This window comes from Actinotignum vesiculae, assembly GCF_051267215.1.
Classification (GTDB): domain Bacteria; phylum Actinomycetota; class Actinomycetes; order Actinomycetales; family Actinomycetaceae; genus Actinotignum; species Actinotignum schaalii.
This window is the reverse complement of the sequence record NZ_JBOZGG010000001.1, coordinates 173,014-230,296: the sequence shown is the minus strand read 5'-3', so window position 1 is coordinate 230,296 and position 57,283 is coordinate 173,014. Positions and strand designations below refer to the sequence as shown.

The window sequence follows — 57,283 nt, the reverse complement described above, 5'->3', positions numbered from 1 at the left end:
GGTCTGTTCGGTCAGACCGAAGGTGTAGTTCCCGTTGCCGTCAAACTGCTTGGGCGAAAGGCCGCGGAAGTCGCGGATACGCGGCAGCGCGGTGGAAATAAGCCGGTCGAGGAATTCCCACATGCGGTCACCGCGGATGGTGACGAAGCACCCGATGGCCTGGCCTTCACGCAGCTTAAACTGCGCGATGGACTTCTTGGCCTTGGTGATCATCGGCTTCTGGCCGGTAATCGCCGTCATATCGGCGACGGCGCCGTCGAGTACCTTGGAGTCACGCGCAGCATCACCCACGCCCATATTCACCACGACCTTGACGATCTTGGGAACCTGGTTGACATTGACGTACTTAAATTCTTCCTGGAGTTCCGGGATGATGTGTTCCCGGTACTTCACCTTGAGACGGGGGGTATCGCTCACAGTTCGATTTCCTTCCCGCCGCGGCGTCCGATGCGCTCACGGACAATCTTCTTCTTGCCGTCGCGCTCCACCTCTACCTCGCGGTAGCCCACGCGAATCGGCTTGCCATCGTGAACGAGGGCAACGTTCGAAATGTGAATCGGTGCTTCAACGGTTTCAATACCGCCGGTGGTGCCGCCCCGCGAGGTCTGCCCCACACGCACGTGCTTCTTCACGCGCTGGACGCCTTCCACGATGACGCGATCACGCTTGGTATCAACGGAAAGCACGCGCCCCTGCATACCCTTATCGCGCCCGGCGATAACTTGGACGAGATCATCCTTCTTAATCTTCGCCATTAGATCACCTCCGGAGCCAGCGAAATGATGCGCATGAACTTCGCGTCGCGAAGCTCACGCCCAACGGGCCCGAAGATACGGGTGCCGCGGGGTTCGCCGTCGTTCTTCAACAGCACGGCTGCGTTTTCGTCGAACTTGATGTAGGACCCGTCCTTGCGGCGCGTTTCCTTAACTGCACGGACGACGACCGCCTTGACGACGTCGCCCTTCTTTACGTTTCCGCCCGGAATAGCATCCTTGACGGTGGCGACGATGGTGTCACCAATTCCGGCGTAGCGCCGGCCGGAGCCGCCGAGCACGCGGATGCACAAAAGTTCCTTGGCACCGGTGTTATCGGCGACGCTAAGCCGCGTCTCCTGCTGGATCATGTGTTTCTATCTCCTATTGTCGTGCCGGTTCTCGGATTCGAGCCTTGCCGAACGAATGGGTTCGCGCGAACTGCGCCGGCCCAAACGCCTTTGGCCCACATGCGAGGGCCGCCTGCGTTCAGGCCGGTCACATTCGCTCAAGCTAGGAAAGCCCTAACTACTTCGCCTTCTCGATGATCGTAACGACCCGGAAGTGCTTGGTCGCGGAGAGCGGGCGGGTTTCCATAATGGAAACCAAATCGCCTACGCGAACTTCGTTATTTTCGTCGTGCGCCTTCACTCGCTTGGTGCGGGTAATAACTTTACCGTATAGCGGGTGCTTTACGCGATCTTCAACTTCAACAACAACGGTCTTGTCCATTTTGTCGGAGACCACGTAGCCGCGCAGCGACTTGCGATGATTACGTGTTTCGGTGCTTGCGTTCTCGCTCATCTCATCCTCACTTACTGAGCGGCCGGAGCGGTTCGAATGTTCTTCTCCCGCTCGCTCTTAATGGTGTAAATGCGAGCAATCTCGCGACGAACTTCCCGCAGGCGGCCACTGTCCTCCAGGCGGTGAGTCACCGCCGAGAAGCGGAGGTTGAACAGTTCCTTCTTCGACTCGGCAAGCTTCTCGAGAAGCTCCGCGTCGGTCATCGCGTCGAGTTCCGCGGTGGTCAGTCCCTTAGCCATTACTCAACCTCCTCACGGGTGATAAAGCGGGTCTTGATGGGCAGCTTGTGCTGGGCGCGGCTCATGGCCTCACGGGCGAGAGCCTCATCCACGCCGGCCATTTCGAACATGACCCGGCCGGGCTTGATATTGGCAACCCAGGTTTCCACCGGGCCCTTACCCGAACCCATACGCACGCCGAGCGGCTTCTTGGTGAGCGGGCGATCCGGGAAGATATTGATCCAGATCTTACCGCCACGCTTGACGTGACGCGTCATGGCAATACGGGCTGCTTCAATTTGACGATTGGTGATGTAGGCCGGCTCGAGCGCCTGGATGCCGTATTCACCGAAAGCCAGCTGAGTTCCGCCCTTGGCCATACCCTTACGGTGCGGACGGTGCTGCTTGCGCCATTTAGTACGACGAGGAATCAGCATGAGTTATGCCTCCGTTCCGGTTGATTCCGGCGCGGCCACCGGAGCTTCGGCTCCGGCCGCCGGGCTCTGAGCCTGTTCGCTGCGGGCTTCCCCACGCTGGCCACCGCGACCGCGACCGGCGCCGCGGCGACCGCGACGATCCGAACGGCCCCCGCGCCCACCGCGCGGAGCTTCCGCGAGGCTGCGGTAGTACTCAGCGTCGGTCAGATCACCGCGGTAGATCCACACCTTCACGCCGATGCGGCCGAAGGTGGTACGCGCTTCGTAGAAACCGTAGTTGATATTCGCGCGCAGGGTGTGCAGCGGCACGCGCCCTTCGCGGTAGAACTCGCTACGCGACATTTCGGCGCCACCCAGACGGCCCGAGCACTGCACGCGGATGCCCTTGGCACCGGCGCGCTCGGCGGACTGGATACCCTTGCGCATGGCGCGGCGGAAGGACACGCGCGAGGCGAGCTGTTCCGCGATACCCTGCGCCACGAGCTGGGCGTCAGCTTCCGGGTTCTTCACTTCGAGAATATTGAGCTGCACGGCCTTACCGGTCAGCTTCTCCAGATCAGCGCGGAGGCGATCAGCTTCCGCACCGCGCCGGCCAATGACGATGCCGGGGCGAGCGGTGTGGATATCCACAACCACGCGCTCGGCGCGGCGCTCGATGTGCACGCTGGAAATCCCGGCGCGCTCGAGCGTCTTTTCGATCATGTCACGGATTTTGACATCTTCGAGGACGTAGTCCGAGTAGCGCTGCCCCTTCTTGGTGGAATCAGCGAACCACTTGGAGCGGTGGTCGGTCGTGATGCCGAGACGGAACCCAATAGGGTTGACTTTCTGTCCCACTAGCGGGCCCTCCTCTGGTTCTTGGTCTTGGGCTTCTCGTCGGTAACGATAACGGTGATGTGACTCGTCCGCTTGTTGATGCGGTTCGCCCGGCCCTGGGCACGCGGCTGGATACGCTTCATCGTCGGGCCTTCATCGGCGTAAATTTCGCCAATGAACAGCTCGGACTCATCGAAGCGCTCCCCCGCCTGCTCGGCGGCGTAGCGCGCGTTGGCGATGGCCGACTCCACGATCTTACGAACCGGAGTGGCGGCCGCAAACGGTGCGAACTGCAGTACGTCAATAGCGTCCAGGGCGCGCCGGCCGCGGATGGTGTCCACGACACGACGGGCCTTCATGGGCGACACGCGCACGAAGCGCGCCTGCGCCTTTGCTTCCATAGTTCTGCCTTACTCTCTCGCTCGAGGCCCCGGCTTAGCGCCGGCGGCCCTTTCGGTCGTCCTTGTCGTGCCCGCGGAAGGTGCGGGTCGGGGCGAACTCCCCGAGCTTGTGGCCAACCATGGATTCGGTAATGAATACCGGCACATGCTTGCGTCCATCGTGCACTGCAAAGGTGTGACCCAGGAAATCGGGGGTGATAACCGACCGACGCGACCAGGTCTTGATTACGTTCTTGGTGTTCTTCTCGTTCTGCTCGTCGACCTTCTTGTAGAGGTGCTCGTCGACGAACGGACCCTTCTTCAAACTGCGGGGCATCAGCTAATCCTTCCTCAGCGCTTCTTGCCGGTCTTGCGACGGCGCACGATGAGCTTGTCGCTGGCCTTGTTCGGACGGCGGGTACGGCCTTCCTTCTTGCCCCACGGGCTAACGGGATGGCGCCCACCGGACGTCTTACCTTCACCACCACCGTGCGGGTGGTCCACCGGGTTCATCACAACACCGCGGACGGTCGGGCGCACGCCCTTCCAGCGCATACGGCCGGCCTTACCCCAGTTGATATTCGCCTGCTCGGCATTGCCGACTTCACCGACGGTGGCGCGGCAACGCACGTCCACGTTACGGATTTCACCGGAGGGCATACGCAGCTGCGCGTACTTGCCTTCGCGGGCAACCAACTGCACGGAAGCGCCGGCGCTGCGGGCGATCTTGGCCCCGCCCAGCGGCTTGAGTTCCACATTGTGCACCGTGGTACCGAGCGGGATATTGCGCAGCGGCAGGTTGTTGCCGGGCTTGATATCCGCATTCGGACCGGTTTCGATGAGATCGCCCTGCTTCACGCCGCGGGGAGCAACGATGTAACGCTTCTCGCCATCAACGAAGTGAAGCAGCGCAATGCGCGCGGTGCGGTTCGGATCGTATTCAATGTGCGCAACCTTGGCCGGCACGCCGTCCTTATCCCAGCGACGGAAGTCGATGAGACGGTACTGGCGCTTGTGCCCACCGCCCTTGTGACGGGTGGTGATGCGTCCCTGGTTGTTACGCCCACCGGTCTTCTTCAGGGGACGAACGAGGGACTTCTCCGGGGTCGAACGAGTGATCTCGGCGAAGTCGGCAACGCTCGCACCGCGACGACCCGGGGTCGTCGGCTTGTACTTACGAATTCCCATGAGTTCTTATTCCTCAGTTCCTCGAATCGCCTATTAGACGATTTCGCCGTAGATGTCGATGGAGCCTTCACGCAAGGTGACGATGGCCCGCTTGGTATTCTTGCGCCGCCCGATGCCGTTGCGCGTACGCCGGGTCTTGCCCTGGCGGTTCTGCGTATTGACGGAGGCAACCTTGACGCCAAAAATCGCTTCGACGGCCTGCTTGATTTCGGTCTTATTCGAACGCGGATCAACGAAGAAGGTGTACTTACCCTGTTCTTCGAGCAGCGCGCTCTTCTCCGACATCACCGGGGCGAGGATGACATCGTGCGGGTTCTTATTCCAGAAGTTACCGTTCTCAGTCATTACTTCTCATCCTTCTTGGTGTTCTTCTCCACGAACGCGCCGAGCGCGGCTTCGGTGAAGATAACGTCGTCAGCAGCAAGAACGTCGTAGCTATTGAGCTGATCAACGTAGAGGACGTGGATCTGCGGGAGGTTGCGCACGGAGAGCACCGAGGCGTCATCTTCACGCTGGACCACGACGAGCGCCTTGCGCCCCTCGTTCATCTTCTCGATGAGCGTACGCGCCGCCTTGGTGGACGGGGTCTCATCGGCAACAAAAGCGGTCACGGCGTGAATACGCTCGTGGCGAGCCCGGTCCGAAAGGGACTGCAGCAGCGCGGCCGCGATCATCTTCTTGGGGGTGCGCTGCGAGTAGTCACGCGGCTGCGGGCCGTGGACAACGCCGCCACCGACCCACTGCGGAGCGCGGATCGAACCCTGGCGGGCCCGGCCGGTCCCCTTCTGGCGCCACGGCTTCTTGCCGCCGCCGGACACCTGACCGCGGGTCTTCGTGGCGTGGGTACCGAGGCGAGCGGCAGCTTGCTGCGCGTTAACGACCTGGTGGACCAGCGCCATATTGAAGTCGAGATCAAAGAGCTGAGCCGGGAGGGTGGCCTGCGAGGTCACCTTGCCGGTTTCATCGAGAACGTCAATCTTGAAGTCTGCCATTGTTAGGCTCCCTTCACGGACGTGCGGACCACAACCGAGCCACCCTTTGCACCGGGGATGGCGCCAACCACGAGCAACAGGCCGTTCTCGAGGTCAACGGAGTGGATGGACAGATTCTGCACCGTGACACGGTCCTGACCCATGCGACCAGCCATGCGCAGACCCTTGAAGACGCGCGAGGGGGTGGCGCAGGCGCCGATGGAACCGGGCTTGCGGTGGTTGCGGTGCGCACCGTGGGAGGCCGACACACCGGCGAAGCCGTGACGCTTCATCACACCGGCGAAGCCCTTACCGCGGGAGGTACCGATAACGTCAACGGACTGACCGGCTTCGAAGATATCCGCGGTCAGTTCCTGCCCGAGCGTGTATTCACTGGCATCGGGGGTGCGGATTTCCGCCAGCTTCTTGCGCGGCGTAACACCGGCCTTAGCGAAGTGGCCCTGGAGCGGCTTGGTGACGTTCTTCGTCTTTTCATCGCCCGAGGCGAGCTGCACGGCGGAATAGCCGTCAACCTCGGGGGTGCGAACCTGGGTCACCACATTGGTGCCCACGCGCACAACGGTAATGGGAAGGAGGCGCCCGTCCTCATCCCAGAGCTGGGTCATCCCCAGCTTCGTGCCCAGCAACGCCTTCACGGGCTTGCTGGCAACAGCTTGCTTGGAGTTCATTGCGTATTACCTCAGAGCTTGATTTCCACGTTGACGTCAGCCGGAAGATCGAGACGGCGCAGGCTGTCAATCGTCTTCAGGGTGGGATCCACGATGTCAATAAGGCGCTTGTGTGTGCGCATCTCAAAGTGATCGCGGGAGTCCTTGTACTTGTGGGGCGAGCGGATAACGCAAAAAACGTTTTTTTCCGTCGGCAGCGGGACGGGTCCCACCACGGTCGCGCCGGTACGCGCAACTTCATCGACGAGCTTCTTGGCCGCGCTATCAATGACCTCGTGGTCATATGACTTCAGCCGAATGCGGATCTTCTGTCCCGCCATGGCGCGTCTACCTCTCTTTAGCTTCGGTGCCCGGTACCCGCACTCGGGCGTGTCGTACCGGAGGTAAATCTAGTAGCCATGCCCTATGTGAGGTTACGGAGAACCCTTTATACGATAATCGGCGTTGGGTAACCGATTAAGTTCCTTCGCTCGTAATCCGAGCAACTTGTTAAGTATGCCAAAAACTTCGGCGTACTTTCAAGACTTTCACGGCGAACGTGCGCCGTTTCTCATTCCCAGCGAGCCCGAAGGCCTGCCGGCACGGGTAAAAATTTTACCGAAAGGCCGCGTTTCGTGCAAGAAACGGTTGCGGTGAAGCGCTTCACGTCGCGGTACGACGACGCCGCAGCCTCCCGGACTCTCGGCCACGCGGGCCGCCAGCGGCGCCGTCGCCCCACCCTTGCCCCGGATGCCGCCACCACCTAGCATGGCCTTAAGTGATCTACATCGCTTAGCAGCGCGGATGCTGCGGGCGGGTGATCATCCACCATACCGAGGAGGTAGACAAAGATGTCCTATCGATCAACAAATCCCTATACCGGTGAGGTGCTCGCCGAGTTCCCCTATGCCACCGATGCCGAGGTGGATAAGGCCCTCGAGCTGGCCCACGAAACATTCCAGACGTGGAGCCGCACCTCCATCGCCGAACGCGCCGCTATTTTGCGCCGCGCCGCGGATATCGCGGAAGAACGCGCGAGCGAACTCGGGGCGCTGGCCACCCTGGAAATGGGCAAACTCATTGGGGAAGCCACCGGGGAAGCCGGCGGCACCGTTCCAACAATGCTGCGTTGGCTCGCTGATGAAGCGGAAAATATTTTAGCTCCGCGCCCTGTCAGCTCCACCGCCGCACCTTTTGAAGGCTATATTGACTATCGCCCGGAGGGCGTCGTCGTCGAAATTGAACCGTGGAACTTCCCGTACTACCAGGCCATTCGCGGTTTCGCGCCCGCAATGCTCTGCGGCAACACGGTTATCCTCAAGCACGCGTCGATTTTGCCGCAATGCGCCGCAGCGATTGTCCAGGTGCTCTACGATGCCGGGCTGCCGCGCGGGGTATGGCAAAATCTCTACGCCACCCACGCGCAGGTGGAGCGGCTCATCAGCGACGACCGGGTACGCATTGTTACGCTCACCGGCTCAGAAGCTGCGGGAGCGAAAATCGCGCAGCTCGCGTCCCGGCACCTGAAGAAATCCGTGATGGAACTGGGTGGTTCCGATCCCTTTATTGTTTTGGACGACGCCGATATTGAGGCCACCATCCAGCTGGCAATTATGGGACGCTGCTTCAATGCCGGCCAGGTATGCGCCTCCCCCAAACGCATGATCGTTCCCGATGCGCTCTATGACCGTTTCGTTACCGGCCTCAAGGAGAGCACCGCGCAGCTGCGGCCCGGGGACCCGGCAGCAGAAGACACCACCGTGCCGCCCATGTCGTCCCGCGAGCAGGCCGCCACGGTCAATGATCAGATTCGGCGGGCTATCGAAGGCGGGGCGAGCGCCACTCCCCTGGGCCATATCGTTCCCGAGGGAGATACCTGGGTGCAGCCCACCCTGCTCGAAAACGTGGAGCGGGATAACCCCCTCTTCTACGAGGAGATTTTCGGGCCGGTCTGGAGCGTGTACCGGGTATCCTCGGAAGAAGAAGCAATCCGACTGGCTAATGATTCGTGCTACGGGCTGGGCGGAACGGTTCATTCGGTAGACGTTGCGCATGCCGCGCGCGTTGCCGCCCGGGTAGATACCGGCACCGTTGCTATTAACTCCCCGGTTCCCGCTGTTCCCGCCGGCATGCCTTTCGGCGGTGTCAAGCGCTCCGGTTTCGGGCGCGAGATGGGCTACGAAGGGGTACGCGAATTCGCCAATATCCAGTCGATTCTTCTCCCGGAGGGAATCTCCGCGGCGGAGTTCCTCTCCTCGCTTTCAGGAAAGGAGTAAGCATGAAAGCAGCAGTAGTCAATTCTGTGGGCGGTGGGTTCACCATCGAAGATATCGAAATTGCCGAACCCATCGGGCGCGAGGTACTTTTCGACGTCAAGGCTTCCGGCCTGTGCCGCTCGGATCTCACGCTCTCCACCACCAATTTCGGTTTCCCCTTCCCGCAGGTGCTCGGGCACGAAGCCGCCGGCGTGGTTACTGCCGTAGGCCCGGACGTGAAGGAAATCAAGGTGGGTGACCACGTGGTTGCCTCCCTCATCCAGTATTGCGGACACTGCCGGGCCTGCCGCGAATCACGCATGTACGAATGCGAATTCCCGGAGGAAACACTACGCGGTCCAGACGAAGCCCCGCGGCTGAGCCGGAAAGGCGAACCGATTTTCCAAACCTACGGCATTGCCGGCTTTGCGGAGCAGGCGCTCGTGCACGAACACCAGATCGCGAAGATCAACCCGGACATGCCTTTCCCGCAGGCCTGCGTGATCGGCTGCGCGGTCATTACTGGCGCGGGCGCGGCTCTCAATACCGCGCGGGTACGCCCCGGTGACACCGTGGCGGTGGTGGGCTTGGGCGGAGTGGGCCTGAGCATCGTCAACGGCGCCCGCATTGCCGGGGCCAGCCGGATTATCGGGGTGGATACCAACCCGGAGAAGGAAGAATTCGGAAAGAAATTCGGGATGACCCACTTCGTGAACGCGGGCGACCGGGATGTTATCGAGCAGATCTTCGCCGCGACCGAGGGGCGCGGGGTGGATAAGTCCTTCGAGGCTCTCGGCATCGTGCCCACGATGGAGACGGCCATCGCCGCCACCCGCCAGGGTGGGGACGTGTACGTAGCCGGGGTCTTCAAGCCGGAGATGGAGTGGACCATTAATCCGCTCAACGAATTCTTCGTGCACCGGCGCCATATCCACGCGGTGTACATGGGGAATACCGATATTAAGACCGATATTCCCCAGTACGTGGAGTTCTACCAGCAGGGCCGCCTCCACCTGGATGACCTTGTCGCCACGGAAATTGCCCTTGATGATATCGACGCCACCTATAAGGCGATGGTGGATCATCACGCCGGGATTGGGCGCGTGGTTATCACGTCCTTCTAGCGGGTGGGCCGCGCGGCGGCGTGCTAGAGCAAAGCCGCGAGTTCAGCCAGGGGGAACTCCCCCACATCCACGGTGAAAGCGCCGGCATTGCGGGCCGCGGCCAGCCCCGGCCCGGAATCCTCGAAAGCGAGGCAGCTCTCAATAGGAACGCCAAGGCGCTGCGCACCCAGGAGGTACGGGGCGGGATTCGGTTTACCGGGGACGTCATCATCCCCGGTAACCGCCGCCTCCAGCCGGCTGCCCGGCCCGGCCAGGAAGATTTCCACCGGGCGCCCCGGGGTGGCCGTAACGAGCGCCTGCGGGATGCCGGCCGCGGAGAAAGCATCGAGGAGCTCAGCCGCCCCGTCAATGAGTTCCGCATCGGCCATATGATCAGCCATGGCCCGCAGCACTTCCGCGAACATTTTCCAGGGGTCCACTTCTCCCCCGCCGCGGCGCACCGCTGCCATCATGCGCCGCCCGTGCGCGAAGGTATCCGCACCGCGGATAGCTAGCACATCCTCATCGGTCCAGATTCCACCGTGGGAACGCACCACATTCCCGGATACCCGGGCCCATTCCTCTTCGGAATCGACCAGGGTGCCGTCCATATCCCAGAGCACCGCGGCTGGGGCACCGCTGCCCGCCTGAGTTGCGTTGCCCGTCTGAGTTGCGCCGCCCGCCGCACCTCCGGGAAACCCGATTTTCTTATACACATCCTCAAGAGCCATAGCGCCACTCTGCCAAGTTCTGCGTCGTCGTGCAAATACAAAGGGACCCTAGCGCAGTGCTAGGGTCCCTTCCCGCCTCACGGCGGACGTTTTGCTCAGCTGCCCGGATACCGGGTAGCTGCGCCCAGATGCATCAAAAGTTACTTGATGATCTTGGTGACGCGCCCTGAACCAACGGTGTGGCCGCCCTCGCGGATAGCGAAGCCGAGGCCTTCTTCCATGGCGATGGGCTGGATGAGCTCAACCGACATCTCGGTGTTGTCGCCGGGCATAACCATCTCGGTACCTTCGGGCAGCGTGATGACGCCGGTGACGTCCGTGGTGCGGAAGTAGAACTGCGGGCGGTAGTTGGAGAAGAACGGGTTATGACGGCCGCCTTCTTCCTTCTTCAGCACGTAGACCTGAGCTTCGAACTGGGTGTGCGGGGTGATGGTGCCGGGCTTGGCCACAACCTGGCCGCGCTCAACATCTTCACGCTTGGTGCCGCGGAGCAGCAGACCGCAGTTTTCGCCGGCTTCGGCGTAGTCCATCTGCTTGTGGAACATTTCGATACCGGTAACGGTGGTCTTCTGGGTATCGCGGATACCGAGAATTTCCACTTCCTCGTTGAGGTTGAGGATACCGCGCTCCACACGGCCGGTCACCACGGTGCCACGGCCGGTAATGGTGAAGACGTCCTCAATCGGCATGAGGAACGGCTTATCGGTGTCACGCACCGGATCCTCGAAGTAGTTGTCCACCTGGTCCATGAGCTCTTCGATGGAAGCAACCCACTTCGGATCGCCTTCCAGCGCCTTGAGAGCGGAGATCTTCACGACCGGGAGGTCATCGCCCGGGTACTCCTGGGAGGACAGAAGTTCGCGAACTTCCATTTCCACGAGTTCGAGCAGCTCTTCGTCGTCGACCATATCGGACTTGTTGAGAGCAACGATGATCTGGGGCACGCCAACCTGACGGGCGAGCAGCACGTGCTCGCGGGTCTGGGCCATCGGGCCGTCGGTCGCCGCAACCACGAGGATCGCGCCGTCCATCTGGGCCGCACCGGTGATCATGTTCTTGATGTAGTCCGCGTGGCCGGGGGCGTCAACGTGTGCGTAGTGACGCTTCTCGGTCTGGTATTCCACGTGGGACACGTTGATGGTAATACCGCGCTGGCGCTCTTCGGGAGCGTTGTCAACCTGATCGAACGGGGTGTACTCGTTCAGATCCGGGTACTTATCCGACAGAACCTTGGTGATAGCAGCGGTCGTGGTCGTCTTTCCGTGATCGACGTGACCGATGGTGCCAATGTTCATATGCGGCTTGGACTTATCGTACTTGGCCTTCGCCACTGGGCCCTCCTGGGACTCTAGAAATTACTTACAGCTATGTGGATGATGCTCGCGCATAATCCGGTCTGTTCCGAACAGTTACCTATTGTAAACGAAACCGGCGACTATTCACCACGAGATTCCGCGATGATCTGTTCCGCAACGGCCTTCGGGACCTCGGCGTAGGAATCCATCTGCATGGAATACACCGCGCGCCCCTGGGTCTTCGACCGCAGGTCACCAACGTAGCCGAACATTTCGCTCAGCGGCACGTTGGCGCGCACGATCTTGACGCCCGTCGCATCCTCCATGGACTTGATCATACCGCGCCGGGAGTTCAGGTCGCCGATAACGTCGCCCATGTACTCTTCCGGGGTGCGGACTTCCACGTCCATGATGGGCTCCAGGAGCACCGGGTTGGCGCGGCGTGCGCCTTCCTTGAACACCTGGTTACCCGCGATCTTGAACGCCAGCTCCGAGGAGTCGACGTCGTGATAAGCGCCGTCTTCCAGGGTGGCCTTGACGCCCACCACCGGGAACCCGGCGAGGACACCATTCTGCATGGCTTCCTGGATACCCTGATCAACAGACGGGATGTATTCACGCGGAACGCGACCACCGGTCACGGCGTTGACAAATTCGTAAGTATCGCCGTCTTCGTTGGAGTCAAGCGGCTCAAACGTGACGATGACACGCGCGAACTGGCCCGAACCACCCGTCTGCTTCTTATGGGTGTATTCGACGCTATCGACCTTCTTGCGGATCGTCTCGCGGTAGGCAACCATCGGAGCACCGACGTTCGCATCAACCTTGAACTCACGCTTCATACGGTCGACGAGGATATCGAGGTGGAGTTCGCCCATACCGCCGATAACGGTCTGGCCGGTTTCCTCATCCTGACGAACCGTGAAGGTCGGATCCTCTTCCGCGAGCTTCTGAATAGCCACGGAAAGCTTTTCTTGGTCACCCTTCGACTTCGGCTCAATCGCCACGTGAATCACGGGCTCCGGGAAGGACATGGACTCAAGAATAATCGGGGCGTCCTGGGCGCAGAGGGTATCACCGGTGGTGGTGTCCTTCAGCCCAATGAACGCGTAAATATGCCCGGCATGCGCTTCTTCAACAGGGTTTTCCTTATTGGAGTGCATCTGGAACATCTTGCCCACGCGCTCCTTGCGGCCCTTGACCGAGTTGAGCACCTGGGTGCCGGCCGAGACCTTACCGGAGTACACGCGGATGTAGGTGAGCTTGCCGTAGAAGGGGTGCACCGCAATCTTGAAGGCCAGCGCGGAGAACGGTTCGTTCTCGCTCGGGTGGCGTTCTTCGGTTTCGCCGTCTTCTTCGTGACCCGGCTTGAAGCCCTTGATAGCGGGAACGTCAATCGGGGCGGGCAGGAAGTTCACCACGCCGTCCAGCGCGGGCTGAATACCCTTGTTCTTGTAGGCCGAACCGGCGTACACGGGGTAGATTTCCGAGGCGATGGTGCGGATACGCAGACCCTTGATCATATCCTCGGTGCTCAGCTCGCCGTCCTCGAGGTACTTCTCCATGAGTTCATCGGAGGCTTCGGCGGCGTCTTCCATGGCGGCCATGCGCAGTTCTTCGGCCTTGGCCTGCAGTTCCGCGGGGATATCCTCTTCCACCACCACGGCGCCCCAGGTGTCATTACCCTGGGCGTCCTTTTCGGGGAAGCGGATCGCCTTCATCTTGAGAACATCCACCACGCCGGAGAAGTCATTCTCCGCGCCGATCGGGAAGGTGATGACCGTTGGGTGGGCGCCGAGGCGATCCCGAATGGTCTGGACGGAGAAGTCGAAGTTGGCCCCCAACTTATCCATCTTGTTGATGAGGCAAATACGCGGCACGTGGTACTTATCAGCCTGACGCCACACGGTTTCCGACTGCGGCTCCACGCCTTCCTTACCGTCGAACACCGCGATGGCGCCGTCCAGCACGCGCAGGGACCGCTCCACTTCCACGGTGAAATCAACGTGGCCGGGGGTGTCGATGATATTGAACTGCGTACCCTTCCAGAACGCGGTCACAGCGGCAGACGTAATCGTAATGCCGCGTTCCTTTTCCTGTTCCATCCAGTCGGTCGTCGAGGCGCCGTCATGGGTTTCACCCAGCTTGTGGTTGATGCCGGTGTAGAGCAGGATGCGTTCGGTGGTCGTTGTTTTGCCGGCATCGATGTGCGCCATGATGCCGATATTGCGAACCTTGGAAAGGTCCGTAAGCACTTCTTGTGCCACTTTTCGCTCTCTTCTATATCGCGGGTCAGATAACCCTGGTGATTACCAGCGGTAGTGGGCGAAGGCCTTATTGGCTTCCGCCATGCGGTGGGTATCCTCGCGGCGCTTCACAGCACCACCAAGGCCGTTGGAGGCATCGAGGATTTCGTTGAGGAGACGTTCCGTCATGGTGTTTTCGCGGCGCTGGCGCGCGAATTCCACCAGCCAGCGCAGGCCGAGGGCCGTGGAACGGCCAGCCTTGACTTCCACCGGCACCTGGTAGGTGGCGCCACCAACACGGCGGGAACGCACCTCCAGCTGCGGACGAATGTTATCCATAGCGCGCTTGAGAACCGCCAGGGCATCCTGCCCGGACTTTTCCGCCACGCCTTCCATCGCACCGTAGACGATGGACTGCGCCAGGGACTTCTTGCCATCCACGAGGACGCGGTTGACCAGCTGGGTCACCAGCTGGGAATTGTAAACCGGATCGCTAACCAGCGGACGCTTCTTAACCGGACCCTTACGAGGCATTACTTCTTCTCCTTCTTGGCGCCGTAACGGGAACGAGCCTGGTTGCGGCTCTTCACGCCCTGGGTGTCAAGGGCGCCGCGGACGATCTTGTACCGCACACCGGGGAGGTCCTTCACGCCACCGCCGCGAACGAGGACGATGGAGTGTTCCTGCAGGTTGTGACCTTCACCGGGGATGTACGCCGTCACTTCGATACCGGAAGACAGGCGAACACGGGCAACCTTACGGAGCGCAGAGTTCGGTTTCTTGGGGGTGGTGGTGAACACGCGGGTGCACACCCCACGACGCTGGGGGCTCCCCTTAAGCGCCGGGCGCTTAGGAGCGCGCTTCTTCTTCGCGCGGCCCTCGCGGACCAGCTGCTGAATTGTAGGCACTACTTCTCCTGATAGACAGATGAATATTATAACGTTTGCCAAATCTGCCCGAACGCACACCGCTCATTACGGGACGGCCGAGGGCCGCCACAACAGACCCGCAAACAGGCAACCTAAACAAGAATAGCGGTTAATGCGAGGAGCCGTCAAAGCTTCGCGGGCTGAGGTGTTAGGAAACACACGGGCTACGGGCCCGCCCCGACCGTTTTTTGTGCGGCGCGATTCTTTCTACCGCGCGCGTGTTACGGGAGCTTCTTTATACCGCGCGTTTCTTTTAACGACGACGCCGCAGCGGGGCGGCCACACCGTGGCCGCCCCGCTGGGAACTCCCCCGCTACCGGGGAACTTATTTAGGAGAACATTCCGTAGCCGGCTCCGAGATCGAACTCTTGGAAGTCGGTATACGGGAAGGTGTCATCGAACATGTCGAAATCGGTGGCGGCGAAGCCGTTGTTCTTTTCGAACTCCACCCGAGCTTCGGCAGTCGGTTCGATCTTGGCCGAGCGCATCGTCTCCAGGCCGGTACCGGCCGGGATGAGCTTACCGAGGATAACGTTTTCCTTGAGGCCCTCGAGCGGATCGGACTTGGAATTGAGCGCAGCCTCGGTGAGGACGCGGGTGGTCTCCTGGAAGGAGGCCGCCGAGAGCCAGGAATCCGTGGCCAGGGAGGCCTTGGTAATACCCATGAGCTCGGGGCGCCCGGAGGCGGGCTTGCCACCTTCGGCCATCGCCGCGCGGTTCTCATCTTCGAAGCGCGCCACATCCACGAGTTCGCCTGGGAGCAGCTTCGTGGTTCCCGCTTCCAGCACGGTAATACGGCGCAGCATCTGGCGCACGATGACCTCGATGTGCTTGTCGTGGATTTCCACGCCCTGGGAGCGGTACACCGCCTGCACTTCGGAAACGATATGTTCCTGAGCAACCCGGCGCCCGGAAATACGCAGCACCTTCTTGGGGTCCACGCTGCCTTCCACGAGCTGCTGACCAACATTGACGTGGCCGCCTTCGGGAACGAAGAGCTTGGCTCGCTTGGAGACCTGGTAGACAAGGTCCTCTTCGGCGTCGTCGCGCTGAATAATGAGGCGACGTACGCGCTCCCCGTCCTCGATCTGGAGGATGCCGGCCGCTTCCGCGATCGGAGCCTCGCCCTTCGGGGTACGGGCTTCGAAGAGTTCCTGCACACGGGGAAGACCCTGGGTGATGTCGTCCGCGGAGGCCGAACCACCGGTGTGGAAGGTACGCATCGTCAGCTGGGTACCCGGTTCGCCAATGGACTGGGCGGCCACGATACCCACCGCTTCGCCGATATCCACGAGCTTGCCGGTGGCCATGGAGCGCCCGTAGCACTTGGCGCAGGTACCGGTGCGCGACTGGCAGGTCAGCACGGAACGTACCGAAACCTGGGTCACGCCATTCTCAATGAGATGCTCGATAATCGCATCGCCCAGATCGGTGCCGGCAGCCGCCAGCACCTCGCCGTCCTCGGATACAACGTCCTTCGCGAGGGTGCGAGCGTACACGGAGGTATCCAGCTGCGGATCGGGAATGAGGGTGCCGTCGGCGCCCTTCTCCGCGATGGTCTTGGTCAGGCCGCGGCTGGTCCCGCAATCGGATTCGCGCACGATAACATCCTGCGCCACGTCCACGAGACGGCGGGTGAGGTACCCGGAGTCGGCGGTACGCAAAGCGGTATCCGCCAGGCCCTTGCGGGCACCGTGGGTTGCCACGAAGTATTCCAGAACCGAGAGGCCCTCGCGGTAATTCGAGGTAATCGGGCGGGGAATAATCGCGCCCTTCGGGTCGGCTACCAGGCCGCGCATACCCGCGATCTGGCGGACCTGTTCCCAGTTACCGCGCGCCCCGGAGGACACCATGCGGTTCACGGTGTTATCCGCGGTGAAGTTTTCGCGCATCTCCACGGCGATCGCGTCCGTCACTTCCGACCAGAGGTCCACGAGGTCGCGGCGGCGATCCTCGTCCTCGATACGGCCGGTGAGGAACTGGTTTTCGATAACCGCGGCCTTCTTTTCGGCTTCCGCCAAAATTTCCGGCTTCGATTCGGGTACGACGACGTCCGATACCGCAATGGTGGCGCCGCTGCGCCCGGCCCAGTAGAAACCAGCTGATTTCAGGGCATCCAGCGAGGCGGCCACGTAGACCTTCTCATAGCGTTCGGCCAGGCGATTGACGATCCCGCCAAGCACCTTCTTATCGACGGTCTCATTGACGTAGGGGAAGTCCACCGGGAGCGAATCATTAAAGATCGCGCGGCCCAGGGTGGTTTCCAGCAGCAGCCGGTCGCCTTCTTCGAAGTTCTCCGGGGCCTTCCAGCCGCGCGGGGGAACAACGTCCGCTTCGAAACGAATCTTCACCTTCGCATTGAGGTCAAGACTGCCCATGTCATAGGCCATCTGCGCTTCATCAATGGAGGTGAAGTAGCGGCCTTCCCCGGTGGCGCCGTCGACCTGAGATGTCAGGTAGAACAGCCCGATCACCATGTCCTGCGAAGGCATGGTCACGGGGCGCCCGTCGGAGGGCTTGAGGATGTTATTCGAGGAGAGCATGAGGATGCGCGCCTCGGCCTGGGCTTCCACGGAAAGCGGGAGGTGCACGGCCATCTGGTCGCCGTCGAAGTCCGCGTTGAAGGCGGAGCACACCAGCGGGTGCAGGCGGATCGCCTTGCCTTCAATCATGAGCGGCTCGAAAGCCTGAATGCCGAGGCGGTGCAGGGTAGGTGCGCGGTTGAGGAGCACCGGGTGCTCGCGCATAACCTCTTCGAGAACGTCCCACACTTCGGGGCGCTGGCGGTCGATGAAACGCTTGGACGCCTTGATATTCTTGGCGATTTCCAGGTCCACCAGGCGCTTTTGCACGAAGGGCTTGAACAGTTCGAGGGCCATCACACGCGGCAGCCCGCACTGGTGCAGCTTCATGGTGGGGCCCACCACGATCACGGAGCGGCCCGAGTAGTCCACGCGCTTACCCAGGAGGTTCTGACGGAAGCGGCCCTGCTTGCCCTTGAGCATATCGGAGAGCGACTTGAGGGGGCGGTTGCCCGCGCCCTGCACCGGGCGCCCGCGCCGGCCGTTATCGAAGAGCGCATCCACGGATTCCTGGAGCATGCGCTTTTCGTTATTGACCATGATCTCCGGGGCGCCCAGGTCCAGCATGCGCTTGAGGCGGTTATTCCGGTTGATCACGCGGCGGTAGAGGTCGTTGAGATCGGAGGTCGCGAAGCGTCCACCGTCCAGCTGCACCATCGGGCGCAGGTCCGGCGGGATCACCGGGAGGGCGTCAAGCACCATCGATTCGGGCTTGGTATCCGAGTGCAGGAAGGCGTTGACCACCTTGATGCGCTTGAGAGCGCGGGCCTTGCGCTGGGCGGTACCCGATTCGATGACCTCCACGAGGCGATCATGTTCGGCCTGCAGATCGAAGGAACGCAGCCGGGCCTGGATTGCTTCCGCACCGCGGGCGGCCTTGAAGTAGTCGCCGTAGTGCGCGTCCATTTCGCGGTAGAGGTCTTCGTCGCCTTCCAGATCCCCCACCTTGAGCTTCGTGAAGCGATCCCACATGGTTTCCAGGCGCTCGAGTTCGCGATCCGTATTCTTGCGGATCTTGGCGAGGTCATTATCGGCCGCGCGCTTGATCTTCTGCTTCTGGGAATCGGTCGCGCCATCTTCTTCGGCCTGCGCTAGCTCCTTTTCGAGCTCCTGCTGGCGGCTTTCGAGGGCAACATCCCGGTTCTTTTCCAGGGCGCGGCGCTCCAGTTCGTATTCGGACTGGAGGGTAGGCATATCCGCGCGGCGGGCCTCTTCATCAACTTCGGTCACCATATAGGCGGCGAAATAGATGACCTTTTCGAGGTCCTTGGGGGCCACGTCCAGGAGGTAGCCCAGGCGCGAGGGCACGCCCTTGAAGTACCAAATATGGGTGACGGGAGCGGCGAGCTCAATATGGCCCATCCGTTCGCGCCGCACCTTCGAGCGGGTGACTTCCACGCCGCAGCGTTCGCAGACGATGCCCTTGAACCGCGGCCGCTTGTACTTACCGCAGGCACATTCCCAATCGCGGGTGGGCCCGAAGATCTGTTCGCCGAACAGGCCGTCCTTTTCCGGCTTGAGGGTGCGGTAGTTGATAGTTTCCGGCTTCTTCACCTCACCGTGCGACCAGGCACGGATATCATCCGAGGTTGCCAGACCAATGTGGAGCTGGTCAAAACGATTAACGTCGAGCAAGATTCCTACTTCCGATGTTGTGCGCCACTAAGAAGATTTGAGAGTTTAGAAGTCGGCTCCGGTGGACAGATCCTCCAGACCGGTCTGCAGCACGGGCTCCTCCGGGCCGGCCGCAGCGCGCATGCGATCTTCTTCCGCATCCTGGAGGTCAATGACCTGCCCGGATGCATCGAGAGCTGCCACATTCAGGCACAGCGACCGCATTTCCTGCATAAGAACCTTGAAGGATTCCGGAATACCAGCTTCGGGGACGTTATCGCCCTTGACGATAGCTTCGTACACCTTGACGCGGCCCACGGTGTCGTCGGACTTGATCGTGAGCATTTCCTGCAGGGTGTGCGCGGCACCGTAAGCTTCCAGGGCCCACACTTCCATTTCGCCGAAGCGCTGGCCGCCGAATTGCGCTTTACCGCCCAGGGGCTGCTGGGTCACCATCGAGTACGGACCGGTGGACCGGGCGTGGATCTTGTCGTCCACGAGGTGGTGCAGCTTGAGCATGTACATGTAGCCAACCGAGACCGGATCCGGGAAGGGATCACCGGTGCGCCCATCAAAGAGCCGGGCCTTACCGAAGCGATTGACCAGCGTGTGCCCTTCCGCATCCGGGAGGGTGGACTGGAGCAGCCCGTCCAGCTCATCGGCCTGGAGGCCGTCGAATACCGGGGTGGCAACCCGGGTACCCGGGGCGGCCTTGACGGTATCTTCGGGCAGGCGCAGGGCCCATTCTTCGCCCGCTTCCCGGGCGGCGCTGGCATCCCACCCGCGGGAAGCCACCCAGCCCAGGTGCAGTTCGTACACCTGGCCGAGGTTCATACGGCCGGGAACGCCCAGCGGGTTGAGGATGATATCAACCGGGGTGCCGTCTTCCATGAAGGGCATATCTTCCACCGGAAGAATGCGGGAGATAACGCCCTTATTTCCGTGGCGGCCGGCCATCTTATCGCCCACCGTGATCTTGCGGCGCTGGGCGATGTACACGCGAACGGTTTCATTGACATCCGAGGGCAGTTCGTCGTTATTTTCCTTATCGAACTGGCGGATATCGATGACGATGCCGGATTCGCCGTGCGGGACGCGCAGCGAGGTATCGCGAACTTCCTTGGCCTTCTCCCCGAAGATGGCGCGCAGCAGGCGCTCTTCGCTGGTGAGTTCGGTTTCACCCTTGGGGGTAATCTTGCCCACGATGATATCGCCGGCGCGCACTTCCGCACCGATGCGAATAATCCCGTGATCATCGAGATGCGAGAGCATTTCCTCGGACACGTTGGGGATATCGCGGGTGATTTCCTCCGGGCCGAGCTTGGTATCACGCGCATCGACCTCGTGTTCCTCGATGTGGATCGAGGTGAGGAGGTCATCGCGCACGCAGCGCTCGGAAAGGATGATGGCGTCCTCGTAGTTGTAGCCATTCCAGGACATGAAGGCCACGAGCAAGTTCTGCCCCAGCGCGAGTTCGCCACCTTCGGTAGCTGCGCCGTCGGCAATAAGAGTTCCCGCTTCCAGGCGGTCCCCAGCGGAAACGACCACGCGCTGGTTAATGCAGTTACCGGGGTTGGAACGCTCGAACTTGGACATCTTGTAGATGACGTGGCGGCCGTCGTCCTGCTCCACGTGCACGGCGTCGGCATCCACTTCGGTGACCACGCCGGGGGCCGCGGCCACCGTCACGTCACCGGAGTCAACCGCGCAACGCATCTCCCAGCCGGTACCCACGTAGGGGGAAACCGGGCGGATGAGCGGCACGGCCTGGCGCTGCATATTCGCACCCATGAGGGCGCGGTTGGCGTCGTCGTGCTCGAGGAAGGGAATCATGCCGGTACCGATGGAAACCATCTGGCGCGCGGACACGTCCATGTAATCGATTTCGTCCACCGGAACGAGGGCCGGTTCGCCACCCGGAACACGCACGAGCGCTTCTTCTTCCAGGAAGTGGCCGTCCGCATCAATAGGCGCTTCGGCCTGGGCGATATTGTGGTTATCTTCGTCCCCGGCCTGGAGGTAATCGATCTCATTCGTCACGCGGCCATCGACCACGCGCCGGTAGGGCGTTTCGATGAAGCCGAAGGAATTGATCTGCGCGAAGGAGGCCAGCGAACCGATGAGGCCGATGTTCGGACCTTCCGGAGTTTCGATGGGGCACATGCGCCCGTAATGCGAGGGGTGCACGTCGCGCACTTCCATGCCGGCGCGATCACGGGACAGACCACCCGGGCCGAGGGCCGAAAGGCGCCGCTTGTGGGTCAGGCCCGCCAGCGGGTTGTTCTGATCCATGAACTGCGAAAGCTGGGACGTTCCGAAGAACTCCTTAATCGCAGCGACAATCGGGCGGATATTGATGAGCGAGGAGGGCGTAATCGCTTCCACTTCCTGAGTGGTCATGCGTTCGCGCACCATCCGGTCCAGGCGCGCCAAACCGGTGCGGACCTGGTTCTGGATGAGCTCACCGACCGCGCGCACGCGCCGGTTGGAGAAGTTGTCAATATCATCGGTGCTCACGCGCACCGGGGTGGCACCTTCGGCGCACAGGATGGTCGGGAATTCGCCGTCCTCCCCCATGCGATCCATGCCCTGGTGGAGGGCGAGCAGGTAGCGCAGCGCCGCGGTGATATCCGTGAGCGTGAGCTGACGGGCGGTGTTATCCTCCGGCAGGCCCAGCTTCTTGTTGATCTTGTAGCGCCCCACCTTCGCGGTATCGTACCGCTTGGGGTTGAAGTAGAAGTTATTGAGCAGGGTACGGCCCGCTTCCGCCGTGGGCGGTTCGCCCGGGCGCAGCTTGCGGTACAGATCCTGCAGGGCTTCTTCCTGGTTGTGGACGGTGTCCTTTTCCAGGGTGTCAATGAGGATGGGGAATTCGGAGAAGGTTTCGCGAATTTCCGATTCCGTCATACCCAGGGCCTTGAGGAAGACGGTCACGGACTGCTTACGCTTGCGGTCCACGCGCACGCCTACCGCATCGCGCTTGTCGATTTCGAATTCCAGCCAGGCGCCGCGGGAGGGAATCACCTTGGTGTTGTAAATGTCCTTATCGGAGGTCTTATCCGCGGTACGTTCAAAGTACACGCCCGGGGAACGTACCAGCTGGGACACCACCACACGCTCGGTACCGTTCACGATGAAGGTACCGCGGTCCGTCATGAGCGGGAAGTCGCCAATGAAGGTGGTCTGCGACTTGATTTCGCCCGTTTCGTAGTTCTGGAATTCCGCGGTGACGTACAGGGGGGCCGAGTAGGTGAGGTCACGTTCGCGGCATTCGAGGATGGAGTACTTCGGTTCCTCGAGATGCGGGGCGGAGAGCACCAGGCCCATGGTTTGCGCGGCATTTTCGATCGGGGAAATTTCTTCGAAGATTTCTTCGAGCCCGGACTGAGCGCCGGGGTTTTCCGCGACCCATTTATCCGAGCCGATCAGCCAACCGAAACTATCGGTTTGGAGGCCGAGCAAATTCGGCACTTGCAGTGGTTCATGGATTTTCGCGAAAGATACGCGGTCAACAACCGGCTTGCCGTTATGTGCAGCGAGCGAGTATGTGCGCGAAGCAGCCAAAGTGGATCCTTCCCTGACGAATCTGGCAGAAGGACAATCCAGTCACCCTCACCGAAAACCGCTATATCACGCCGAAAAGCGCTGCGGAGGTGATCATGGGCATAGGAGTGTCAACGCAAGTTTCTACACTACACGTTTTAACGGCAAGAACCAAGACCCCAGGCCTATGCGAGGGGTCACACATAGGGATACCAGCGCTTGGCGGTGCCGGTATCTCATCTGAACTTCATCGTCCGAAAGTACTTTCGCACAAGAACGGCGTACATGCAAGTGCGGGCGCGCCGGGGCACCGTTGCGCGGGGCATTCCGGTAGCACGACGACGCCGCAGTCCCGCGTGGTCACCTCCCCTAACGCAAGCGTTTTTCGAGGGTCACCTCAGCGCAGTAGCCTTCGAAACCGTGGGCGGTGTACAGCCGGCCGGCCCCGGTGGAGCTATGGGTATCCACGTCCAGTCCTACGGTGGCGTACCCGGCCCGCGCCGCGTTAGTGATGACACGGTCCACGAGCTGGCCGCCTACCCCGCGCCCGCGCACGGCTCGCAGCGAGCCGAGGTATTCGATATAGAGCTCGGTGCCGTAGTCATTGGCGAGCGCGTAGCCGACCACCGCGCCGGTTTCTTCGCTGAGCGCCACGACGGAGCAGTCCAGGCGCATGCGCCACCCGGTGAGGAAGGAGTGCCAGGATGCGGCGTCGTAATCGTAACGCCCGTAGTGGTCACGGAAAGCTTCGGCGTGGGCGAGGCGCAGCGGTTCTTCGTCGGCGAGGGTGGGGGCACGGAAGGTCACCCCGTCAATGTGGACGGCGGGGATTTGCGCGGCCGGGCGGCGCATCACTTCGTATTTTCGGGTGAGGCGGTAGCCGAGCTCCCCCAGCGCCGCGTTGGTTTCTTCGGCGTCATCATCGCGCGCTACCTGCACCGACAGCCCAGAATAGCGGGTTTCGGAGCGTTCGGCGAGCCCGATGGCGAGCTGCTCGCAGCGACTGAGGAGTTCGGGGAGGTACTCGAGGTCCGGGCAGGCATAGCCGATATAAATATCCAGGTCGTCATCTTGATCAACGTCGCCCATCGTGGAGACCGTGGCTCCGGCAAGGAGCTGCTCCCCGCGGTACAGCGCGAGGGTTTCGGCGGCCGGATCAACCTCCGGATTAGCGAGGAAATCGCGCAGATCACGCTCCGTGGCGGAGTGGAGCAGGGAGGGATCCGCGGCGCCCAGCGCGGCCCAGGCCGGGATGTCGCTCGGGCTGAGGGGGCGCCAGCTCAGGGCTTCGCTTGAGCTCGGCTTTAAGCTTTGCTTCAGGTTTTGCTTCGGGCTTTGTTCCTGGGGCGATTCAGGACTCTGGTTTAAGCACGATTCTGGGCTGTGATTCGTCGTCGTTTCCTGCGTCATCTTCACGTTCGTCTTCGTTATCATCGTTGAGTTTGTATCCGGGCTCGTTTTCGGGGCGTTTCCGGGGCGCTTCCGGGGTGAGCTGATGTCAGTTTCCGGCCGTTCCTCGGGCTTCGCATCCGCCTATGCGCCGATGCTCACCCGTGCCAGTGTAGCCGGGAACAACCTTCCTGCGTACCATCTCGACAAAGTGCAACCTGGCGACATCGATGCCCACACGATGCAACCCCACGACATGAAATCCAATTAATTATGTAGATAGCGTTGCACTTTATGAGGGCGATCCAGCAGGGCCATGGACGGCCCGCATCGCAGGGCCTCACAGCCCAAAACCAAACAAGCGGATACGCCGGGCGTATCCGCTTGTGGAGTGGAGGGCGGGCATAAAGCCCGCGCGCCGATGGCTGATTGTTCAGCCGACTAGCCGAGTTTTCGGCGTGCCGTGTTACTTGAGGGTAACGGTGGCGCCGGCGCCCTCGAGGGCTTCCTTGGCCTTTTCGGCGGTGTCCTTGTCCACACCTTCGAGGACGGCCTTGGGAGCCGAGTCCACGAGGTCCTTGGCTTCCTTGAGGCCGAGGGAGGTGAGGGCGCGGACTTCCTTGATGACCGCAACCTTCTTGTCGCCAGCGGCTTCGATAACAACATCGAAGTCGGACTTCTCTTCGGCGGCAGCACCGGCGTCGCCACCGGCAGCGGCCGGAGCGGCAACGGCGGCAACGGGAGCCGCGGCTTCGACGTCGAATTCCTCTTCGAACGCCTTGACGAAATCGTTGAGCTCAACGAGGGTGAGCTCCTTGAAAGCTGCAATGAGCTCTTCGGTCGAGAGCTTAGCCATGATGGCCTTCCTTTCCGCTCTAGCGAGCAGACTCTATCTGATGGGCAGATGTTCCTGCCGTGCAGATCTAACTGGGTGCGCGGCTGGGGGCCGCTCCGCGACGCGTATGCCGAGCCGCGAAAACTCCGAAATATCCGCGGGACTCGCTATCCGATATCCGTGATATTCCGAGGTGGAAGTGGCTACGCAGCCGCTTCCTGCTTGGCGCGCAAGGCGTCGATGGTGCGAACGGCCTTGGTGGCCGGCGCGTTGAGTACGTACGCTGCCTGGTACATGAGCGCCTTGAGAACACCGGCGGACTTGGCCAGCAGGACTTCGCGGGATTCGAGTTCCGCGAGCTGCTTGACGTCGTCTGCGGACAGCTGGGCGCCGTCCATCACGCCGCCCTTGAGGATAAGGGCTTCGTTCTCCTTGGCGAAGGTCTTGAGGGCCTTCGCGGCTTCCGGAGCTTCACCGGTCACGAAAGCAACGGCGGTCGGACCCTGGAAGGTCCCCTCCGCTACCTCGACTCCGGCCTGCTTCGCGGCGATATCAAGAAGGGTGTTCTTGGCGACCTTGTAGACAGCTCCACCCTGGAACGACCGGCGCAGATCTTTCATCTGGCCGACCGTCAGGCCACGGTACTCAGTAAACAGCACAGCGGTGGAGTTCTCGAAGAGCTCCTTGAGTTCCGCAATCGCTGCAGACTTATCGGTCCGTGCCATGGGGCCTCCTTCCGGTCTTACCCGCAGGATCGGCAACGAAAAAGCCCCGCGCGGTAAGGCACGGGGCTTGGATGACCTGCCGTGAGCACGGCAACATTCAGCTCTGTTCTTACCTGCGCTGGCCTCGCGGTGCGAGTTTGATCCCGTTGGAACCTGCGGTCTTTGGCATCGGTTAGTCTATCGTTTTCACGCGGCTACGCCAAGGCCGATCCGCGTGGCTTGCCTCACGGGCGCGATTAGCCAACACATGCCTGAGCGAGCACCGGCCCCGCGCTTAAAAGTGCGCCGGCCCCGTCCATATAGGTACGACGGCGCAGCTACGCCCACACCGGCCCGGCGAGCAAACACAGGTAACCCAGCGCCCCGGCCCCCATGAACACACCGCGCCAGATGGGCCGGTCTGCCAGGTGGGCCATAGCGGCCAGCGCCCCGGCCACATTGGCGATCCCGTAGCGGCGTGGAATGGAACGGAAGTAGAGGCCGCCGTTGATAATTTCCCGCGCCTGGACCACCACGCCCACAATAAGTGGCCCGGTAGCGCCCGATAGACCGAGTACCCGCCCGCGCACCGAACGCAGGCCCGCCACCAGCGCGAGGAGCGGCCCGGCCAGAAGAACAACATACGCCACCGTGCCCCAAATCTGGGTGGGAGCGGAGATGAGCTCCGGGGAGAAGTGGTACTTGGCCCCGGGATTAGTCAGGCCATACGGATTGAGGAGGCTGAGAAGGAGGCGCCCGGTACTGGCTTCGCTGACCGGGGAAGTGGAAATCGCGTTGATGGCCGGCACGTAGCCTTCCGGGGTACGGGCGCCCTGGATAGCATCCCAGCCCAGGTAGCAGGCGGCCACCGTGAGTACCTGAGTACCGAGCAGCACCGCGAGGGGGCGCCGCTCCGCCCGCCCGAAGCCCACCAGAACCGGCCAGCACACCGCCAAGGTGACCGGCACCAGAATTGCCAGAATTCCGGTGACGGAAATGACCCGGGAGAGGCAGATAGCCGCGGTTATCAGCGCGGGCAGCACCCAGCCGGTATTCTTGCCTACCACGATGCGTGCACTCAGCCATACCGCGGCCGCGCCGGCCAGCGGGCCCACGGCATCGTTATGCACCATGGTGGCGCTGGCCGCCACCGAGGGCACCGCCAGGAAGAACAGCGCCGCCGCGAAGGACACCGCCGGACTCAAGCGCCAGGCGCGTAGCGCGGCGTAGAAAAGCCCCACACCGGCAGCTACCAGCACGGCCGAACCCAGGCGCGCGCCCGTGAGGAAGCTCAATCCTGCCAGGCCGGCCAGGCGCGCGATGGCGCCGTCGACCAAAAAATACAGGGGCGGGTGGAAAGCATTGTAGTTTTCCGCGCGATAGGGCCAATCCGCCGGGGCCACCTGATCCCAGGCATCGCAGGGTGGTGGAGTGATGGCGGTGCCGGCCGGAGCATGGCAGGCCCAGGCCTGGCGGGCCTGCGGGGCCATGACATCCCCGGGGGCGGGGATGGTGCCGCTGGATGCCTTGAGGGAGTAGTCCAGGTAGGTCCACTCCCCCACCGGGTTGATGGACGGGTTGTGCGCAAAGGCCCACGCCGCCCACCCCAGGCAGAGCAGCATGAGGAGGCAGGCGAGCACAGCGTCACGTACGCGCGGATGGAAAGTCACGGCTCTAGCCTAAAGCACGGTTACGACAAGAAAAAACGAAGGGCGGAGACCCGTGAGGATCCCCGCCCTTCGCGTTACGCGTATAACCGCCTAATCGCCAACCGGCTCTTAGGCTTCGGCGCGAGTCTTGGTGGCATCAATCGGGATGCCGGGGCCCATCGTGGTGGACACGGTGGCCTTGAGAATATAGCGGCCCTTCGAGGAGGAAGGCTTGAGACGCATGATCTCCTCGTAGGCGGCGGCGTAGTTCTCCAGGAGCTGCTGCTCGGTGAAGGAGGTGTTGCCGATAATGAAGGGCAGGTTGGAGTTCTTGTCCACGCGGAATTCGATACGTCCGCCCTTAATATCGCTGACGGCCTTCGCCACGTCCATGGTGACGGTGCCCGTCTTGGGGTTCGGCATGAGGCCGCGGGGGCCGAGCACGCGGCCGAGGCGGCCGACCTTGCCCATCATATCCGGGGTGGCCACCGCCGAATCGAAATCGGTCCAGCCACCGGCAACGCGTTCAATGAGTTCGTCGCTGCCAACTTCGTCCGCGCCGGCATCAATAGCCTGCTGGGCGCGCTCGCCCTGGGCGAAGACGATCACCCGGGCGGTCTTGCCGGTGCCATTGGGCAGGCTCACGGTACCGCGAACCATCTGATCCGCCTTACGCGGATCCACGCCGAGACGGAACACAACTTCCACGGTTGCGTCAAACTTCGTCACCGACGTTTCCTTCGCGAGGCGCATGGCCTCCACGGGGGTGTAGAGCACACCGGGCGCAATCTTTTCTGCTGCGGCGCGGTATGCCTTCGAGCGCTTTGCCATTTCTGCTTCTCCTTTAGTGCAGGTGTGGTCAACGAGCCTGCGTGGCCCTTCCACGGTTCCACTCGGGAACCTGCGGAGTCTAAGAGCGCGGTTGCTCGATGCTCTCAGCTCCGGTTACGTTGTGGTCTCGGATTGCGGTGGAACGACGGCGCAGCCGCCTTCCAGCCACGCGCTATTTAGATAGCGTCCGAGGTGATGCCCATGGAGCGGGCGGTGCCGGCGATAATGCGGGCGGCGTTGTCAATGTCATTCGCATTGAGGTCCGGCTCCTTGATCTTCGCGATTTCGCGAAGCTGATCGGCCGTGAGGTGCCCAACCTTCTGGGTGTGCGGAGTGGGCGAACCCTTCTGCACCCCGGCAGCCTTCTTGATGAGCTGCGCCGCCGGCGGGGTCTTGAGAACGAAATCAAATGTGCGGTCTTCGTAGACGGTGATTTCCACCGGGACGATGTTTCCGCGCTGGGATTCGGTCGCGGCGTTGTACGCCTTCGTGAACTCAACAATGTTCACACCGTGCTGACCGAGAGCCGGACCAACCGGCGGGGCCGGGGTGGCCTGGCCGGCAGGAATCTGTAGCTTAATGAAGCCTGCAACCTTCTTCTTCGGTGCCATATCTGGTCCTTTTCTCATTGAACAGCCGTCGCAATGGCTAGCGACGGCACGCCTATCTATATTACGGGAAAGTGAGCGATGCACAAAGCCCCGCCTGTGTGAGACACACCGCGGAGCTTGTGTTAAATTGCGCGAGATACGAGCCTGCGTTGCCGCCGTGCTCGCGTTTCTACGCCCTTACGTCTATGCGTGCGCAGGTTACGGAAGTACGACGACGCCGCAGCGTCCACGTGGAACTTAGTCTTCCTTGCGCACCTGGGCGAAGGAGAGCTCCACCGGAGTTTCCTGACCGACGAGCGTCATCATAACGGTGAGGCGCTGATTTTCCGCGTCGATCTCCGAGACGGTGGCCGGCATTCCGGCCCACGGTTCGGCGGTGAGGGTAACCGGGTCGCCCACTTCGAAGGGAGCGATAGTTTCCGGCGTGGCGCCGGTGGGCAGGCCCGCGGCGCGTGCTTCGTCGGCCGCGGCGGCTTCCACCACCGGGGTCAGCATAGTGACAACCTCATCGAAGGTGAGGGCCACCGGGGTACGGCCATTGCCCACGAATCCGGTCACGCCATTGGTGGATTGCACCACGCGCCAGGAATCATCGGTGAGGTTCATGCGAATAAGCACGTAGCCGGGCATGCGCACCCGCGATACCAGCTTGCGCTGCCCGCGGCGCACTTCGAAGACTTCTTCCATGGGGACTTCGATCTGGAAGATGTAGTCCTCCATATTCATGGAGACGAGGCGGACTTCCAAGTCCTGCTTGACGCGCTTTTCGTAACCGGAGTACGTGTGGAGAACGTACCAGCGGCCTTCCAGGCCCTTGAGCTTGGCCCGCACCTCTTCTTCGGTGACGATGCCGTCCTTCTTCTTGCCCTTCTTGGAGGGCGCCGGAGCGGCTTCCTCAGCGGGCGCGGCGGCTTCGCCTTCGCTTTCGGGCGAGTCACCTTCGGCAAGCTCGCCGGTTTCAGCAGCGGCTTCGGGCGCTTCTTCGGAAGCAAGGCCGGCGGTTTCTTCCGCAGCTACGTTTTCCGGGGTGGTGGTATCGGTGAGGGAATCCGCGCTGGGAGCAGCCTCCTCAGCGGGCGCGCTTGCACCCGGTTCCATAAAAAGATCGTCGTGCGCGGTATTGTTCTCAGACACGCTGTTCCCTCACTGTTCTTGGGGCCGGCCCTGGTTCTGGACCTACCCGAAGATCCAGACGGTGGCGCGACCGAAAATAAGATCGAAGATTCCGATAAAGACCATCACGGCGAGGATGAAGAGCACCACCGTGGTGAACAGCTGCCCCAGTTCCTCCCGGGAGGGGCGCTGGACGCGCTTCAATTCACCGAAGATTTCGTGGAAGAACTGCGCGAGCCGGGCAAAGAAGCCCTTCTTCTCCGCAGCGCCCTTGGAGGACTTGGATGCTGCAACTTCCTTCACAGTGCGTCCTTTTCCTCGTCGTAACAATGCCCCGTCAGTATTGGCGGGGCAGGAGCAGGGTAGGAGGGACTCGAACCCCCAACCGCCGGTTTTGGAGACCGATGCGCTACCAATTGCGCCACTACCCTAGGTTGGCAACTCCACCATTATGCCTGAAACCGGGGTGCTCCGCGAGCTCCGGCCGCCAGGTGGACGTTGGAGTATCACGACCGCGAGGCCGTCATACCCGGAATAGCATAGTCGATAACGCCCCGGCCGTCCACTTCCAGCACTTCCCTTGGAGAAAGGTCACAGCCGCATCCAGGACAGTGTTTAATGGGAGGGTGAGTATTACACCGAGCCCCCGTACCCCGCGCCGCGTTTCCGCGCGCCTGGAAGCCCTTGCCCCCTCCGCCACCCTCGCGGTGGATGCCCGCCAGCGTGAGCTGCGGGCCGCCGGCCGCCCCATTATTTCCTTCGGGGCCGGGGAGCCGGATTTCCCCACCCCGGATCATATTGTTGCCGCCGCGGCTGCCGCCACCGGCGATATCCGCAATCACAAATACTCCGATCCCAACGGCTTGCCGGAGCTGCGCGAGGCGATTTGCGCCAAAGTCGCTTTCGATGCCGGGGTGCGAATTGACCCGAGCTGCGTCGTCGTTACTAATGGCGCGAAACAGGCCAATTTCGAAGCGTGGGCGGCGCTGATTGACCCGGGCGATAACGTACTCCTCCCCTCCCCCTACTGGGTAACCTACCCGGAAGTTATTAAGCTCTTCGGCGGTACCGTGACCGAGGTGTACGCACCCCCGGAGCAGGGCTTCAAGGTGAGCGTGGAGCAGCTCGAAGCGGCCCGCACCGAGAAAACGAAGGCGCTGCTGCTGTGCTCACCTACCAATCCGACCGGCGCGGTCTACAGCGCCGCGGAAGTGCGCGCTATTGGCGCTTGGGCCCTTGAGCACGGGATCTGGCTGGTGGTCGATGAAATTTACGAACACCTCACCTACGACGGCGTGCGCACCGCCTACCCGCTGGCCGAAGTGCCCGAGCTGGCCCAGCAAACCCTGGTGATCGGCGGGGTCTCGAAGTCGTTCGCGATGACGGGCTGGCGGGTTGGGTGGCTCTACGGACCTGCGGATGTGATGGCCGCGGTCAAGCGGGTGCATTCGCATCTGACCGGGAACGTCAATAACGTGGCGCAGCGCGCCACCATCGCTGCACTCACCGGCCCGCGCGACCGCATCGAGGAGATGCGCGAGGGCTTCGCGCGGCGGCGCGGCCGTATCGTAAGCGAACTGGCCAGTATTGACGGGGTCGAGGTTGCGCCCCCGGATGGCGCTTTCTATGTTTTTGCCGACGTCGCAGGCCTGCTGGGCGGGACGGGCCCCCGCCGCGCCACGAGCTCCCTGGAGCTGGCCGATCAGCTCCTGAGCGATATTAATGTTGCCGCGGTGCCCGGGGAAGCCTTCGGGGTGGGCGGCTTCCTGCGTTTCTCCTACGCGCTCTCCGATGCGGAGCTAGCCGAGGGCATGGCGCGGCTGCGCGATTACTTCGCGATGTAGGCACAGCAATGGCGGGTTTCCGTGACGCGATGTCACGAAAACCCGCCATTGTGGGTGTGTCCTACCCTCGGGGTGGTTTAGCGCCGCACCGCCGGGGTATCGGTGCCGTTACCGTCCCAGTCACCAACGAAGAGCTCGTCGGCCACGCGCCCGTAGTGGAGCGTGAGATCGGCCGGGCCGGCATTGAGGGAATTCTTCACGAGCAGCGCGTTGCCGCGGCGTACCGCGAAGGTATCGGTGCCGTTACCGTCGAAATCTCCGGTGAAGACTTCATCCGCGGCCTTGCCGTAGGAGAACTGGGTATCGGCGTTACCCGAGACAATGGCGTTCTTGGCGAAGATGATATTGCCGCGGCGCACCGCGAAGGTGTCCTTGCCATCGCCGTCCCAGTCACCGACCAGCGGGGTATCCCCGTAGCGGCCGTAGCTGATGACCTCATCCGCGTTTCCGCTCTTGAGGGAGTTCACCACGTAGAAGGTGTTGCCGCGCTGGACCGCGAAGGTGTCCTTACCATCGCCATCCCAATCGCCCACGAGCACGGTATCACCGGCCTTACCGTAGGAGAATTCGATGGGCGCCTTGCCACCCTCGAGGGTATCGGAGACGTAGAAGGTGTTCCCGCGGCGCACCGCGAAGCTATCCTTGCCGTCCCCGTTCCAATCACCCACGAGCACGTCGTCGCCGGCGCGCCCGAAGCTGAAGACCGCCTGGGCCACGGTCGCGGTCCAGTTATTGGATACGTAGAAGGTGTTGCCGTTATCGGAAGGCTCAGCCGGAACGCTGGGATCCACGCTCGGGTCCGTACCCGGTTCCGGAGTCGGATTCACGCTCGGGTCCGTACCCGGTTCCGGAGTCGGATTCACGCTCGGGTCCGCGCTGGGATCAACGCTGGGCTCCGGCTTCGGCTCCGGCTTCTCGCCTTCCTTGACGAACTGATTGACAACCGGCTGCGATTCCTTATCCAGGCCGAGCGCATTCGCCACGGTGTAGTGCAGGTCGGTCTGGTCGGTACGCCCGATCACGTTTTCCGCACCCGGGCCGGAGGCCGCGATACGCAGCTGCGCACCGGTGTGGCCCTGGCCGCCGCGCGCCACCTCATTGGAAGCCGCGGTGTTATAGGACATCTGCATGTAGTCGCCGTCCACCGTCTTGAGGATGGTGTTCACGCCCGAGGTCGTGCTTCCCGCACTCACGATCTGCGAGGTGTGAGCGTGATCGGCGGTCACGAGGATAAGAGTGGGTTCGCCATTCTCCTTGGCCCAGCGCTGCGCCACCGCAACGGCCTGGTCCAAATCGTCCAGTTCGCCAATCTGACCGCAGGCATCCGCCCCGTGATCAGCCTTATCAATCGAGGCAGCTTCCACCTGGAGGAAGAATCCGGCGTCGTTCTTGAGCAGATCCATGGACTTCTGGGTCATGGCCGCCAGAGTGGGAACATCGGCGGTCCGGGCTTCGTTAATCGTGCAGGTCTCGTAAGTCGTAGGCTTGCCCGGGTGGGCACCGACTCGTTGAACATGCGCGGCATATTGCCCGGAGTGAAGAGGCCGAGAACCGGCTTATCCTGGTTGGCTTCGGTCAGGGCAGCCATCTGCTCCGCCGTCGTCACAATCTGGAAGTCATTATCGCGCGCGTTTTCCAGCACGGACTTACCGGCCGTCCACCGCGTCGTCTCACCCCAGGTACCGGACACCTGTACTTCGGCGTCGAAGTACTTCGCGCCGCCGCCCATCGTCACGTCCGCGCGAGTATCCACGAGCTGTTCGGAAATCGAACCCATCCCGCCGTTTTCACGCAGATCGGAGCCCTTAGCCGGCTTCGCGTTCCCGGAGGGCGCGTAATGCGAGCGGCTGGTCACGTGAGCACCCATGACCGCCGGGGTGGCATCCTGCACTTCCGAGGTGGTGATATTACCGGTCTTGAGCCCGGCCCGCTTCGCCTTCTCCAGGAGGTTCTCCTGGGGCTTTTGGGCCAGGTCCACACCGATAGCGCCGTTGTAGGTCTTCGTGCCGGTGGCCCAGGCGGTACCCGAAGCGGCCGAATCGGTCACGTAGTTAATGGCGCCGTCGCGATCAATGGAGAAGTGGGTGTAGGACCCGGTGTACTCGAGGTTATCGATACCGGGCAGGCGCCCGTTCGCCCCGTAAAGGTAGTTGCGGGCGGAGGTGATTTCCGAATCGCCCATGCCGTCACCGATGAAGAGCACCACATTCTTGGCCTTGGCGTCCGAACGCTGCTCGCCGTCCTTGCCGTACTGAGCGAAATCACCGGGGGCCGGCACGGTCACCTTGCCGTTTTCGTCCACGGCGATGGCCATCTTGGCCCCACCGGCGACCGGCTTGGCCAGATTGGCATCGCTGGCAGCGGTGGAAGCTTCGGCGTTGAGGGAGAGTGCATTACCGATGGTGTAGAAAAGATCGGTCTGGTCGGTTTGGCCCAGCACATTTTCTTCACCGGGGCCGTAGGCGGCCACGCGCAGCTGCGCGCCGGTGTGCTGCTGGGAACCGGCATTCGTGCCATCCTCAGCGACCTTCGTGGTGCCGTAAAGGATGGACATGGGCGAACCATCGGCGGTGGTCAGGCGGGTCACGGGGCCCACGTGGTCGTCGCCGTCGGAAACAATCTGCGCGGTATGCGAGTGGTCCGCGGTCACGATAACGAGGGTCTGCCCGTCCTTCTTCGCGAAGTCCAGGGCAACCTTGGTGGCCTGGTCGAGGCGATCAGTTTCCCCGATCTGCCCGCAGGCATCCGAGGCGTGATCGCGCTTGTCAATGGAGGCGGATTCGACCTGGAGGAAGAAGCCCTTCTCCGCGCTCGGGTCATCGAGGAGTTCAATGGCCTTGCGGGTCATATCCACCAGCTCAGGCTCGGTGCCAATATCCTGCTTTTCGCAGGTGAGCGGATCGGCCTTCGCCCCGCCGACCTTCGCCTGGGAGGACTTGTAGGCCGTGGTCATATTCGAGGGTGCAAAGAGCCCGAGAACCGGGGAATCCTGGTTCGCCTTGGTGATTCCCGCGAGTTCGTCGGCGGTGGTCACCACCTGGAAATCATTCGCGCGGGCGTTGTCCACAACCGACTTATTGGCTTCCCACTGGGTGTTGTACTTGGCCGCGCCTTCAAGGAAGGGGTTGGTATTCCCGGAGGCCGTGGTCACCATGGCGTCGAAGTACTTTGCGCCGCCGCCCAGGGTCACATCCGCGCGGGTATCCACAATCTGCTCCGAGATGGAGCCGAGCCCGCCGTTTTCACGCAGGTCCGCGCCCTTGGCCGGCTTCGAGTTACCGGAGGGAGCGTAGTAGCTGCGGCTGGTGGAATGCGCACCCATGACGGCCGGGGTGGCGTCCTGAATATCGGAGGTGGTCACGTTGCCGGTACGCATCCCTGCGTTCTTGGCCTGCTCGATGAGGTTCTGCACCGGCTTGCCGGCCAGATCCACGCCGATGGCTCCGTTGTACGTCTTCGTACCGGTGGCCCAGGCGGTTCCCGAGGCGGCCGAATCAGTCACGTAATTGAAAGCACCATCCTTGTAGAGGGAATGGTGCGTGTACATACCTTCGGAGGTGAGTTCGTCAATACCTTCGAAACGCCCCGAGGCGCCCTTGAGGTAGTTGCGGGCCGCGGTGATTTCCGACTGGCCCATGCCGTCACCAATAATGAGGATGACGTTACGGGCCTTGGCGTTGGAACGCCCCTGGCCCGCCTTGCCGAATTGCGCGCAATCGCCGGGTTTGGGCGGAATAACGTTTCCTTGCGAATCAAAAATAACGCAGTTTTCCGGCCCGTTTGCGGTGCGGTAGGTGGTATTTTCCGCCGAAGCGGCACCTCCCGCGAGCGCCGAGAAGCCGACGGCGGCCACAGCTGCTGCTGCCACCGCGCGCCGGGCAGTGAAATGTGAGGATCCCATTGTCCTTTTATCCCTTCTAACAGAACGTGGGCCCTCTAAGGTTCACTTAACTCATTTACCGGAAAGCAAGCACAATGTAACGAACGGGTGAACAGTATTGTTTGTGCGTGGTGGGTGCGGCACCGTCAGGTTACGAAAATTCCAGGGTTTTAACGACGACGCCGCCCGCCGGGCAGCGGGCGTATCGGGCGCGCATCTAGCCCCGCGGGTAGGCATTTCCTCCGTATCCGGCCAGGTAGCGAGCCCGGGAGAGCCAGTATTCGGCTTCGCGCAGCCGACCGAGGGCATCGTGTTCCCAGCGGGTGCCGTCGGTGCGGGCGGCCCCGGCAACGAGGGAGAGCGTGACCCCGGCTGCCCGCGCATAGACGGGTGCGGCAGGTAAACGCTGTTCCAGTAATGCACACCACTGCCCCAGGATGGAACGCAGGTGCGGGTAGGCGGCCGGGGCCAGGTGGGGCAGCACGCTCATATGCCCGAGCAGGCAGGCCCAGTCGTCGGCGCGGTAGCCCGGGCCGAGGGAATCCACGTCAATAACGCCGGCACTCCAGCCGGTGGGGCTGGGCGCGGGCCCCGTTGGCGCGGGCGCGCCTACCGCAGCCCCCATTGGCGCGGGCGCGCCTACCGCAGTCCCCATTGGCGCGGGCGCGCCTACCGCAGTCCCCATTGGCGCGGGCGCGCCTACCGCAGTCCCCATTGGCGCGGGCCCGCCTGCCGCGGCCCGCGCTGCACCGTCGCGGGCCCGCGCTGCACGAAAATATTGGCCTCGTAAAAATCGCCGTGCACGGGCACGATAGGCCCGGGATCAAGGCTGGCCATCATCTCCGTGACTCCGCTGGCCACCGCGTGGGCGCGAGCCGCGATTCCGGGGAGGGCCACAGCTGCGGCGTGCGCGTAGTGGCCCACCCGATCCGCCCAGGCCGGCCGGTGAGTGAGGTGGATGGCCGCGGCCGGCAGGCTTTCTTGCAGGTTCCACAGGGTATCGAAAAGCGCGACGCTCTCCTCCCCCAGCCCGCGAGCCAGCCAATTGGCCAGCGGCTCACCCGGGAGGGTGGAAATAAGAACGAGGCCGCTCGGGTCTTCACGCACCACCCGCGGGGCGAGCACCCCGGCCTGGCCGAGCATGCGATGGCGTTTGGCCAGGGACTGCGCGGCCGGTGGGCGCAGCACCTTCGCGAAGGCACTCCCGCCGCCCGCGGTGGTGACTTTGACGACGGCGCGCCTGGTGGGCCGGTAGCTTTTGAGCTCCACCGCGACTTTTTCTCCCAGGAATGCCGACATTCGACTCGGGGTAACAGCCAGCGGGAGCGCGGGAAGCTCGGGGTCATGGGGGTATTCCCAGACCCACACGGCGGTATCCCGGTGGGTGAGGCGCACGAGGGTGGGAGTAAAAGTGTGGGAGAGCTGCGCGGTGGATGCGCACACGTATTTTTCGCGCGCTTGGCCGGTGGGGCGCCCGCCTTCTCCGCGGGCGCGCACCGTCACGGTGTAGCTCACGGTCACGCCGGCCCCGGGGCGGTGATTGACGCGGTGGACCGCCCAGGAGATGAGCTGCCAAGCGGGAAGGGCGATGGCGAGCATCGACCCGGCGTCCGGGCCGGTCAGCAGCGCTAAATCAGCGCTTTCCGAAGATGCAGCCATAGAACAATAGTGCCGCATCCACCCCGGTGGCACAATGCGGGCGCGCGGCCCGCCGACGCGCGCCCCATCCAGCACCGCCCGGCGGCACCGGGCTCCACCGGGCACGACCTGCGCGCGGCACACGTGCGGGTGGCCCGCGCGCCACGCTCGCCGCCGGCGTGGGAAGATGGAGGGGTGCGTGACCTTGCTGCCCTCCCCAAAGCCCATGTGCATCTGCACTTCACCGGTTCGCTGAGCGTGCCCAGCCTCGTGGATATGGCCCGCAGTGCCGGGGTGCGCCTGCCTGAGAACCTCACCGATAACGTGGCGATGCAGGTGCCCGCGGACCAGCGCGGCTGGTTTAGATTCCAACGTGCCTACGATGCCGCGCGCGCCGTCGTTCGATCTGAAGAAGCGATGCGGCGAATCGTACGCGAAGCGGCGCGGGCCGACCGTGCGGAAGGATCGCGGCGCCTGGAAATTCAAATCGACCCGACCTCCTACGCACCTTACGTTGGCGGTATCACCCCGGCCCTCGAGATTGTTCTCGACGAGGCGAAAGCGGCCACCCGGGATACCGGAGTGGAGGTGGGTGTTATTGTGGCGGCCTCGCGCACCCGCCACCCGCTTGATGCACGCACCCTGGCTCGCCTGGCCGCCCGCTACGCCGGGGATACTCCCGGTGAGGTGGTGGGTTTCGGACTCTCCAATGATGAGCGGCGCGGGCGCACCACGGAATTCGAGGCGGCTTTCCGCATCGCCAAGCGGGCCGGTCTGCGTTCGGTTCCCCACGGCGGGGAGCTGCTCGGCCCCGAGCATTTGCGCGAGGTCATCACGCACCTCAATCCGGATCGGCTCGGCCACGGGGTGCGGGCCGCCGAGGATCGCGCTCTCATCGGCGAGATTGTGGAGCGCGGAATCGCGCTGGAAGTGTGCCCCGCCTCGAATGTGTCGCTCGGGGTATTCCGCGAAAATGACGATGTTCCCCTGCGTACCCTGTTCGACGCCGGAGCAATCATCGCGCTGGGTGCCGATGACCCGCTGCTCTTCCTGGCCCGCCTCAATGCCCAGTATGAGATCGCACGCCGGCAGGGTTTCTCCGATGCGGAGCTGGCCGAATTGGCCCGCCGTTCCATCCGCGCGTCCTTCGCCTCCGCTTCCTCGAAGCGGGCCTGGCTCGCGGAGGTTGATGCGTGGCTGGAGGAAGAGGAAGAAGACTAGGCTTCCAGGCCGCCCGCTACGCTCCTAAACCGCCGAGCACCACCGGCTCGGGATGGAGCACCACCCCGAAGGCATCTTTCACACCCGCCTGGATTTCCCGGGCCAGGGCACGCAGCTGCGCCCCGGTGGCTCCCCCGGCATTGGTGAGCGCCAGGGTGTGCTTGGAGGAGAGCCGCGCCGGCCCGTGCCCGTAGCCCCGGGTGAACCCGGCATGCTCAATCAACCACGCGGCTGAGGTCTTGACCAGCCCGTCGACTACGGGAACACCGCCGCTCAGAGTTGCGTGCGCGGCGTCGTGCACCTCGTAACGCGGGGCTCCTTCTGGGAGCCGCTGCGCCTGCGCGGTGGTGAGCACCGGGTTGGTGAAGAAAGAACCGCACGAATACGTATCGCGGTCGGCATTATTGAGGACCATGCCTTTACCGGCGCGCAGCTCCAGCACCGCCTCCCGCACGGTTTCTGAAGGCACCCGCGCCCCGAGCTCCACCCCGAGGTGGCGAGCCAGCTGCGCGTAGCCGATGGGATCGGACACATTGGAGAGCTTCGTTTGGAAGGTCACCTCAAGGACGATATACCGCGGGCTCGGCCCGTATTCCCCAATGGTTTCCTTGAGGATTGAGGTGCGGTACCCCAGGCGCATATCCGCGAGGAACAGCGTGCGGATGCGTTCTTCGCGCCGGTCATAGACCTTGAGACGCGCGAGGGTCGCGGCGACTTCCTGCCCGTAGGCCCCGATATTTTGCACCGGGGCCGCGCCAACGGTTCCGGGAATCCCGGAGAGCGCTTCAAAACCGCCCCAGTCCTGGGAAATCGCGTGAACCACGAGGTCATCCCACGGGGTTCCCGGCAGCGCGGAAAAATTCGCGCCTTCGCAGCTGCCCAGCGAATCCAGCACGATCCCGGAGCGCATATCGCGCAGCACAATCCCGTCAAAATGGCTATCCGCGGGGAGGATATTCGAGCCGCCCCCAATCACGAGGAGCGGGGTGCCGGCCGCGTCCGCCCGGCGCACGGTATCCACCACGTCGGTTTCGGTGGTGGCTTCCACGAGTTCAGTGAAGGTTCCGCCCACGCCGATGGTGGTGAGCTCGGCGAGGGTAGTAGCTCCGCTGCGGGCCCGGGTGGAGAGCACCGGCGCGCTGACGTGATGCGGTTCGGGTGGTTCGGGAAGAGTACAGCTCATTGTTCTAGCCTACGGCTTTCGCGGCGACGGCGCATGCGCTGCGCGCGCGATTGGTACGACGGCGCAGCTCCAGCCCGCGCGTTAGTAGAACGACGGCGCAGCCGGGGCCACCAGATACGCAAAAAGGGAAGCCCGTTCAGGCTTCCCTCAAGCTGTGCATCCCGGCCGGGGCTCGCCCCGGGTGGGATACCGTCACGCTACCGCGCTATTAGCGGGTTTCGCGATGGTTCGTGGAGGCATTGCACCGCGAGCAGTACTTTTTCAGCTGCAGACGATCCGGATCGTTGCTGCGGTTCTTCTTCGTGATGTAATTACGTTCCTTGCACACCTCGCAGGCGAGGGTGATCTTGGGACGCACGTCAGCAGACTTGCTAGCCATTCCTTTTTCTCCTCAAGGTTGTGCCCTACTGGTAGTCAGTAGCGGGGGCGGGGATTGAACCCGCGACCTCACGATTATGAGTCGTGCGCTCTGACCATCTGAGCTACCCCGCCTCATGTCACCGCATGAGGCGGCAACGGAGCCCCGAAAGAGAATCGAACTCTTGACCTTCTCCTTACCATGGAGACGCTCTGCCGACTGAGCTATCGGGGCGATGCCGATTTCGCAACGAGTACCAAGCTTACTCGATTCACGCTGAAAAACCAACAGTGCGAGAAATGTGAAACAGAACAATCTATTTCGACATTTCGTGGCGGGTGTAGGATTCGAACCTACGAAGCGTAACGCATCTGATTTACAGTCAGGTCCCTTTGGCCGCTCGGGAAACCCGCCAATATAACTTCCGAAGAAGTGTTTTTCACCCCGTGGAAGAAAGGCTTCGTGGCCGCCCTTCCGTAAGGCACCAGATGAGATTACCCAGGGAGGAAAGTTACTGTCAACTTTTGAGGCGGGAACGTGGCCACCACCACTCCCCTGGTTGCCCGGCGGGCGCGCCGACCGCTAGCTGCGCCGTCGTACCTACGCGTGCAATGGTGCGGATCCACGTGCCGCAACCGAACTTAGGGCAGGCGGTGAATCCACTCGGGTGTGGAGAATTTCGCCTCGTAACGTTCCTGGGCCACGCGCAGGTCCTCCGCGGTGATCTCCCCCTGGCTCGCGCCGTATTTCTGGGTGAATACATCCTTGAATACCGCGATAATGGCGTCGCGTTCCATCCCGGTCTGGCTCTTCATGGGATCCACGCGCTTGTTCGCGGAGCGGTGCCCGCGGTTCTTCTTGCCCGCGCTGCCCATATTGAGCACGTCCATCATTTTGTCCGCGTCAATGTCATAGGCGAGAGTGACGTGATGAACCATATAACCGGTCGCGAAATGCTTCTGGGCCGCGCCACCGATTTTGCCGCGGTCGGAGGCGATGTCATTGAGGGGGACGTAGTGGGCTTTCACTCCCACCCGCGCGAGGGCTTCGATCACCCAGGCATCCAGGAAGGGATAGGACTCCAGGAAAGACATCCCGTCCACGAGCGCGGTGGGCACCACCAGCGAATACGTGATGCAATTGCCCGGCTCCATGAACATGGTGCCCCCGCCGGTAATGCGCCGGCCCACGGTGATCCCGTGGCGGTCCACCCCGTCCTGGTTGATCTCATTGGAATAGGACTGGTACGAGCCCATGACCACGAGCGGGCGGTCCCATTCCCAGATACGCAAGAAGGGCTTGTGTTCCCCGCGGGCCACCGCTTCGGGGAGGGTTTCATCCATGGTCATATTGAGAACCGGGTGGATGACCGGGGTGTGAAGGACCTCGAAATCGATATCTTCCCAGGCCAGGGCGTGGCCGACGGCGCGGCGCACCGCCACGGCAACCCCGCGCGGGCTCAGCCCGAAGAGGTTATCGGTGGGGAGCACCGCCGCCTCCACCGCCTGAGCAATATCTTCCGCGGAAGCATCCGCGCTCAGCCCCTCGATGGCATCGGTGATGCGCCACAGCGCGCTATCCGGTTCGATGAAGAAATCGCCGGAGAGGCGAATATTGGCGAGTTTGTTATCGACCACGTCCAGGTCAACAATCGCCATTTTCTGGCCGAGTTCCTTGTATTCGCCGTGCATAAGCGTCCTTCTTTCTGTCGCGGAAGGTGAGGGGTGAGCGGAGGGTGACGGATGAGCGGAGGGCTAGAGAAGTGCGCCGTCGTGCGACTCCCCGCGGGAAATCGCGGTCATCGTGTCACGATTGACCACCTTGACGCGGGCGCGGCCCTGCTGGGCGCCGAGGTTTTCCTCGAAAGCTTCCAGGAGTTCCCAGCCTTCCCACGTGGTCCATTTCACGCCGCGCTCGGTAAGGAGATCGAGGAGCCCGCGCCCACCCGAGCCGTCCCCGGTGGCGCGCGCGATGCCGGCTTGGGCGTCGGCAACAAGGTGGCGGATGGTTTGGCGTGCATCGGATTTCGTGGAACCAATGAGGCCCACGGGGCCGCGTTTGATCCACCCGGTCACGTAGTAGCCGGGGATGGTCTCCCCGGTATCGGTGACGATGCGCCCTTCCTCGTTCGGGATGACCCGGTGGATGGGATCCCAGGGCAGCCCATCCAGCGGTTCGGAGGCGTAGCCGATGGCGCTATATACGGCTTCCACCGGGTAATCCACGGTTTCGCCGGTGCCGGCAACGGTGCCATCCCCCTGGAGCTGGGTGCGTTCCATACGGATTCCAGTCACGTGATCCGTGCCGAGGATTTCCACCGGCGCCTGCATGAGGTGGATATGAATCCGGCGCGGGGCGGTCATTTCTTCCGGATCGTTGAAAACCCAATCCGTGAGGAGATCCACCACCTGACGGGTCATCTTCGAGGAATCCAGGGCTTCCTGAGAGCCGGCATCATATTGGAAATCTTCGGGGTAGACCTGGATATCCACCCCGGCCACTTCGCTCAATTCGCGCAGCTCAAGCGGGGTGAACTTCACCTGGGCCGGGCCGCGCCGCCCGAAAATATGCACGTGTTCGACGGGGTTGGCACGCAGCCCGCGCTCCACATTCTCCGGAATATCGGTGTGGGCGCGCAGGTCGTCCGCGGAACGCACGAGGATGCGGGAAATATCGAGGGCCACATTCCCCACCCCGATAACCGCGACGTTGCGGGCATTCAGGGGCCAGGTGCGCGGCACATCCGGGTGGCCGTCGTACCAGGAAACGAAATCCGCGGCCCCGTAGACTTCCGGAAGATCGGCGCCTGGGATGGTGAGGGGTACGGATTGATCGGCGCCGGTGGCGACGACGACGGCATCGTAAAACTCGTGAATCTCGGACATGTGGACGTCTTCCCCGATTTTCACATTCCCGAGGAAGCGAATATCGCCGCGTTTGAGGATGGCGTGGAGGGCTTTGATAATCGAGCCGATGCGCGGGTGGTCAGGCGCGACCCCGTAACGGACCAGGCCGTAGGGGGTGGGCAGCTTATCGAAAAGGTCAATGCTGACCGGGATATCGGATTTGCTGAGGATATCCGAGGCGTAAATCCCGGCCGGTCCCGCGCCGATAACCGCTACCCGATAGGGGCGTTCCGGGGTGGTTTGCTCGGGGGCGGGGGATGCATGTGTCACGGCTAACTCTCCTTCTGCGTTCACCTCCCCTATCTTAGCGAGCCGCGCGCACGGCGGGCAGAGTGGTACTGGGGAACATCGAGCCACACAGGGTGGTACTGCACGACAGAAAATCGGGGATTGGCTGTAGCTCCAGTACCACTTTGTTATCCGGCCTGATGAATAGGCGGTCAGTTCTGCCGAGGGGCTCCCCAAAAAGCAACCCCTCGATATCGCGGCTCTCAGCATGCAACCTGACGACAGTGGGCGCCACAGGATGCAACCTGACGACAGCGAGCCCCACAGGATGCACCCTGACGACAGCGAGCCCCACAGGATGCAACCTGACGACAGCGAGCGCCACAGGATGCAACCTGACGACATCAAAACAATTTCTTAACGTAGTTGCGGTTGCACTTTGATTTCCGGCAGTCGCGGCAACCGCTCCGCGAGAATATCAGCGGCTTCACAAACCCCAATAGTCACACGCGTCCCCGCCGGGGCGGTATATGTTTTCCGAGCTGTAGTGCAGATGTCGTACATGCGAAGTACACCTCGAAAAAACACCCCGCCTCCCGCCGGGTGGGTATCAGCTCGAGCCAATACCCCCGCATTCCGCAGACCGACCTCCCGCCGGCGCGGGGCAGGTTTTGTTTTCCGGAAGCGGCTGCGCATGGCCAGTTACGATCCGGGAAATAGGGCGAGGGGCCGAGCATAGGGCAAGGAACCGAACATAGGGCGAGGGACCGGGCATAATGCTCGGTCCCTCGCCTTGGTGTGTATTCGTAGCTTCGGCCCGTTTGATGGTCCGCTGCTATCCCGCTACTCAGTGCGAGAGGCGCGGCACGGGCCACACCGGGGTGCAGTCTTTAGTGCACCGTGGTGTCGAGACGAATAATCCCGTAGGTCCAGCCGTGGCGCAGGTAGACCGCGCACGGTTGCTTCGTTTCTTCGTCGATGAAGAGGTAGAAGGGGTGGCCCACCATTTCCATTTCGTAGAGAGCCTGGTCCACGGACATGGGATTGGCTTCGTAGAGCTTATCGCGCACCACAACCGGGGAATCCCCCAGCTGGGTTTCTACCGCTTCCCCGGTAGTTTCGGGGCGGGTGGGATGCGTTGCTTCCACCTCGGCTTCGGGCGCGGGCTCCACCTGGGCTTCTGCCGCGAGTTCCTCCGCGGTGAGCGTGAGCGGTTCGCCCACCTTCTCAACCACACGCCGATGGGACTTACGGCGATCACGCGAGCGACGCAGCCGCTCAAAAAGCTTTCCGGATGCTAGATCGAGGGCGCTGTACTGATCAGCAGCTGAGGCCTCAGCCCGGATAACCGGGCCCTTATCAATAACCGTGATTTCGATAACTTTCGAGTTATCCGCTTGGGCGGGGTTCTTTTCCTTCGACACCTCTACCTCAACGCGCTGAGCGCGCGGAGCGAACTGTTCCACCTTCGCGATTTTTTCTTCGATGTGATTGCGGAAACGGTCCGAAACTTCAGTGTTCCTACCCTTGACGATAATCTCCACGGTGTCCTCCTTGGGATGTAGTGGCGGGCGCGCGGCCCGCTGAAAAAAATGCCCGCTTCTCACGCGGATAAGAGAGGCACCACCCCCTATCCTGGGTCACCCGGCACGCATGCGGCTCAACGTTCACCATTGCTCGTTTCACCCGCTCGCGCGGCCGGCACCGTTATTTCTTGGCATTAAGTGTAGTTCAGTTCACAACATTCTGAAAGGGCTGGAACAGCGATAATGCTGTGCGCGAGTTCGCTGGACGCGGATCCGGAGCGAGGGCTAGGACCAATGCCGCAACCACCTGCCCACCCGCCTGCGCGATGGCTCGGGCACACCCGGCCAGGGTAGATCCGGTGGTGAGAACATCGTCAATAAGAATGACCCGCCCGGGAATGGTGATGCCCGGACTCAGCCGAATCCCGCGGCCTTTTGCGGCCCGCTCCCGCTGACCGGCAAGGTGGCGCTGCCCGGCCCGGGCCCGCTTTTCTTCCGCCGCGTGTTTTGCGCGGGCCAGGAGCTGAGAGGGCAGCGCGCCGAGTGCCCCGCCGCCAGCTCTCTCACCGCGCAGGATGCCGCCGAGCAGCCCACTACCGGCACCTTCACCGCTGATGAGCACCGGTACGGCCCGCGCATCGACTCCCCCGGCAACCAGCCCCCTGGCCGCGGCCTGCGCCAGGTGGCCGGCTATGAAACGCCCGGCCCGGTGGCGGGCCGCGCCCGAGGGCGCGGGAATAACGCTGAGCGCCGTGCCTTCCCAGAGCGGGGCGAGCTGCCGGCAGCGCTGCGCAAAAAGAGTGGCGAAGCGGGCGGTGAGTGCGGCGTCGTTCCCGTGTTTCCAGGTGAGGAGTGCTTGCCGGCGTACCCCGACGTATTCCCCCAGGGCGAAAACCGGGAAGAGCGCTTCTTCGTCGCCGCTCGGGAGGATCTGCATAAGGGCCGGGGCGCGGCCTTCCCCGCCGCGCCAGCTGCCGGCTACCGCGCGGGTGCAGGCCGGGCACAGGGTGGCATCCCAGGCCCCGCATCCGGCGCACCAGCGCGGGAAGATGAGGTCGCCCAGGGCGCCGGCCCAGGAGCGCAGCGCCCCGGTAGCGCCACCGCGATGAGCGCGCGAACCAGCGCCACCGTTACGTGCTAATGGGGCGCGGGGCGGCGGGGGCGGCGTCGTACCAATAAACATGAGCCCAGCGTGCCGCACGTGCACCGAAAACGCAGCCACCCCCGCGCGGTCTGTGGATACGCGCGGCTTTTGGGAGGCTGTGGATACCTACTACCCCGGCAGCACAATATCCGTGACGCCGGTGGCGACCGGGCGCCACGCCCCGCCGTCGCGAGTGGCAACCACCTGTTGGTCGGTGAGGACCACGATGGATTGCTCCCCGCGCCCGGCGGTCAGCCGCACCGAACCGGGATAGGGCGTGACGTTGAGGCGTTCCATGGGCCCGCCCACCCGAACCGCGAAAATCAGCGGGTCGGTGCCGGCGGTGGCGCGCCCGAGCACCGCGATATCGGTACTGGAAATCCAGGCCACCGAACTCACATCCGCCAGGCGCTGCCCCACTTCCAGGGGGTCGCCGAGCGCCGTCGGCTCGTGGCGGGCATCGCGCTGGATGGGAGCAATGAGCATCTGTACGGTATCCCCCACCTGCGCCACGATAAGCAAGCGCGCGCCCTCACGCGAAGCCCGTACCTCGCGGATCCGCGCCCCCTTGAGGAACGGCGCGGTCAGTTCGCGCACCCGGCCGTCATCGGCCGCGGCCAGCACCACGCCCTTATTATCGGTTTCGGAAGTCCACACCCAGCCCCAGTAATCATACGAGGGCTCCACCAGGCGTTCCCCGCGCACCATCGCGAAAGGCTGGAAACCATCGCTTCCCACCCGCACCAGGGCATCGCGCTGGGCGGTGAGCAGGGCGTAGGATGCCACCGAATCGGAATAGTTCCCGGCCATGCGCGCCACCTGGATATCGTCGAACACCCCGCTGGTGAAGACCGGGCGGGTCTTGCCTTCTTCCACCTTGTAGGGCCGGTTATTTTCCAACACCGTGAGGTCATAAGCCCCGTACGGATACGTGGGCAGGTCTGCGATGGCGATGGTATCGAGCGGCTCGCCGGACACCGTAATATTCACCGAATGCACCGGCACCACGCTCTGGCCGGTGAAGGAACGCTGGATTTGCTGCACGGCACGCGCCTGGGATTCCCGACTGAGGGTGGAGATCTCCGCGGTGACATCCAGGGTCAGCACGCCGCTCTCCAGTTTCGGGCTGGAGGCCATGCGCAAACTGGTGGGAATTTCCGAGTGCACCGCATCGGCAAGCCACGGCGAAGGCCCGGCCAACAGCCCGGCAATCGTGGAAGAAATAAAGGTCATCCGCGGGTAGAACCGCAGGTCGGGCACCATGGTATCCGAGCCAGGACCGATGAAATACAGCGGGGTACGCACGTACATGGAGGCGAAGAGGCTATCGGTCATCATGATGCCGTCTTCCAGTTCCGCGATGCGCCATTCTCCGCTGGCGTTGCGCTCCAGTTTGAAGGTGGTGGAGTGGATGGCGTCCGTGGAGGCTTCGGTGTAGCGCCCGCCGGTATCCACGGTTCCCTGCGCGGTCACCGAAATAACGTAGGTGCCGTCCTCGCGTTGGGTGGGGGAAATATTTTGAGAATTCGGGTAGACCCGCACCTGGGAGCGCGGGTTCCAGGTGCGGCCGGCTTCTTTGGTGAGGAATTGGCGGGCAGTGGCGTAATCGTCGCCCGCCCCGCTGCTTCCGGCCAGCAGGAAACCGCGGATGACTTCTTCGGGCGAGGCGCCGGTGGCCGGCCCGGCCGGGGTGAGACCGAAAACAGCTTCTTCGGTGGGAGGCACGCTCGCCTCATTGACCGGCCCGGAGCGCGGCAGCCGCCCGCAGCCGGCCAGCGTCAAGATCACCACGCTGAGCAGCACCGCGAGGGCACGCCCCCGCCCCGCTTTCTTCAGCACGTGCGTGTTCATGCGTCCTCCTTCCCCGCCGAACCGGTAGGCGCCACTGTTCCGGTAGGCGCCGCCGAACCGGTGGGCGCGTTCGGGGTGTGCGTCGTCGTACCAGTGTGCGCCATTGTTCCGGTAGGCGCGCTCGGGGTGTGCGTCGTCGTACCGGAAACGCCCGTGCCCGGTACCGCATTTTTCGGCGACGCCGCCGCAGCGGCCCCGCTACTTGCGTCCACCGGCGCTACCGCAGTTGCGCGAATAGCTGGAATCGTGCCGGTGGTACCCACCGCGGGCAGGGACCCGGTGGTATCCGCCCGTGCGATCTCGATGGGAATATCCCCGCTGTCCTGCCAGTCTTCCGCGGCCGCCACCCGCAGGGGCAGCGGCGGGGTGAAAGCCGCTTTTTGGGTGCGGGGCACGGTGAGGAGGAAGGTGGATCCCACCCCCAATTCGCCAGTGGCCTGCAGGCGCCCTTCGTGGAGCAGGGCGTCCTCGCGGGCAATGGTCAGGCCCAGGCCGGTTCCCCCGGATTTGCGGACCCGGGAGGTATCGGCGCGCCAGAAACGGTCGAAAACATGGGCGGCCTGCTCGGGGCTCAGGCCGATACCGCGGTCGGAGACTTCCACCGCCACCGCGGTATCCGAGCCGACCACCCGCACTTTGACGGGCCCGCCTTCGGCATGCTCCACCGCGTTCACCACGAGGTTGCGCACGATGCGTTCGATGCGGCGCGAGTCCACGCTCGCCACGGTTTCCCCGCGCGCGGAGAGCGTGACGGGCACCCCGTTCGCTTCGATCAGGGGCGCCTGGGAGATGATCACGCGCCGCACAATTTCTACGACGTCGATTTTGCTGGTTTCCAGCACCATCGAACCCGCATCGAAGCGGGAAATCTCCAGCAGGTCGGAGAGCATGGTGTCCAGGGAAATGAGTTGGGAATGCTGGAGTTCGGCCGAACGGCGCAGGCTGGAGGGCAGTTCGGAACGCTTATCGTAAATGAGCTGGCCGGCCATCCGGATCGTGGTGACCGGGGTGCGTAATTCGTGCGAGACCGCGGATACGAAATTCTGCTGCACCTGGGAGAGCCGCTCGAGGCGGGTGAATTGGTCCTGGAGCGATTCGGCCATCTGGTTGAAAGCAGAGCCGAGCTGGGCTAGTTCATCTTCCCCGCGGTCGTCCATGCGCACATCAAAAGCGCCCCCGGCCAGCTGGCGGGCATTTTCCGCCGCCGCCCGCACCGGCTTCAAGACCACGTTGACGAGCACCCCGGTGGCCACCGCCACGATGGTGAGCAGGGCGATGGTGGCGAGCATCAGCACCCGGGAAACCTGCGCCACCGTCACTTCTTCGTTTTCCAGGGAATAGAGCGTGTAGAACTCATACATGCCGGCATTGGGCAGGCGCACGGTCGCGCCGATGAGAATCCCGGGGAGGGTGTATTCCTCCCCCTTGGCAATCGCCACCGCCTGCCATTGCGGGCTGGAGGATTCCTGCACGGCTTCGCGCAATTCGGGGGTGAGCACATCCATAACTGTTGCCGGGGTGGGTGCTCCCACATCGGCCACCAGGTAGTTACCGGTATTTTGCCCCGGGGAGCGGATGAGGGCCGTGCCCACCACCCCGCGGATCGGCTCGAATTGGGAACGCACCTGCGCGTTGGCGATTTCCTGGACCGCCCCGGAGGTCTGGGCGTTTGCGGAGTCAAAAACGTATTGGGCTTGGGAGCGGGCGCCGTAGAACTGTTCGGTGGCGGCGCTCACCGCGCGCTCGTAGAGTTGCGAACGCGTTTGGTTGGCAACAATTACCGCGGTGACGATGCTGGTGAGCACCCCGATTGCCACAATTGCGGAAACCACCCGCGCGTTGAGGGAGGTGCGCCACGATTGTGAAAATGAGGTGAGGGCGCCACGCCCCATGCTCCCGAGGCTGCGATGGATATAGCCGCGCCGCGAAAATTGACTCACTCCTGGGTTGCCCCCGCCCGGTAGCCCACCCCGCGCACCGTAATAACCACCTCGGGATTATCCGGATCCTTTTCCACCTTGGAGCGCAGGCGCTGGATATGCACGTTAACGAGGCGGGTATCGGTGGAATCGTGGCGGTAGCCCCACACCTGTTCCAGCAGTTCTTCGCGGGAGAACACCTGGTAGGGCTTGCGCGCCAGGGTGGTGAGCAGCTCGAATTCGAGGGGTGTCAGGTGCAGATCTTCCCCGTTGCGGGTGACCTGGTGGGCGCGCGGGTCGATAACCAGATCGGCAACCCGCAGGGTTTCCGCTTCCGGTTCGGTACGCCGCAGCCGCGCCTTAATACGGGCCAGCAGCACCGAGTTCTCAAAAGGCTTGGTGACGTAATCATCCGCCCCGGCTTCCAGGCCGGCCACCACGTCCACCGAATCGGTGAGCGCGCTCATCATAATGATGGGCACATCGCTTTCTTCCCGCAGCTGGCGGGCCACTTCCACCCCGCTCATTCCGGGCAGCATGACGTCCAGCAGCACAATATCCGGTGTTTCTGCCCGGAAAATAGGCAGGGCATTGGTGCCGGTGGCACACACCGTCACGGCGTATCCTTCCGATTCCAGCAAGATCGCCACCATTTCAGAGATACCGGGATCGTCATCGACCACAAGAACGCGCATAGTCATAGCGCCATTTTCTCACGTTCGCGCCAATCGTGCAGAAAAACGCACGAATGGCGTGCGCGGTGGGCGCGGCGGCTGCGGGGCGCAAGGCGTACGGCAGGGCCTGCGGTGGCGGAACGCGGGGCGCGGGGCCGGAGATGCGTCGTCGTACCCCTAGTTATCTTCCGGCGCCCTACTTCTCCTCCGGCGTTTCCGGCTCTTCGCTCCGCACCACGCTCAGGCGCGGGCGCACCTCCACATCAGAGGGGCGGCTCACCCGCCGGGTAGCGCGGGTAGGTTCGGGTGGCTGGCGGGTGGCGGTTTCGCGGATGGCGTCCGCGAGCGCCATGAGGTCGGTATCCGAGGGCGGGGCCGGTTCAAATTCGGTGCGCAGGCGGATCATCTGCCAGCCGCGCGGGACGGTCACCGATTCGGCGTGGGCTTCGCACAGGTCGAAGGTGCCCGGGGAGGCCACCGGTGAGAGCGGCCCGATCACGGCGGTTGCTTCCGCGTACTGGTACGTCAACGTGGCAACGGCCGGCTGCTGGCACGTGGTGCGGGAACACTTTCTCAACGGACTCACGCCTTAGACGTTAGCACGCCCGTGTAACCTTGGGGTATGGACACTTTTCCTTCCCAGCCTCGCCCCCGCCGCCGTGATCGGCACGGACGGGGCATTCGAGGACCGGTGATCCCCTACACCCTGCCGGCCTGGCGCACCCGCGCCGATAAATTCGACGATATTATCGCCGCCGAACTGGCCACCTACCGCACCCATTTCGGTGAGGATATGCGCGATCTTGATTTCGCGGTGATGGACGTTCCGGCCTCGGATCCCTCGCCGTGGGAGGACGGCGTGCCGCTCGCGCGCCTGCTGCCTTTCGAACGCGGCGGCGCGGTGCGGGCGCGGCTGCTGTTTTACCGGATGCCGATGATGCGCACCGCGATGGCCAGCCCTTTCCCGCGTATCGTCATCCACGATATTGTTACCGAGCAGCTCGCCGCGGCGATTTCCCGCCACCCCGAAGACATTGATTTTTTGCGGCGCGGTTTCTAGTTTTTTCGGGTACGACGCCGCAGCTGCGGCCCGCGTGCCTGCGTTCCTGCACGCCGTGGCGGCGCGGTGGTGCGCTTTTATTTATCGCGCACACCTAGTTGGCTCGCATCCCTGATTTTAGTTCTGGCGCACCGCGACGCGGGCGGAGAGCGCTTCGCGCTGGTCGGCCACCGCGCTCACCCAATCAATTCCGCTGGCCCCGCCGGCTTCCCCGTTCGGGGCAAGGATGAGGGCCGCGGCGCTCACCGAGTTTTCCGCTTCGATGCGGTAGCCGCGGGCCGCCTCAGATAGTTCCACCGTGGCGTATCCGCGCACCTGGGCATCCACGGGGTCGAGGTCCACGCCGTCAGCGCCCACCGGGGTGATGTCTACGTGGCCGCGCCCAGCCAAGGCCAGGCGGGCCGGGCCGGGCCCGAAGCTTCCCGCCGTGCGGGCGGCCGGGGCAACCGGGCTGGCCCAGGCAGCGTCTCCCCCGCCGGCCAGTAACACGCCCGCGGCGAGGGGCTGCGCCCCGCGCACCTGCACCGCGTAGGTGCCCGGGTCGATACCGGCCAGGGTAAGGTCCATAACGGAATTCGCGGCGATCTCCACGTCTTCCCCACCGGGCAGGGGGCGGGTGGCGCCGTCTTCCCCGGTGAGCTGCACCGTGAAGGTGGTGGCCTCCCCGGGGTTGGCGATGCGCAGGGTGGAGCCCTCCGGGATTCCCGGAATGGTCAGCTCCGTGGCGGCCGGGGCACCGGTCGCAAAATCCACCCCGGCCCCGCTGGTCCCGGAAATATGCTGGTTTTGCAGGGTGGCTCCGAAGGTGCCGGCCTGGGCGCTCAGGTGGAGGGCGAGGCGGGAATCTTCGGCGAGCAGGCCGTCCAGGGTGTGGCGCACGGTGGAGCGCCCGGGTACCGCCACTCGCACCGTGCCGAGCGGCCCGGCCCCGCCTAGGCCGTCCACCCGCACGGTGATGGGTGCGGCGCCCGGATTGGTGAGGAGAAGCTGGTTGGAGTACCCCACGCTGGTGGCCGAGGCGGTGATCCACAGGTCTCCCGCCCCGCTCACGCAGGTATTCGTGGCCAGGCCGCGCCCGTTGCCGCCCTGGGCGCTATAGGCCACCGCACCGGAAAGAACTTCGCCGGGATCGGCGCTGAGGATGGTGCCGGTGGGAAGCGCTGCGCGCGCTTCCTTATCCGCGGTCCCGAAAAGCAGCACCTGGGTGGCAATATTTTCCGCGGTCCCCCCGGGGGTGCCCTCCACGGTCATGCCCGCGGAAATGGTTTGTTCGAATCCGCCCCCGCAGAGCAGCTGGGTGGGGGCTTCTCCCGCGCTCGCCACCTCGGCTTCTACCGCGCGCGGCGCCCCGGTGGGAAGAACGACGCCGGGCGCCGCTACCGCGGCGGCGATTCCCAGCACCGCGAGCGCGCTACCGGCCCGCACCGTGAGGTGGCGCCAGCGCGCCCCGCTCCCGCTGGCACGCACCACTTCGGCTTCATCGCGAACCTGGTCCATTACTCCACCACCTTCCGACGCACCGGGATGGCCACCACGAGCGCCGCGGCCACGGCGAGGATCCGCGCGGCGGCCACCAGAGCGTCCCCGGTGCGGTTATACGTCATCGTGAGGCGCCCGGAGCTCCCGGCCGGTATCTCAAAAGCTTGGGCCCAGCCGGCGTTATAGGTGGGAAGGCGCTCGCCGTCCAGACGGGCTTCCCACAGCGGGTCCTGGCGTTCGGCCAGGCGCACAATCCCGCCGCTGCGGCCCGCGCTCGCAGGCAGTTCAGTATCCACACCGTAGCGCCCGGCGGGTAGCGCGCTGCCGTCCAGGGTGAGGCGCGCAGCGTCCACGGCGCTCGCCTCGCTGCGGGTGAGCCGCCAGGAAAGCTGCCGGTCGGTGGCGCTGATCATATCGAAACGCCCGGTGGAACCCAGGGCGCGGGCGAGCTCCCCGGCCCGGGGCGCCTGGGTGGGGATTACCACGTAAGAAATGGCGTGTTCGGCCAGGATATCCGCGGCGCACGGGTTCCCAGCGTTCATATCGGCGACGGCGCTGGCCACCTCCGCCGCGGCGGCATCCCCGGAGTAGGTTCCTTCCAGGGCCGCGAGCGCCCCGGCCATGGTGCTATCGGTGAGTTGGCGGCCCGGCCCGCGCCAGATTTCGGCGCGAATACCGTTCTCCGCCGGGTAGAGGGCGAGGACCCGCACCCGGTCCGGAGAGGAGGCTTCCAGGGTGGCGGCGGCCGGCACCGGCCTCCCGCTTTCCTGCTGGAGCTCGGTGGTGCCGGTGAGGACCCGGCTGAGGTAGAGACCCGATCCGGCCAGGGCGCTAAGGATCAGGACCGCAACCGAGCCCAAGCCGAAGAGCTGATAGAGCCCGAAGGAGCGTCCGCTCATATCGGTGCGCAGGCCATCCCCGGCGCTCACCAGCGCGATCCACAGCCCGCCGAGCGCCACGCTCAAGCCGATACCGCTCCAGGCTGGCGCGCTGAGTGCGGTGGCGCCGTCGTACACCTGGGCTACGGATACGCGAGTGGAGGCAATTGCCCAGGCGAAACCGACCGCGGCGATCAGCCAGCCGGCGCGGATGCGCTGCCAATTACGCGCCCGCCCCAGGGCCAGGACCGCGATCATCACGAGGCAGGCCGCGCAGATGAGGGCGATCTCCCCGAGCCACGGGAGGGTCTCAGGTTGGGCGAGGGGGAAGAAGGAGAGGAGGTCGAGGGTGCTCGGGCGGGCCGCGAAAGGTTCTCCCGGGGTGGCGAACAGCAGCCGCCAGGAAGCTTCGAGCCCGGGAATGACCACCACGGCCGCGGGGATCGCCACCCACAGCCAGCGCAGGCGCCGCCAGCGCAGCGCCCCCACCAGGGCAATGAGAAGAAGCACGGCAAGCATGACCGGGGCGGCCGCCGCCAGGTAGATACCGGCGAGCGCCGCGGTGCCCAGGCCCGCGGTAGATTCGATGCGGTCGCGGGTGCGGGGCAGGCGCCATACGGAAAGCACCGAGGCGGCCAGCACCGGCACAAGTATATGGACGAGCGCCCCGGCCACGTGGCCCGCGCTCAGCGCCCCCACCAGGGGCCCGGCCCCGGCCCAGACCAGGCCGGCCACCGCGCGCACATGCGGGGAAAACGTAAGGGTGCGGGCCGCCCAGAAAGCCGTCATACCGGCCAGCACGGGGGCGCACAGGAGCAGAAGTACCGCGGCGTCGCCCAGGGTGCCCCCGAAGGGCTGGAGTGCCAGGGCGAGCGGGGAGAGCAGGGTCCATAGCGCGTCGATGCGCCCGGGGCTGCCATCCCCCACCGCGAGCCAGCCGGGCAGGCTGGCGCGCAGCACTTCGGTGCCGGTGAGGGCATCGGGGCGCAGTGCCCCACCGCTCAAGTACCCGCCGCGCAGCAGCGGGAAGGCCGCCACTCCCGCCACGAGGCTGGTCAGGAGGAGGACGGTGCGCCGGGCACGTGCGGTGGACCGGTGCCAGCGCCGTCGTTCTGCTTCTTCAAGCGGATTCGGGCGCGCCACCAAACGGATTTTCTCCCGTTCACTGCGTGTCATTTCGCGCCGTGCCGCGCGCACGTCGCGCCCGCGCGCTTCGAGGGCCGCGAGTCCGGCACGGCTTTTTTCAGTGCGCCGGCGCCGCCGCCGAGCCCGCATCAGCGCGGGAAGGCTCCCGAGCAGGCGTGCGGCCCCGCGTATTTCGCCGTCCGCGAGCCGTGCCTCTTTGCCGAGCAGCCGCACCAGTGCCCGCACCGGGCCGAGCAGCACGTACCCGAGAAACAGGAAGGGCGCGAGCAGTGCGGGGGCGGCGAGCACCGCGTTGTAGAGTTGCGCGCCGCGGCGGGCCGCAAAAGAATCTCGGCCGTCGTTGCCGAGAGAGACGCGCGCGTGGCGCACGGTGGCGGAAGGTTCAACGACGACGCGCCAGCCCGCTCCGCGCAACCTCCGCGAGAGTTCGAGTCCATCCCCGAAGGGCCCCAGCCAGGTATCGAAACCGCCCACCTCGCGCAGGGCGCTGGCGCGCACGAGCATGCCGACGCTTCCCACCGCGAGTACGTCGGAGCGCCCGTCCAGCTGACCGCCGTCACGGTCATCGAGGGCGACTTCCGGGACTCGCCGCGCGCTGCGGGTGGCGCGGATACCGACTTCCAAGAGGGCGCCCGGATCCACCCAATCCACCTGTTTGCAGCCCACCGCGCCGATATTGGCGGCATTTTCCAGGGTACGGGCGAGGTTCGCGAGGGCATCCGGGGCGGGGGCGCTATCGTCGTGCAGGATCCAGTAGGCGTCATAAGTGCCGGTGGTGGATTCCGCGGAAGTCGATTCAGCCGCGGCAGACTCGCCGGTGCCGCGTGGTTCATTGCTTGAATCGCGGGCATCCGCGGCAACCGCCTCATTGACAGCCGCCCCGAGTTTTCCGGTGAGCACGCTGATGGCATCGGGTTTCCGGGTGGAGGCTTCCAGCGCGGTGAGGGTGTCCTCCAGGTAGGCGGAGCCCGGCCGGGTGATAACGAGAGCGCGAATTCTGAACTGCATTGCTGTTGATGCTACGCCAGCGCGGGCGCTGGGCGGTTATGCCTCGCCGACGCGGCGGCGTTGCCGGCTCAGGCGCCGGCGGTCATTATCCGACATGCCACCCCAAATACCGTGACGAATATCATGCTGGAGAGCGTATTCCAGGCATTCCTCCCGCACCGGGCATTCGTGGCAGATTGAGGTGGCGGGTGCGGTGGAGCCACCTTTTTCGGGGAAGAAAATATCGGGATCGGTTTGGGCACACAGCGCGGATTCACGCCAGTGCAGCGATGCCGAATCAGCTTTATCGTAACCGAGGTCGAAGATGTCAAGCATGGCGTCCTGGGCGTCCTGCGGCGTCAATCCGCCACTCCCCGCGACGCGCAAGCCGGGGTTAATCCTCCGCACATGTCCTCCTCTAACCAAGGTCTCTTTGTAAATTACAAGCGTGTCATACCCAAAAAGTCAAGCGAAAGCGGTATATTGCCCACCCGAACTTTCGTTCGAGTCCGGCGTGTTGCCGCGGCCAGGTGCGCTTTAGGCCACGTGAGCGATTTGCTCACAATCACGAGGAGCGTAACTGGCTGGCGGCGCTCGAACCCGGCCGGCAGTCCCCGAACCCGGCCTGAGGGAACTCGAAACCAGCCCGGCAGCCCCCGAAACCGGCCCGGCCGGTGGCGCCCGGCCTGCAAATAAGCAAAAATGACCCTATGCGTGGAATCATTCTGGCCGGAGGCTCCGGCACTCGACTTCATCCCGTTACGCTGGGCACCTCCAAGCAGCTGGTACCCGTGTATGACAAACCGATGATCTACTATCCCCTGAGCACGCTCATGCTCGCTGGGATTCGCGATGTCATGGTTATTACAACGCCCGAAGATGCCCCGGCGTTCCACCGGCTCCTCGGGGACGGCAGCCAATTCGGCATCAGTATTTCCTTCGCGGTACAGGAAGTTCCTAACGGCCTGGCTACCGCCTTCACCATCGCCGCCGATTTCATCGGTAACGAACCGGCTGGCCTGGTGCTGGGCGATAACATTTTCTACGGCCCCACGATGGGGCGCCGCTTGGAACGCAATACCAATCCGGATGGTGGCGCTATCTTTGCGTACCATGTTTCGGACGCGCGAGCCTACGGCGTCGTCGAATTTGATGAGAATTTCAAGGCGATCTCCATTGAAGAAAAGCCCGCCCACCCGAAGTCTAATTTCGCGGTGCCGGGCCTGTACTTCTACGATAATGACGTTATCGAGATCGCCCGGAACCTCGAACCCTCCGCACGCGGGGAATACGAAATCACGGATGTCAATCGCAAGTACCTGGAGGCGGGCAAGCTCAAGGTTGAGGTGCTCGACCGCGGTACCGCGTGGCTGGATACCGGCACTTTCGATTCCCTCGCGGATGCCACCAGCTTTGTGCGCACCATCCAGGCCCGCCAGGGGCTCTCGGTGGGTTGCCCGGAGGAAGTGGCGTGGCGGCGCGGGTTCCTCAGCGATGAGGAGCTGCGAGCACGCGGTGAGAAGCTGCGTAAATCCGGGTACGGGGATTACCTGCTCGGACTGCTGGAAGCCCAGCACGATATCCCTTCCGCGAGCTACTAGGACGCTCGCTCAAGCGCTACTCAAGCAAGCGCGTCGGGCGCGCGAACGCGGCGGGCGCGCAGCTCGGGCCCATTCACACAATCGGGGCGGCTGACA

Annotated in this window: 52 protein-coding genes, 4 tRNA genes and 1 pseudogene (1 of these 57 cut by a window edge); 7 read left to right on the top strand and 50 right to left on the bottom strand. The window is 63.5% G+C overall.

Annotation, left to right across the window (positions count from 1 at the left end; translation table 11 throughout):
• The 14 genes from rplE to rpsJ all read right to left on the bottom strand — a co-directional run.
• A protein-coding gene (rplE, locus tag ACRQHG_RS01005; RefSeq protein ID WP_016443091.1) for a 50S ribosomal protein L5 crosses the window boundary here: on the bottom strand, positions 1-417 show its 5' portion. Its footprint begins 135 nt before the window's first position; only the first 417 of its 552 coding nucleotides appear in the window; it begins with the start codon at positions 415-417; its stop codon lies beyond the left edge, outside the window.
• The gene (gene rplX / locus ACRQHG_RS01000; protein ID WP_016443092.1) at positions 414-755 is read right to left on the bottom strand and encodes a 50S ribosomal protein L24; all 342 of its coding nucleotides are present in this window, start codon (positions 753-755) and stop codon (positions 414-416) included. Before rplX ends, rplE begins: the two co-directional genes overlap by 4 nt.
• Complete coding sequence (rplN, locus tag ACRQHG_RS00995) at positions 755-1,123, bottom strand: 50S ribosomal protein L14 (RefSeq protein ID WP_016443093.1); 369 nt, start codon at positions 1,121-1,123, stop codon at positions 755-757. Before rplN ends, rplX begins: the two co-directional genes overlap by 1 nt.
• A gap of 157 nt (positions 1,124-1,280) precedes the next feature.
• Positions 1,281-1,556: a 30S ribosomal protein S17 gene (gene rpsQ / locus ACRQHG_RS00990; protein ID WP_026428279.1), complete on the bottom strand. Its 276-nt coding sequence runs from the start codon at positions 1,554-1,556 to the stop codon at positions 1,281-1,283.
• Between the two features lie 11 nt (positions 1,557-1,567).
• Positions 1,568-1,795, bottom strand: coding sequence for a 50S ribosomal protein L29 (gene rpmC, locus ACRQHG_RS00985; RefSeq protein WP_016443095.1), 228 nt, complete (start codon positions 1,793-1,795; stop codon positions 1,568-1,570).
• On the bottom strand, positions 1,795-2,211 hold the full coding sequence (rplP, locus tag ACRQHG_RS00980; RefSeq protein WP_016443096.1) for a 50S ribosomal protein L16: 417 nt from the start codon (positions 2,209-2,211) through the stop codon (positions 1,795-1,797). The genes rpmC and rplP overlap by 1 nt, the downstream gene beginning before the upstream one ends.
• A 3-nt stretch (positions 2,212-2,214) precedes the next feature.
• Positions 2,215-3,048 (bottom strand): 30S ribosomal protein S3, encoded by an 834-nt coding sequence (rpsC, locus tag ACRQHG_RS00975; RefSeq protein WP_026428280.1) that lies wholly within the window; start codon positions 3,046-3,048, stop codon positions 2,215-2,217.
• Entirely contained in the window at positions 3,048-3,428 is a 381-nt protein-coding gene (gene rplV / locus ACRQHG_RS00970; protein ID WP_016443098.1) for a 50S ribosomal protein L22, read from the bottom strand. Before rplV ends, rpsC begins: the two co-directional genes overlap by 1 nt.
• 34 nt (positions 3,429-3,462) lie before the next feature.
• A complete protein-coding gene (gene rpsS, locus ACRQHG_RS00965; RefSeq protein ID WP_026428282.1) occupies positions 3,463-3,744 on the bottom strand; it encodes a 30S ribosomal protein S19 in 282 nt (93 codons plus the stop codon).
• 14 nt (positions 3,745-3,758) lie between these two features.
• The gene (gene rplB / locus ACRQHG_RS00960) at positions 3,759-4,595 is read right to left on the bottom strand and encodes a 50S ribosomal protein L2 (RefSeq protein ID WP_026428283.1); all 837 of its coding nucleotides are present in this window, start codon (positions 4,593-4,595) and stop codon (positions 3,759-3,761) included.
• Between the two features lie 33 nt (positions 4,596-4,628).
• Entirely contained in the window at positions 4,629-4,940 is a 312-nt protein-coding gene (gene rplW, locus ACRQHG_RS00955; protein ID WP_016443101.1) for a 50S ribosomal protein L23, read from the bottom strand.
• A complete protein-coding gene (gene rplD / locus ACRQHG_RS00950) occupies positions 4,940-5,587 on the bottom strand; it encodes a 50S ribosomal protein L4 (RefSeq protein ID WP_087070539.1) in 648 nt (215 codons plus the stop codon). The genes rplW and rplD overlap by 1 nt, the downstream gene beginning before the upstream one ends.
• Positions 5,588-5,589: 2 nt before the next feature.
• Positions 5,590-6,255: a 50S ribosomal protein L3 gene (rplC, locus tag ACRQHG_RS00945; protein ID WP_016443103.1), complete on the bottom strand. Its 666-nt coding sequence runs from the start codon at positions 6,253-6,255 to the stop codon at positions 5,590-5,592.
• Positions 6,256-6,266: 11 nt separating this feature from the next.
• Positions 6,267-6,575, bottom strand: coding sequence for a 30S ribosomal protein S10 (rpsJ, locus tag ACRQHG_RS00940; RefSeq protein WP_016443104.1), 309 nt, complete (start codon positions 6,573-6,575; stop codon positions 6,267-6,269).
• 294 nt (positions 6,576-6,869) lie between these two features.
• Between rpsJ and ACRQHG_RS00935 the strand changes: the two genes are divergently transcribed.
• The 3 genes from ACRQHG_RS00935 (at position 6,870) to ACRQHG_RS00925 (ending at position 9,613) form a co-directional block, all read left to right on the top strand.
• A complete protein-coding gene (locus tag ACRQHG_RS00935; protein WP_257960040.1) occupies positions 6,870-7,001 on the top strand; it encodes a hypothetical protein in 132 nt (43 codons plus the stop codon).
• A gap of 84 nt (positions 7,002-7,085) precedes the next feature.
• Positions 7,086-8,510: an aldehyde dehydrogenase family protein gene (locus tag ACRQHG_RS00930; RefSeq protein ID WP_087070538.1), complete on the top strand. Its 1,425-nt coding sequence runs from the start codon at positions 7,086-7,088 to the stop codon at positions 8,508-8,510.
• Positions 8,511-8,512: 2 nt separating this feature from the next.
• On the top strand, positions 8,513-9,613 hold the full coding sequence (locus ACRQHG_RS00925; RefSeq protein ID WP_087070537.1) for a zinc-binding dehydrogenase: 1,101 nt from the start codon (positions 8,513-8,515) through the stop codon (positions 9,611-9,613).
• Positions 9,614-9,636: 23 nt separating this feature from the next.
• Here the strand turns inward: ACRQHG_RS00925 and ACRQHG_RS00920 are convergent, their stop codons facing one another.
• From ACRQHG_RS00920 to ACRQHG_RS00845, 16 genes are all read right to left on the bottom strand, one after another.
• Positions 9,637-10,323, bottom strand: coding sequence for an HAD family hydrolase (locus ACRQHG_RS00920; RefSeq protein WP_435713634.1), 687 nt, complete (start codon positions 10,321-10,323; stop codon positions 9,637-9,639).
• 140 nt (positions 10,324-10,463) lie between these two features.
• Complete coding sequence (gene tuf, locus ACRQHG_RS00915) at positions 10,464-11,654, bottom strand: elongation factor Tu (RefSeq protein WP_087070535.1); 1,191 nt, start codon at positions 11,652-11,654, stop codon at positions 10,464-10,466.
• A gap of 104 nt (positions 11,655-11,758) precedes the next feature.
• Complete coding sequence (gene fusA / locus ACRQHG_RS00910) at positions 11,759-13,885, bottom strand: elongation factor G (protein WP_026428289.1); 2,127 nt, start codon at positions 13,883-13,885, stop codon at positions 11,759-11,761.
• A 42-nt stretch (positions 13,886-13,927) separates the two neighbouring features.
• On the bottom strand, positions 13,928-14,398 hold the full coding sequence (gene rpsG, locus ACRQHG_RS00905) for a 30S ribosomal protein S7 (protein ID WP_016443110.1): 471 nt from the start codon (positions 14,396-14,398) through the stop codon (positions 13,928-13,930).
• Entirely contained in the window at positions 14,398-14,772 is a 375-nt protein-coding gene (gene rpsL, locus ACRQHG_RS00900) for a 30S ribosomal protein S12 (protein WP_016443111.1), read from the bottom strand. The genes rpsG and rpsL overlap by 1 nt, the downstream gene beginning before the upstream one ends.
• 350 nt (positions 14,773-15,122) lie before the next feature.
• Positions 15,123-19,010: a DNA-directed RNA polymerase subunit beta' gene (locus ACRQHG_RS00895; protein ID WP_087070534.1), complete on the bottom strand. Its 3,888-nt coding sequence runs from the start codon at positions 19,008-19,010 to the stop codon at positions 15,123-15,125.
• A 45-nt stretch (positions 19,011-19,055) separates the two neighbouring features.
• Positions 19,056-22,553 (bottom strand): DNA-directed RNA polymerase subunit beta, encoded by a 3,498-nt coding sequence (rpoB, locus tag ACRQHG_RS00890; protein ID WP_016443113.1) that lies wholly within the window; start codon positions 22,551-22,553, stop codon positions 19,056-19,058.
• A gap of 348 nt (positions 22,554-22,901) precedes the next feature.
• Positions 22,902-23,966: a GNAT family N-acetyltransferase gene (locus ACRQHG_RS00885; RefSeq protein ID WP_435713636.1), complete on the bottom strand. Its 1,065-nt coding sequence runs from the start codon at positions 23,964-23,966 to the stop codon at positions 22,902-22,904.
• A 421-nt stretch (positions 23,967-24,387) separates the two neighbouring features.
• A complete protein-coding gene (gene rplL / locus ACRQHG_RS00880) occupies positions 24,388-24,777 on the bottom strand; it encodes a 50S ribosomal protein L7/L12 (protein ID WP_026428293.1) in 390 nt (129 codons plus the stop codon).
• A gap of 182 nt (positions 24,778-24,959) precedes the next feature.
• Entirely contained in the window at positions 24,960-25,481 is a 522-nt protein-coding gene (rplJ, locus tag ACRQHG_RS00875; protein WP_026428294.1) for a 50S ribosomal protein L10, read from the bottom strand.
• Between the two features lie 317 nt (positions 25,482-25,798).
• Positions 25,799-27,130: a glycosyltransferase family protein gene (locus ACRQHG_RS00870; RefSeq protein ID WP_435713637.1), complete on the bottom strand. Its 1,332-nt coding sequence runs from the start codon at positions 27,128-27,130 to the stop codon at positions 25,799-25,801.
• A 108-nt stretch (positions 27,131-27,238) separates the two neighbouring features.
• Positions 27,239-27,940, bottom strand: coding sequence for a 50S ribosomal protein L1 (gene rplA, locus ACRQHG_RS00865; RefSeq protein WP_087070531.1), 702 nt, complete (start codon positions 27,938-27,940; stop codon positions 27,239-27,241).
• 176 nt (positions 27,941-28,116) lie between these two features.
• Positions 28,117-28,551, bottom strand: a complete 435-nt coding sequence (gene rplK, locus ACRQHG_RS00860) for a 50S ribosomal protein L11 (protein ID WP_016443119.1) — start codon at positions 28,549-28,551, stop codon at positions 28,117-28,119.
• Positions 28,552-28,788: 237 nt separating this feature from the next.
• Positions 28,789-29,685 carry a transcription termination/antitermination protein NusG gene (nusG, locus tag ACRQHG_RS00855; RefSeq protein ID WP_435713638.1) on the bottom strand — a complete coding sequence of 299 codons (897 nt, stop codon included), beginning with the start codon at positions 29,683-29,685 and terminating at the stop codon, positions 28,789-28,791.
• Between the two features lie 42 nt (positions 29,686-29,727).
• Positions 29,728-29,967, bottom strand: coding sequence for a preprotein translocase subunit SecE (gene secE / locus ACRQHG_RS00850; protein WP_016443121.1), 240 nt, complete (start codon positions 29,965-29,967; stop codon positions 29,728-29,730).
• 55 nt (positions 29,968-30,022) lie between these two features.
• Positions 30,023-30,095: transfer RNA gene (locus tag ACRQHG_RS00845), tRNA-Trp, on the bottom strand.
• Positions 30,096-30,290: 195 nt separating this feature from the next.
• Between ACRQHG_RS00845 and ACRQHG_RS00840 the strand changes: the two genes are divergently transcribed.
• Positions 30,291-31,508: a pyridoxal phosphate-dependent aminotransferase gene (locus ACRQHG_RS00840; RefSeq protein WP_435713639.1), complete on the top strand. Its 1,218-nt coding sequence runs from the start codon at positions 30,291-30,293 to the stop codon at positions 31,506-31,508.
• A gap of 77 nt (positions 31,509-31,585) precedes the next feature.
• Here ACRQHG_RS00840 and ACRQHG_RS00835 read toward each other — a convergent pair whose 3' ends face one another.
• The 4 genes and pseudogenes from ACRQHG_RS00835 to ACRQHG_RS00820 form a co-directional block, all read right to left on the bottom strand.
• Positions 31,586-32,926: an alkaline phosphatase gene (locus ACRQHG_RS00835; protein WP_435719359.1), complete on the bottom strand. Its 1,341-nt coding sequence runs from the start codon at positions 32,924-32,926 to the stop codon at positions 31,586-31,588.
• The gene (locus tag ACRQHG_RS00830; protein WP_435719358.1) at positions 32,923-35,409 is read right to left on the bottom strand and encodes an alkaline phosphatase; all 2,487 of its coding nucleotides are present in this window, start codon (positions 35,407-35,409) and stop codon (positions 32,923-32,925) included. Before ACRQHG_RS00830 ends, ACRQHG_RS00835 begins: the two co-directional genes overlap by 4 nt.
• A 196-nt stretch (positions 35,410-35,605) precedes the next feature.
• Positions 35,606-36,010 (bottom strand): annotated as a pseudogene (locus tag ACRQHG_RS00825) (hypothetical protein); the annotation flags it as partial.
• Positions 36,011-36,087: 77 nt separating this feature from the next.
• Entirely contained in the window at positions 36,088-37,047 is a 960-nt protein-coding gene (locus ACRQHG_RS00820; RefSeq protein WP_435719357.1) for a phosphotransferase, read from the bottom strand.
• Positions 37,048-37,221: 174 nt separating this feature from the next.
• On the opposite strand from ACRQHG_RS00820, the gene ACRQHG_RS00815 reads away from it, so the two are divergent.
• Positions 37,222-38,247 (top strand): adenosine deaminase, encoded by a 1,026-nt coding sequence (locus tag ACRQHG_RS00815; protein WP_435713514.1) that lies wholly within the window; start codon positions 37,222-37,224, stop codon positions 38,245-38,247.
• Between the two features lie 16 nt (positions 38,248-38,263).
• On the opposite strand, the gene ACRQHG_RS00810 is transcribed toward ACRQHG_RS00815, so the two are convergent.
• From ACRQHG_RS00810 to ACRQHG_RS00750, 13 genes are all read right to left on the bottom strand, one after another.
• Complete coding sequence (locus ACRQHG_RS00810; RefSeq protein ID WP_435719356.1) at positions 38,264-39,430, bottom strand: UDP-N-acetylmuramate dehydrogenase; 1,167 nt, start codon at positions 39,428-39,430, stop codon at positions 38,264-38,266.
• A gap of 208 nt (positions 39,431-39,638) precedes the next feature.
• Positions 39,639-39,809 carry a 50S ribosomal protein L33 gene (gene rpmG, locus ACRQHG_RS00805; protein ID WP_435719355.1) on the bottom strand — a complete coding sequence of 57 codons (171 nt, stop codon included), beginning with the start codon at positions 39,807-39,809 and terminating at the stop codon, positions 39,639-39,641.
• 39 nt (positions 39,810-39,848) lie between these two features.
• Positions 39,849-39,922 (bottom strand) — tRNA-Met (locus ACRQHG_RS00800).
• 27 nt (positions 39,923-39,949) lie between these two features.
• Positions 39,950-40,022, bottom strand: a tRNA-Thr gene (locus ACRQHG_RS00795).
• A gap of 98 nt (positions 40,023-40,120) precedes the next feature.
• Positions 40,121-40,202 (bottom strand) — tRNA-Tyr (locus tag ACRQHG_RS00790).
• A 227-nt stretch (positions 40,203-40,429) separates the two neighbouring features.
• Complete coding sequence (gene lplB, locus ACRQHG_RS00785) at positions 40,430-41,479, bottom strand: lipoate-protein ligase small subunit (protein WP_435719354.1); 1,050 nt, start codon at positions 41,477-41,479, stop codon at positions 40,430-40,432.
• A gap of 63 nt (positions 41,480-41,542) precedes the next feature.
• Positions 41,543-42,964: an FAD-dependent oxidoreductase gene (locus tag ACRQHG_RS00780; RefSeq protein WP_435719353.1), complete on the bottom strand. Its 1,422-nt coding sequence runs from the start codon at positions 42,962-42,964 to the stop codon at positions 41,543-41,545.
• An 848-nt stretch (positions 42,965-43,812) separates the two neighbouring features.
• Complete coding sequence (gene hpf, locus ACRQHG_RS00775) at positions 43,813-44,466, bottom strand: ribosome hibernation-promoting factor, HPF/YfiA family (protein ID WP_087070522.1); 654 nt, start codon at positions 44,464-44,466, stop codon at positions 43,813-43,815.
• A gap of 187 nt (positions 44,467-44,653) precedes the next feature.
• Positions 44,654-45,631: a ComF family protein gene (locus ACRQHG_RS00770; RefSeq protein ID WP_435719352.1), complete on the bottom strand. Its 978-nt coding sequence runs from the start codon at positions 45,629-45,631 to the stop codon at positions 44,654-44,656.
• 90 nt (positions 45,632-45,721) lie between these two features.
• Positions 45,722-47,443, bottom strand: a complete 1,722-nt coding sequence (locus ACRQHG_RS00765) for an LpqB family beta-propeller domain-containing protein (RefSeq protein ID WP_435719351.1) — start codon at positions 47,441-47,443, stop codon at positions 45,722-45,724.
• Positions 47,440-49,383 carry an MtrAB system histidine kinase MtrB gene (mtrB, locus tag ACRQHG_RS00760; protein WP_435719350.1) on the bottom strand — a complete coding sequence of 648 codons (1,944 nt, stop codon included), beginning with the start codon at positions 49,381-49,383 and terminating at the stop codon, positions 47,440-47,442. Before mtrB ends, ACRQHG_RS00765 begins: the two co-directional genes overlap by 4 nt.
• A complete protein-coding gene (gene mtrA, locus ACRQHG_RS00755) occupies positions 49,380-50,063 on the bottom strand; it encodes an MtrAB system response regulator MtrA (RefSeq protein ID WP_026428307.1) in 684 nt (227 codons plus the stop codon). The genes mtrB and mtrA overlap by 4 nt, the downstream gene beginning before the upstream one ends.
• A gap of 169 nt (positions 50,064-50,232) precedes the next feature.
• On the bottom strand, positions 50,233-50,622 hold the full coding sequence (locus ACRQHG_RS00750; protein WP_435719349.1) for a DUF3499 domain-containing protein: 390 nt from the start codon (positions 50,620-50,622) through the stop codon (positions 50,233-50,235).
• A 36-nt stretch (positions 50,623-50,658) separates the two neighbouring features.
• On the opposite strand from ACRQHG_RS00750, the gene ACRQHG_RS00745 reads away from it, so the two are divergent.
• Entirely contained in the window at positions 50,659-51,096 is a 438-nt protein-coding gene (locus tag ACRQHG_RS00745) for a metallopeptidase family protein (RefSeq protein ID WP_026428309.1), read from the top strand.
• A gap of 117 nt (positions 51,097-51,213) precedes the next feature.
• Here ACRQHG_RS00745 and ACRQHG_RS00740 read toward each other — a convergent pair whose 3' ends face one another.
• Genes ACRQHG_RS00740 through ACRQHG_RS00730 form a run of 3 tightly spaced genes read right to left on the bottom strand, consistent with a single transcriptional unit; the run spans position 51,214 to position 55,994 of the window.
• A complete protein-coding gene (locus ACRQHG_RS00740) occupies positions 51,214-52,593 on the bottom strand; it encodes a DUF5719 family protein (RefSeq protein WP_435719348.1) in 1,380 nt (459 codons plus the stop codon).
• Positions 52,593-55,607: a glycosyltransferase family 2 protein gene (locus ACRQHG_RS00735; RefSeq protein WP_435719347.1), complete on the bottom strand. Its 3,015-nt coding sequence runs from the start codon at positions 55,605-55,607 to the stop codon at positions 52,593-52,595. Before ACRQHG_RS00735 ends, ACRQHG_RS00740 begins: the two co-directional genes overlap by 1 nt.
• 36 nt (positions 55,608-55,643) lie before the next feature.
• Complete coding sequence (locus ACRQHG_RS00730) at positions 55,644-55,994, bottom strand: WhiB family transcriptional regulator (RefSeq protein ID WP_425319833.1); 351 nt, start codon at positions 55,992-55,994, stop codon at positions 55,644-55,646.
• Positions 55,995-56,296: 302 nt separating this feature from the next.
• Between ACRQHG_RS00730 and rfbA the strand changes: the two genes are divergently transcribed.
• Positions 56,297-57,187: a glucose-1-phosphate thymidylyltransferase RfbA gene (gene rfbA, locus ACRQHG_RS00725; RefSeq protein WP_087070516.1), complete on the top strand. Its 891-nt coding sequence runs from the start codon at positions 56,297-56,299 to the stop codon at positions 57,185-57,187.
• Positions 57,188-57,283: the final 96 nt, after the last annotated feature.

Bases quoted from the DNA above. Each gene is read 5' to 3' on its own strand.
- rplX (WP_016443092.1), bottom strand. From the start codon at position 755: ATGGCGAAGATTAAGAAGGATGATCTCGTCCAAGTTATCGCCGGGCGC.
- rplN (WP_016443093.1), bottom strand. From the start codon at position 1,123: ATGATCCAGCAGGAGACGCGGCTTAGCGTCGCCGATAACACCGGTGCC.
- rpsQ (WP_026428279.1), bottom strand. From the start codon at position 1,556: ATGAGCGAGAACGCAAGCACCGAAACACGTAATCATCGCAAGTCGCTG.
- rpmC (WP_016443095.1), bottom strand. From the start codon at position 1,795: ATGGCTAAGGGACTGACCACCGCGGAACTCGACGCGATGACCGACGCG.
- rplP (WP_016443096.1), bottom strand. From the start codon at position 2,211: ATGCTGATTCCTCGTCGTACTAAATGGCGCAAGCAGCACCGTCCGCAC.
- rplV (WP_016443098.1), bottom strand. From the start codon at position 3,428: ATGGAAGCAAAGGCGCAGGCGCGCTTCGTGCGCGTGTCGCCCATGAAG.
- rpsS (WP_026428282.1), bottom strand. From the start codon at position 3,744: ATGCCCCGCAGTTTGAAGAAGGGTCCGTTCGTCGACGAGCACCTCTAC.
- rplB (WP_026428283.1), bottom strand. From the start codon at position 4,595: ATGGGAATTCGTAAGTACAAGCCGACGACCCCGGGTCGTCGCGGTGCG.
- rplW (WP_016443101.1), bottom strand. From the start codon at position 4,940: ATGACTGAGAACGGTAACTTCTGGAATAAGAACCCGCACGATGTCATC.
- rplD (WP_087070539.1), bottom strand. From the start codon at position 5,587: ATGGCAGACTTCAAGATTGACGTTCTCGATGAAACCGGCAAGGTGACC.
- rplC (WP_016443103.1), bottom strand. From the start codon at position 6,255: ATGAACTCCAAGCAAGCTGTTGCCAGCAAGCCCGTGAAGGCGTTGCTG.
- rpsJ (WP_016443104.1), bottom strand. From the start codon at position 6,575: ATGGCGGGACAGAAGATCCGCATTCGGCTGAAGTCATATGACCACGAG.
- ACRQHG_RS00930 (WP_087070538.1), top strand. From the start codon at position 7,086: ATGTCCTATCGATCAACAAATCCCTATACCGGTGAGGTGCTCGCCGAG.
- ACRQHG_RS00925 (WP_087070537.1), top strand. From the start codon at position 8,513: ATGAAAGCAGCAGTAGTCAATTCTGTGGGCGGTGGGTTCACCATCGAA.
- ACRQHG_RS00920 (WP_435713634.1), bottom strand. From the start codon at position 10,323: ATGGCTCTTGAGGATGTGTATAAGAAAATCGGGTTTCCCGGAGGTGCG.
- rpsG (WP_016443110.1), bottom strand. From the start codon at position 14,398: ATGCCTCGTAAGGGTCCGGTTAAGAAGCGTCCGCTGGTTAGCGATCCG.
- ACRQHG_RS00885 (WP_435713636.1), bottom strand. From the start codon at position 23,966: ATGATAACGAAGACGAACGTGAAGATGACGCAGGAAACGACGACGAAT.
- rplL (WP_026428293.1), bottom strand. From the start codon at position 24,777: ATGGCTAAGCTCTCGACCGAAGAGCTCATTGCAGCTTTCAAGGAGCTC.
- rplJ (WP_026428294.1), bottom strand. From the start codon at position 25,481: ATGGCACGGACCGATAAGTCTGCAGCGATTGCGGAACTCAAGGAGCTC.
- rplA (WP_087070531.1), bottom strand. From the start codon at position 27,940: ATGGCAAAGCGCTCGAAGGCATACCGCGCCGCAGCAGAAAAGATTGCG.
- rplK (WP_016443119.1), bottom strand. From the start codon at position 28,551: ATGGCACCGAAGAAGAAGGTTGCAGGCTTCATTAAGCTACAGATTCCT.
- ACRQHG_RS00835 (WP_435719359.1), bottom strand. From the start codon at position 32,926: ATGACCCAGAAGTCCATGGATCTGCTCAAGAACGACGCCGGATTCTTC.
- ACRQHG_RS00830 (WP_435719358.1), bottom strand. From the start codon at position 35,409: ATGGGATCCTCACATTTCACTGCCCGGCGCGCGGTGGCAGCAGCAGCT.
- ACRQHG_RS00820 (WP_435719357.1), bottom strand. From the start codon at position 37,047: ATGGCTGCATCTTCGGAAAGCGCTGATTTAGCGCTGCTGACCGGCCCG.
- ACRQHG_RS00810 (WP_435719356.1), bottom strand. From the start codon at position 39,430: ATGAGCTGTACTCTTCCCGAACCACCCGAACCGCATCACGTCAGCGCG.
- rpmG (WP_435719355.1), bottom strand. From the start codon at position 39,809: ATGGCTAGCAAGTCTGCTGACGTGCGTCCCAAGATCACCCTCGCCTGC.
- lplB (WP_435719354.1), bottom strand. From the start codon at position 41,479: ATGCACGGCGAATACAAGGAACTCGGCCAGAAAATGGCGATTGTTGAC.
- ACRQHG_RS00770 (WP_435719352.1), bottom strand. From the start codon at position 45,631: ATGTTTATTGGTACGACGCCGCCCCCGCCGCCCCGCGCCCCATTAGCA.
- ACRQHG_RS00765 (WP_435719351.1), bottom strand. From the start codon at position 47,443: ATGAACACGCACGTGCTGAAGAAAGCGGGGCGGGGGCGTGCCCTCGCG.
- mtrA (WP_026428307.1), bottom strand. From the start codon at position 50,063: ATGACTATGCGCGTTCTTGTGGTCGATGACGATCCCGGTATCTCTGAA.
- ACRQHG_RS00745 (WP_026428309.1), top strand. From the start codon at position 50,659: ATGGACACTTTTCCTTCCCAGCCTCGCCCCCGCCGCCGTGATCGGCAC.
- ACRQHG_RS00740 (WP_435719348.1), bottom strand. From the start codon at position 52,593: ATGGACCAGGTTCGCGATGAAGCCGAAGTGGTGCGTGCCAGCGGGAGC.
- ACRQHG_RS00735 (WP_435719347.1), bottom strand. From the start codon at position 55,607: ATGCAGTTCAGAATTCGCGCTCTCGTTATCACCCGGCCGGGCTCCGCC.
- rfbA (WP_087070516.1), top strand. From the start codon at position 56,297: ATGCGTGGAATCATTCTGGCCGGAGGCTCCGGCACTCGACTTCATCCC.